This window comes from Zooshikella harenae (assembly GCF_018837975.1).
GTDB classification, from domain to species: Bacteria; Pseudomonadota; Gammaproteobacteria; order Pseudomonadales; family Zooshikellaceae; genus Zooshikella; species Zooshikella harenae.
Genome location: NZ_JAGSOY010000004.1, coordinates 114,751 through 168,711, shown reverse-complemented (window position 1 = coordinate 168,711; position 53,961 = coordinate 114,751). Strand labels below are relative to the sequence as shown.

The 53,961-nt window shown below is 41.2% G+C and carries 46 protein-coding genes (1 of these 46 only partly in view); 23 read left to right on the top strand and 23 right to left on the bottom strand.

Annotated features, from left to right (window positions below; all coding sequences use genetic code 11):
• Positions 1–186 precede the first annotated feature (186 nt).
• The 6 genes from KCG35_RS03525 to KCG35_RS03500 all read left to right on the top strand — a co-directional run bounded on the left by KCG35_RS03525 (position 187) and on the right by KCG35_RS03500 (position 6,835).
• The gene (locus tag KCG35_RS03525; protein WP_215818275.1) at positions 187–1,176 is read left to right on the top strand and encodes a right-handed parallel beta-helix repeat-containing protein; all 990 of its coding nucleotides are present in this window, start codon (positions 187–189) and stop codon (positions 1,174–1,176) included.
• A gap of 793 nt (positions 1,177–1,969) precedes the next feature.
• Positions 1,970–2,746, top strand: a complete 777-nt coding sequence (locus tag KCG35_RS03520) for a hypothetical protein (RefSeq protein ID WP_215818274.1) — start codon at positions 1,970–1,972, stop codon at positions 2,744–2,746.
• Positions 2,747–3,200: 454 nt separating this feature from the next.
• Complete coding sequence (locus tag KCG35_RS03515; protein WP_215818273.1) at positions 3,201–3,854, top strand: TetR/AcrR family transcriptional regulator; 654 nt, start codon at positions 3,201–3,203, stop codon at positions 3,852–3,854.
• Positions 3,851–4,798, top strand: a complete 948-nt coding sequence (locus tag KCG35_RS03510; RefSeq protein WP_215818272.1) for an HlyD family secretion protein — start codon at positions 3,851–3,853, stop codon at positions 4,796–4,798. The genes KCG35_RS03515 and KCG35_RS03510 overlap by 4 nt, the downstream gene beginning before the upstream one ends.
• A complete protein-coding gene (locus KCG35_RS03505) occupies positions 4,795–5,721 on the top strand; it encodes an ABC transporter ATP-binding protein (RefSeq protein WP_215818271.1) in 927 nt (308 codons plus the stop codon). The genes KCG35_RS03510 and KCG35_RS03505 overlap by 4 nt, the downstream gene beginning before the upstream one ends.
• The gene (locus tag KCG35_RS03500) at positions 5,711–6,835 is read left to right on the top strand and encodes an ABC transporter permease (RefSeq protein WP_215818270.1); all 1,125 of its coding nucleotides are present in this window, start codon (positions 5,711–5,713) and stop codon (positions 6,833–6,835) included. The genes KCG35_RS03505 and KCG35_RS03500 overlap by 11 nt, the downstream gene beginning before the upstream one ends.
• A gap of 109 nt (positions 6,836–6,944) precedes the next feature.
• On the opposite strand, the gene KCG35_RS03495 is transcribed toward KCG35_RS03500, so the two are convergent.
• Entirely contained in the window at positions 6,945–7,745 is an 801-nt protein-coding gene (locus KCG35_RS03495) for a substrate-binding periplasmic protein (protein WP_215818269.1), read from the bottom strand.
• 238 nt (positions 7,746–7,983) lie between these two features.
• On the opposite strand from KCG35_RS03495, the gene KCG35_RS03490 reads away from it, so the two are divergent.
• Positions 7,984–8,754: a substrate-binding periplasmic protein gene (locus KCG35_RS03490; RefSeq protein ID WP_215818268.1), complete on the top strand. Its 771-nt coding sequence runs from the start codon at positions 7,984–7,986 to the stop codon at positions 8,752–8,754.
• Between the two features lie 130 nt (positions 8,755–8,884).
• Here KCG35_RS03490 and KCG35_RS03485 read toward each other — a convergent pair whose 3' ends face one another.
• From KCG35_RS03485 to KCG35_RS03475, 3 genes are read right to left on the bottom strand one after another with little or no spacing between them, the layout of a single operon-like run.
• Positions 8,885–9,583 carry an intradiol ring-cleavage dioxygenase gene (locus tag KCG35_RS03485; RefSeq protein ID WP_215818267.1) on the bottom strand — a complete coding sequence of 233 codons (699 nt, stop codon included), beginning with the start codon at positions 9,581–9,583 and terminating at the stop codon, positions 8,885–8,887.
• Positions 9,584–9,599: 16 nt separating this feature from the next.
• The gene (locus KCG35_RS03480; RefSeq protein WP_215818266.1) at positions 9,600–10,985 is read right to left on the bottom strand and encodes an ATP-binding protein; all 1,386 of its coding nucleotides are present in this window, start codon (positions 10,983–10,985) and stop codon (positions 9,600–9,602) included.
• Positions 10,985–11,701, bottom strand: coding sequence for a response regulator (locus KCG35_RS03475; RefSeq protein ID WP_215818265.1), 717 nt, complete (start codon positions 11,699–11,701; stop codon positions 10,985–10,987). The genes KCG35_RS03480 and KCG35_RS03475 overlap by 1 nt, the downstream gene beginning before the upstream one ends.
• 252 nt (positions 11,702–11,953) lie before the next feature.
• On the opposite strand from KCG35_RS03475, the gene KCG35_RS03470 reads away from it, so the two are divergent.
• Positions 11,954–13,366 carry an efflux RND transporter periplasmic adaptor subunit gene (locus KCG35_RS03470; RefSeq protein WP_215818264.1) on the top strand — a complete coding sequence of 471 codons (1,413 nt, stop codon included), beginning with the start codon at positions 11,954–11,956 and terminating at the stop codon, positions 13,364–13,366.
• Entirely contained in the window at positions 13,363–16,461 is a 3,099-nt protein-coding gene (locus KCG35_RS03465; RefSeq protein ID WP_215818263.1) for an efflux RND transporter permease subunit, read from the top strand. Before KCG35_RS03470 ends, KCG35_RS03465 begins: the two co-directional genes overlap by 4 nt.
• 31 nt (positions 16,462–16,492) lie before the next feature.
• On the opposite strand, the gene KCG35_RS03460 is transcribed toward KCG35_RS03465, so the two are convergent.
• The 9 genes from KCG35_RS03460 to KCG35_RS03420 all read right to left on the bottom strand — a co-directional run bounded on the left by KCG35_RS03460 (position 16,493) and on the right by KCG35_RS03420 (position 28,211).
• Entirely contained in the window at positions 16,493–16,867 is a 375-nt protein-coding gene (locus KCG35_RS03460) for a DUF2845 domain-containing protein (RefSeq protein ID WP_215818262.1), read from the bottom strand.
• Positions 16,868–17,030: 163 nt separating this feature from the next.
• Entirely contained in the window at positions 17,031–18,044 is a 1,014-nt protein-coding gene (locus tag KCG35_RS03455; protein ID WP_215818261.1) for a hypothetical protein, read from the bottom strand.
• 211 nt (positions 18,045–18,255) lie between these two features.
• Positions 18,256–19,218: an inverse autotransporter beta domain-containing protein gene (locus KCG35_RS03450; RefSeq protein WP_215818260.1), complete on the bottom strand. Its 963-nt coding sequence runs from the start codon at positions 19,216–19,218 to the stop codon at positions 18,256–18,258.
• A 443-nt stretch (positions 19,219–19,661) separates the two neighbouring features.
• The gene (locus tag KCG35_RS03445) at positions 19,662–20,762 is read right to left on the bottom strand and encodes a hypothetical protein (RefSeq protein ID WP_215818259.1); all 1,101 of its coding nucleotides are present in this window, start codon (positions 20,760–20,762) and stop codon (positions 19,662–19,664) included.
• A 526-nt stretch (positions 20,763–21,288) separates the two neighbouring features.
• A complete protein-coding gene (locus KCG35_RS03440) occupies positions 21,289–22,938 on the bottom strand; it encodes a trypsin-like peptidase domain-containing protein (protein WP_215818258.1) in 1,650 nt (549 codons plus the stop codon).
• Positions 22,939–23,287: 349 nt separating this feature from the next.
• On the bottom strand, positions 23,288–23,629 hold the full coding sequence (locus KCG35_RS03435; protein ID WP_215818257.1) for a PilZ domain-containing protein: 342 nt from the start codon (positions 23,627–23,629) through the stop codon (positions 23,288–23,290).
• Positions 23,630–23,794: 165 nt separating this feature from the next.
• Complete coding sequence (locus tag KCG35_RS03430) at positions 23,795–24,241, bottom strand: lysozyme inhibitor LprI family protein (protein WP_215818256.1); 447 nt, start codon at positions 24,239–24,241, stop codon at positions 23,795–23,797.
• Between the two features lie 141 nt (positions 24,242–24,382).
• A complete protein-coding gene (locus KCG35_RS03425; RefSeq protein ID WP_215818255.1) occupies positions 24,383–26,962 on the bottom strand; it encodes a carbohydrate binding domain-containing protein in 2,580 nt (859 codons plus the stop codon).
• A gap of 547 nt (positions 26,963–27,509) precedes the next feature.
• Positions 27,510–28,211 carry a M50 family metallopeptidase gene (locus KCG35_RS03420; RefSeq protein ID WP_215818254.1) on the bottom strand — a complete coding sequence of 234 codons (702 nt, stop codon included), beginning with the start codon at positions 28,209–28,211 and terminating at the stop codon, positions 27,510–27,512.
• 454 nt (positions 28,212–28,665) lie between these two features.
• On the opposite strand from KCG35_RS03420, the gene rimJ reads away from it, so the two are divergent.
• The 5 genes from rimJ to KCG35_RS03395 all read left to right on the top strand — a co-directional run bounded on the left by rimJ (position 28,666) and on the right by KCG35_RS03395 (position 32,571).
• The gene (gene rimJ / locus KCG35_RS03415) at positions 28,666–29,232 is read left to right on the top strand and encodes a ribosomal protein S5-alanine N-acetyltransferase (protein ID WP_215818253.1); all 567 of its coding nucleotides are present in this window, start codon (positions 28,666–28,668) and stop codon (positions 29,230–29,232) included.
• Between the two features lie 43 nt (positions 29,233–29,275).
• On the top strand, positions 29,276–30,169 hold the full coding sequence (locus KCG35_RS03410; protein ID WP_215818252.1) for a transporter substrate-binding domain-containing protein: 894 nt from the start codon (positions 29,276–29,278) through the stop codon (positions 30,167–30,169).
• Between the two features lie 148 nt (positions 30,170–30,317).
• Positions 30,318–31,172: a substrate-binding periplasmic protein gene (locus KCG35_RS03405; RefSeq protein ID WP_215818251.1), complete on the top strand. Its 855-nt coding sequence runs from the start codon at positions 30,318–30,320 to the stop codon at positions 31,170–31,172.
• A 27-nt stretch (positions 31,173–31,199) separates the two neighbouring features.
• Entirely contained in the window at positions 31,200–31,610 is a 411-nt protein-coding gene (locus KCG35_RS03400) for a SpoIIAA family protein (protein WP_215818250.1), read from the top strand.
• Between the two features lie 316 nt (positions 31,611–31,926).
• Positions 31,927–32,571, top strand: a complete 645-nt coding sequence (locus KCG35_RS03395) for a hypothetical protein (RefSeq protein ID WP_215818249.1) — start codon at positions 31,927–31,929, stop codon at positions 32,569–32,571.
• A gap of 117 nt (positions 32,572–32,688) precedes the next feature.
• Here KCG35_RS03395 and gatB read toward each other — a convergent pair whose 3' ends face one another.
• From gatB to gatC, 3 genes are all read right to left on the bottom strand, one after another.
• A complete protein-coding gene (gene gatB / locus KCG35_RS03390; protein WP_215818248.1) occupies positions 32,689–34,131 on the bottom strand; it encodes an Asp-tRNA(Asn)/Glu-tRNA(Gln) amidotransferase subunit GatB in 1,443 nt (480 codons plus the stop codon).
• A 40-nt stretch (positions 34,132–34,171) separates the two neighbouring features.
• On the bottom strand, positions 34,172–35,626 hold the full coding sequence (gatA, locus tag KCG35_RS03385) for an Asp-tRNA(Asn)/Glu-tRNA(Gln) amidotransferase subunit GatA (RefSeq protein WP_215818290.1): 1,455 nt from the start codon (positions 35,624–35,626) through the stop codon (positions 34,172–34,174).
• A 222-nt stretch (positions 35,627–35,848) separates the two neighbouring features.
• The gene (gene gatC, locus KCG35_RS03380; protein ID WP_215818247.1) at positions 35,849–36,136 is read right to left on the bottom strand and encodes an Asp-tRNA(Asn)/Glu-tRNA(Gln) amidotransferase subunit GatC; all 288 of its coding nucleotides are present in this window, start codon (positions 36,134–36,136) and stop codon (positions 35,849–35,851) included.
• Between the two features lie 341 nt (positions 36,137–36,477).
• Between gatC and KCG35_RS03375 the strand changes: the two genes are divergently transcribed.
• From KCG35_RS03375 to tldD, 8 genes are all read left to right on the top strand, one after another.
• Positions 36,478–37,515 (top strand): rod shape-determining protein, encoded by a 1,038-nt coding sequence (locus tag KCG35_RS03375; protein WP_215818246.1) that lies wholly within the window; start codon positions 36,478–36,480, stop codon positions 37,513–37,515.
• Positions 37,516–37,711: 196 nt separating this feature from the next.
• Positions 37,712–38,593 (top strand): rod shape-determining protein MreC, encoded by an 882-nt coding sequence (gene mreC, locus KCG35_RS03370; protein ID WP_215818289.1) that lies wholly within the window; start codon positions 37,712–37,714, stop codon positions 38,591–38,593.
• Complete coding sequence (mreD, locus tag KCG35_RS03365; protein ID WP_215818245.1) at positions 38,574–39,062, top strand: rod shape-determining protein MreD; 489 nt, start codon at positions 38,574–38,576, stop codon at positions 39,060–39,062. Before mreC ends, mreD begins: the two co-directional genes overlap by 20 nt.
• Before the next feature lie 312 nt (positions 39,063–39,374).
• Positions 39,375–40,013 carry a Maf family protein gene (locus KCG35_RS03360; protein ID WP_215818244.1) on the top strand — a complete coding sequence of 213 codons (639 nt, stop codon included), beginning with the start codon at positions 39,375–39,377 and terminating at the stop codon, positions 40,011–40,013.
• Positions 40,006–41,496, top strand: coding sequence for a ribonuclease G (gene rng, locus KCG35_RS03355; RefSeq protein ID WP_215818243.1), 1,491 nt, complete (start codon positions 40,006–40,008; stop codon positions 41,494–41,496). The genes KCG35_RS03360 and rng overlap by 8 nt, the downstream gene beginning before the upstream one ends.
• Before the next feature lie 47 nt (positions 41,497–41,543).
• Positions 41,544–45,506 (top strand): YhdP family protein, encoded by a 3,963-nt coding sequence (locus tag KCG35_RS03350; RefSeq protein WP_215818242.1) that lies wholly within the window; start codon positions 41,544–41,546, stop codon positions 45,504–45,506.
• A gap of 9 nt (positions 45,507–45,515) precedes the next feature.
• Positions 45,516–46,358 carry a carbon-nitrogen hydrolase family protein gene (locus KCG35_RS03345; RefSeq protein WP_215818241.1) on the top strand — a complete coding sequence of 281 codons (843 nt, stop codon included), beginning with the start codon at positions 45,516–45,518 and terminating at the stop codon, positions 46,356–46,358.
• 14 nt (positions 46,359–46,372) lie between these two features.
• Positions 46,373–47,815, top strand: a complete 1,443-nt coding sequence (gene tldD / locus KCG35_RS03340; protein ID WP_215818240.1) for a metalloprotease TldD — start codon at positions 46,373–46,375, stop codon at positions 47,813–47,815.
• Between the two features lie 20 nt (positions 47,816–47,835).
• Here tldD and yjgA read toward each other — a convergent pair whose 3' ends face one another.
• Positions 47,836–48,375 carry a ribosome biogenesis factor YjgA gene (yjgA, locus tag KCG35_RS03335; protein WP_230408975.1) on the bottom strand — a complete coding sequence of 180 codons (540 nt, stop codon included), beginning with the start codon at positions 48,373–48,375 and terminating at the stop codon, positions 47,836–47,838.
• Positions 48,376–48,632: 257 nt separating this feature from the next.
• Between yjgA and pmbA the strand changes: the two genes are divergently transcribed.
• Positions 48,633–49,991 carry a metalloprotease PmbA gene (gene pmbA, locus KCG35_RS03330; protein WP_215818239.1) on the top strand — a complete coding sequence of 453 codons (1,359 nt, stop codon included), beginning with the start codon at positions 48,633–48,635 and terminating at the stop codon, positions 49,989–49,991.
• A gap of 76 nt (positions 49,992–50,067) precedes the next feature.
• Here the strand turns inward: pmbA and mgtE are convergent, their stop codons facing one another.
• From mgtE to KCG35_RS03300, 6 genes are all read right to left on the bottom strand, one after another.
• Positions 50,068–51,423, bottom strand: coding sequence for a magnesium transporter (gene mgtE, locus KCG35_RS03325; RefSeq protein WP_215818238.1), 1,356 nt, complete (start codon positions 51,421–51,423; stop codon positions 50,068–50,070).
• A gap of 222 nt (positions 51,424–51,645) precedes the next feature.
• Positions 51,646–51,915 carry an HPr family phosphocarrier protein gene (locus tag KCG35_RS03320; protein WP_215818237.1) on the bottom strand — a complete coding sequence of 90 codons (270 nt, stop codon included), beginning with the start codon at positions 51,913–51,915 and terminating at the stop codon, positions 51,646–51,648.
• Between the two features lie 20 nt (positions 51,916–51,935).
• A complete protein-coding gene (gene rapZ, locus KCG35_RS03315) occupies positions 51,936–52,784 on the bottom strand; it encodes an RNase adapter RapZ (RefSeq protein ID WP_215818236.1) in 849 nt (282 codons plus the stop codon).
• 183 nt (positions 52,785–52,967) lie between these two features.
• Complete coding sequence (ptsN, locus tag KCG35_RS03310; protein ID WP_215818235.1) at positions 52,968–53,426, bottom strand: PTS IIA-like nitrogen regulatory protein PtsN; 459 nt, start codon at positions 53,424–53,426, stop codon at positions 52,968–52,970.
• A 31-nt stretch (positions 53,427–53,457) separates the two neighbouring features.
• Positions 53,458–53,766: a ribosome hibernation-promoting factor, HPF/YfiA family gene (hpf, locus tag KCG35_RS03305; RefSeq protein WP_215818234.1), complete on the bottom strand. Its 309-nt coding sequence runs from the start codon at positions 53,764–53,766 to the stop codon at positions 53,458–53,460.
• A 127-nt stretch (positions 53,767–53,893) separates the two neighbouring features.
• On the bottom strand, positions 53,894–53,961 hold the 3' end of the coding sequence (locus tag KCG35_RS03300; RefSeq protein WP_215818233.1) for an RNA polymerase factor sigma-54. 1,486 nt of this gene lie beyond the right edge of the window; the window shows 68 of its 1,554 coding nt (coding positions 1,487–1,554); the start codon falls outside the window, past its right edge — the gene reads right to left on this strand; the stop codon is at positions 53,894–53,896.

Here is a 53,961-nt window from a genome sequence, read left to right as displayed (position 1 = left end):
TAAAACTTTGTATATGAAAACCTTAAGTAAAAATTCCCTAAACAACAACTGACAAATGTACTAAAATCGGCAAATTTTATTTAAGAGATAACACGGCTCAATAAATACAATTGTTATCTGAAAAATAAATTCCTTACAATATTATGTGAAGAATATAACGATAAAATAAAATAAAGGACGAACAAATTGAAAATAACAAAAAATAAAACAACATCATTATTGTCAGCTCTTAGCTTAGCTCTAACAGTAAACATCTATGCAACAGATATTGTTGTTGATCCCACTATGGAAATTGTCAACATACAAACAGCCATTAATAATGCTGAGTCGGGTAGCACCATACAATTTAAGCCAGGCATTTATAATCTTACCGCCGGCTTTGTTATAAAAAATGACAATCTTCAACTGTTGGGGGAAGGAGCGATTCTCAGAAAAATATCGGGGGATAATTATACGGCGATCGTAGTGCAAAGTAATTACAACGTCGTCACTGGGTTTACTATTAATGGTGGAAAATCGGATGGCAACACGATACAGGGGGGCGGGATTTTTGTTTACGGAAGTCACAACGCGATAAGTAATGTGCGTGTGCACGATAATAACGGACATGGTATTGGTTTGGGGGGGCATATTGATGACTTACCATGCGGTAGCAATAAAGTACTAAACTCACGTGTCTTTAACAACCACATGATTGGTATCTCTGAATATAATTGTTCCAATAATATCATTACAGGAAACCATGTTAATGATAATGGGCTAGAAGGTATCACCATCGATGTGGGGTCGCACCGTAATATTGTCAGTGACAACCGACTGCATGCGAACTGCCAACGTGGGGGCGCAGGTGGTATTGGTATTGACCAAGCCGAATTTAATATCATTCAAGGGAATATCATCACTGGAAGTCAAAATAAATGTGGTGGGATTAAAATGAATAATAGGGTAGGTCACTCACGGTATAATGTTGTTAACAGTAATGTGCTTTTAAACAATGATGGCCCAGGCGTGTGGCTTTCAACGTATGGTGAGTTTCGATCAAATCATAACACGGTGACGGGTAATGTATTTACTCATAATACGGAAAGTATAAAAATGGATATTGAGAGTACCAATAATGTAACGGTAGGAAACGTAGTCAAGCAAGAAGAGGGTGGAGGCGAATCGTTACAGTAAACAACACTGACATAAATGCAGTTCCTCCCCCTTGTTGAAGGGGGAGGTTAGGAGGGGGTAGATAAGTTTTGATTGTGCATTGAAGTTGTCAGAAATAAACTACACCCTGGCCCTTCCCTTGCGAAGGCAAGTAAAAATACAGTACGTATATTCTACGTAAATATACCGCGTAAAAGTCTTCTCCTCTATTTAACTTCCCATCCAGTACATACATCACTTCTCGTCTATATTTTATTGTCAATAACGATTCCATCGCTCGATAATGACCTTTTGATTATTTTTAGACAAAAAAGTCTGTATAAGAATAAATAGTTCTTGTTAAAAATAAATTATTTTAAATAGCGCATTTTAATCTGTCTCTCCTTTTATTTGCTGTTGCTTACAATATTTAAGTCTACACGTCAATCCTACATTTATAGGATATGAAGCGTACAGCAACTCGATAGTATAGATAACCTGGACGTACTCTTAATTAAGTATGCGGATATATAGCATTATGTAATGAGTATATAAATTTACGTAATAAGGAGTGTTGTGAATTATGATAAGAATGTTTTATATTTTATGAGTAGGTATTAACGCTTAGGTTTTTAATTTGGTGTATTTTTAAATTGAAGCTATTTTTTGCGGATTCTTGTTCGTAGGCTTTTCTTTGTTTGAAAATTATGTATTTTAAATTTTTGTTAAATTGGTAGTTTTGTTTTGTTTTTATGTTGATTTGTTTCTTGTTTTATATGACTATAATTTTGCCGTTGGTGTTAAACGGTAAATAATAAAAACAAGGAAAGTAATTATGAGAAAAATAAAAAGCTTTGTTGTAAAACCTCTTGCGCTAGGCTTGTTAATTACGGGAGGTTGTGCGAATGCACAAACAGAAGCCTTTAATAGTAATAGCCTAAATGTTGATGATTCCGCCGCTGCAGCAAATAGTTTTTCTGTTGCGAACATGGCTACTTCTGCCGAATTTTCATCTATTACTGATTTAAAAGTACTGGCGGCGAATACATTATCTTTTGATTATAATTTACCAAATGATGGTGAACCTGGAAAAGTTCTTATTTGGTATGAAACAATGGATGTTGATTTAAACAGAAAACCAGACTTTTCTGCCAATTTACCCAGTCATAAAGGCGATAATTTTGTTTTAGTTGATAATGGCATTAACTTTCAACAAGGTATTTATACCATTGCTATCACAGCGGGTAAGGCGGATAACACAGTCGCAGCAACCAAAACGATGATTGTTGGTCAACCCGCACATACCGGCAGAAGCACACTGTATGTCAGTGCTAAAACAAAAGGGAGAATTACTGCCGTATATAATAGTCCCGCCAACGTAATCGCAGATCAAAATATTACTTGGTTTAGGCTATTTGAAGGGAACAAGCTGGTTGGTGGGAATCTTATGATTGAACAGACAAGAGCTCCATCACAGTCGTCAGGTCTTGTTTCAATGGATTTTACGCCTGGTACACTAATTGATGGACAGACTTATACATTGGTATTAAATCCTGGTCCTACTACGCAAGCAGTATCTGCATCGTATACTTTCCAATATACGTTGCAATGACTCGATAGTTTGCAATGATCCGATATATTGTAAGTATCACAAATTAAATAAACGTATACTTATGGCGTAAAGTGTAAAATAACTGTGCTAATCAATCTTCTTTGTTGTGGCTATATTAAAGCCGATTAGCACGGTTTTTATTTTTTTATACATATTGCTTGAGCATTGAGTGTGCCTGAAATAAATCCCACCCTGGCCCTCCCCTTGAGAAGGTGAGGGAATATATATGATGTTATATTGAATATCGATAAGTTAAATAACCAAAAATAAATGCTGTTAATGTAATACTTTTTGCGTAGTGTACTTCGCGCTTGCTTGATGCAATCGAAACAATTTTTAGATCCCCTTTCTTATTTCCCCAAAACCCCCTTCTTTGAAGAATTATTACACTGGATCTTACTGGCCTTTGCTTTATACCATACTCATCAAATGATGAATTAAAGAGGAGTGCACTGTGTCAGCTAAAACCGGCCGTCCTAAAGGTGACTCTGATGCCCGTCAGCGACTTATTGCAGCAGCGCTCGCCCTGTTTGGTAATCAGTCTTTTAATAATGTTTCTACCCGACAGTTGGCGCGAGAGGCGGGAGTGGATGCTGCACTGATTCGCTATTACTTTGGTAGCAAGCTTGGGTTATTTGAGCAGATGTTGAGAGAAATGTTAGAGCCTATGTTAGAACGTCTTCGTGCTCAGCCACAGGCAGCGTTTCCTTCTGATCTGACAGGCTTAATGCAAACTTACTACAGTATCATGGCCCCTAATCCCAATTTGCCGAGGCTTGTTGTGCGGGTATTGCAGGAGGATGAAGGCACTGAACCCTTTCGTATTTTGATGACGCTATTTGGCGAGGTAATGGCACTTTCCCGGCAGTGGTTGGGTAAGGTGTTGTTGAATTCTGGCCGGTTACGGCCTGGGGTTGAACCAGAGCTAGCGCGCTTAAGCTTTACCAGTTTAATGGTCTTCCCGTTGATTGCTCCTCAAGTTTTGATTCGTCAGTTTGGTATTAGCCTGGATGCTGACTTTTTGCCCACCCTGATTCAGCACAACGTGCAGGTCATGGAAAAAGGCCTGTTTCTGCCAGAGGACGCTGATATGAGGACACTTTCATGAGAACCATGAGTGCCGTATGGATACTGCTTGTGCTAATGGTGCTGAGTGGATGTACCGATGACCGCCACCGGGTGTTTGGTGTGATAGAGCGTGACCGATTAACCCTTACCGCCCCAGTCAATGAGTTGATTGCACAAGTGCTTGTTCATGAAGGCCAACAGGTAAAGGCAGGGCAAGTGCTGATACGGCTTGATGCTACGGCGGCGAAAGCACGGGTTCAGCAAGCAGACGCTGAGCTAGCACGCGTACAAGCGGCTTTGGAAGAACTGAAAAATGGTGCTCGGGTTGAGGATTTAGCACAAGCTCAGGCTGAAGTGGCTGGTGCAGAAGCGACTTTAATAGAAGCAGAGTCACAGTTGATACGCACTCAACAATTGTTTCAAAAAAAGCTGGTGGCAGATCGAGACCTGGATGTGGCTAAAGCCTCACGGGACAACGCCAAGGCTGTGTTGGATAGTGCTAATGAGCGGTTACGAGAACTGAAGAATGGTACTCGGTCAGAGCAATTAGCCCAGGGCCGCGCAGCAGTTGATTCGGCAAAAGCACGTTTAGCGGAAGCGCAAAAGGTATTGGCAGATTTAACTTTGGTCGCAGCCAAAAAGGCGCGGGTGGATGTTATGCCATGGCGTGTCGGGGATAGAGTGGCGGCAGGTACTCAGCTCATTGTGCTATTAGCAATGGATAAGCCTTATGTGAGGGCTTACTTACCAGAAACTTACCTGACTAAAGTAAAAGCGGGTGATCACTTACCGCTTTATATTGATGGGCAAGCACAGCCTATTGATGGGGTTGTTCGTACGATTCGTAGTCAGCCGGCATTTACTCCTTACTATGCGCTGAATGAACGTGACCGGGCCAGATTGATGTACCTGACGGATATTGATCTTGGCGCAGCCGGTGCGGATTTGCCCACTGGTCTTAACCTTGAGGTAGCAGTGCCATGACCCAGCATGAGCTTGCGATAGAAACTCAAGGTATGACGCGGACGTTTGGTAGCCTTAAAGCGGTTAATGAGGTGGATCTTGCCATTCCTCGGGGGACGATCTACGGGTTTTTAGGGCCTAATGGCTGTGGCAAATCGACTTCTATCCGTATGTTAACGGGGCTGTTACGACCCTCTCATGGTGATATTAAGGTGCTGGGTAAAACCTTACCTGGGGCGGAAGAAGCCTTGCGGCTGCGTATTGGTTATATGACGCAAAAATTCTCGCTTTATGACAACCTGAGTGTGGTGGAAAACCTGATTTTTGTGGCCAACATTTATGGCTTAGCAGGCAAAAAAGCAAAAGCGCGTATTCAGGAGTTACTGAAACTGTATGACCTGGAAGGGCAAGAGACACAAATGGCAGGGTCCATGAGTGGTGGTCAAAAACAGCGTTTGGCATTGGCCGCGGCAACATTGCATAAACCAGAGTTATTGTTTTTGGATGAGCCGACGTCAGCGGTTGATCCGGAAAATCGTCGGGAGTTTTGGGAAAGGCTGTTCGACCTTTGTTCGGTAGGCACAACAATATTAGTGTCCACGCACTATATGGATGAAGCTGAGCGCTGTCACGGTTTAGCCATTCTTGAGCAAGGGGAAAAACGTGCGGATGGCTCTCCTCAGGATTTAATGCAGCAAATGGATGCCCGTGTAGTCGAAGTGGCTGGAGAAGGGTTGCGTGCGCTTAAACAACAACTGACGACTGAGCCTAACGTACTGTCTGCTGCGCAAATAGGGAGTCGGTTGCGGGTACTAGTAAAAAAACAAATAAAGGAACCTTTAACCTGGCTTACCCCAAAAGTAGGGCAAAGGATATTGACTGAAGTGCGCCCTAGTTTGGAAGATGTGTTTGTCACCTGTACGGGAGGCCGACATGTGGCTTAGGATTTTTGCCATTCTCTTTAAAGAAATAAAACAGTTGTCGCGCGATCGGATGACCTTTGGCATGATTGTGATGATTCCGCTGGTGCAATTAATGTTGTTTGGTTATGCCATTAATACCGATGTACGACACTTACCGGCAGGTTTAGTTGATTTAAATAATTCCAGCTATAGCCGAGCATTGGTACAAGCGGTTGCGGCTTCACAAGTGGTTGATTTCACCAAACACTATGCCAGTCCTCATGAGGCTGAAGCTGCGATTACCCGTGGTGAAATTAAGGCGGTGCTTTATTTACCTGCTGATTTTGGTCATCGATTAGTGACCCATCGAGATAACAGTGGCCGTGGAAAATATTTTGTTCAGCCGGTGGGGCAATGGTTAGTAGATGGCTCTGATACCATGGTAGCTTCGGCTATAAAAGGTTTACGACAGATGCCGTTAGATGAAGTAATGGGACGAAGTGCCAGACAAGTGAGGTCAAATCTTGAAGTGGTGCTGTACTTTAACCCAGAGCAACGTACAGTCGTCAATATTGTGCCAGGACTGCTGGGGGTGATTCTTACCATGACCATGGTGTTGTTTACTTCTGCGGCTATTGTGCGTGAGCGAGAACAGGGCAATATGGAATTTTTAATTACCACGCCAGTCAGGCCTTTGGAATTAATGTTAGGTAAAATTGCACCCTATATTTTGGTGGGCTTTATTCAGGTGGGGATTATTCTTGGCACAGGCCATTGGTTGTTTGGCGTTCCCGTTCGAGGTGGGTTGGATTCTCTGGCGCTGGCATCATTGCTCTTTATTTTTGCAAGCTTGACGTTGGGTTTAGTTATTTCAACGATTGCGAAGACCCAGTTGCAAGCAATGCAGATGACCGTGTTTGTATTATTACCTTCTATTTTACTGTCTGGGTTTATGTTTCCTTACGAGGCGATGCCCAATGCTGCGCAATGGATTGCGGAAGGACTCCCTGCTACACACTATATGCGTATGGTAAGGGCAGTGGTATTGCGTGATGCTGAAGTGGTGCAGTTGCGGTTTGATGCTTTGTGGTTGATTGGTTTTACTTGTTTGGGGTTGTTGATTGCAACACTTAAATTTAGGAAACGGTTGGATTAATAACATATACCCTTCGTTTTGGGTAAAACCAAGTTTATAAAGGAGAATGCCGCAAAATGACTACGATATAACTACGTGCAGCATTCTCAAAAGTGAAAGTATAAAGCGGTTATGGACGATATTTACCCTCTAAGCTGTCACTTAAAAGTGTGTCATAACAAGGAATATCTTTACTTTTGTTTTTACAGGCATCCTTGAGCATTTGTAAGCCTTTGTTAAAGGCTTCTACTAACTTGGGGCCATCAGCAGTCTTTTTACTGATAATGATATGATAGGCTCGGACATCAAGGGGTTTAGGGTGGTTTGTCAGCATATTTTGTGCAGCAGGTGGTAGTTTATTAGCGATAATTTCATAACCTACTTCCATGGTGGCAGGGAAAATATCAATTTTATTATCGAGCACTTTTTTTAAGTTATTTACATCTTTTGCTGTACGGTGTACTTTGATGACCTTATTTTTATCAGCTTCATCAAATGCTTTGCCATAAGAATAGCCGGTTGATGCACCAATTTTGTATTTTTTTAAGTCTTCAATCGTTTTCCAGTCAAACTGAAAATCCTTCCGGTGAAAAAACACATCTTTTAGTTCAATAATGGGGTTTGTGAATAATAATGTTTTTTCACGCTCGGCATTTTTTCCCCAGCCAATCGATCCCGCCCACTCTTTTCCGGCTTCAGCTTCTTTAAATGCACGCTTCCATGGGAAAAAACCGTATTCGACTTTGATGCCCTGAGTTTTGAAGGCTTCGGAAACAATATGGCTCATTACGCCGTAATGTTTGTACTTTTCAGACATGTAAGGAGGCCATTCGCCATTGGTTAGTTTAACCACTGAAGCAGAATACCCATTCAATGAAAAAGCAAGCAATGTGGTAATAAGTAGTAATTTTTTTATAATGAGTGCGCGCATGTTATTACTCCATAGTTTGCTGATAGGTTTTAAATAAGGAATTAATCTATCTGAGTGTAGACTATATGAATTGTAATGCCTTATGCTTATGGCTAGATATATAATATATACCCTTCACGAATCATTTTTAGGGTTTGTTGTATGGTTATTTATTATGTGTATTAGGGAGTTAATTTGTATGAGTGTTTTTTAACTCTTATGTTAGTCTAAAATTGAATTAATACTAATTTTAATGATTATGAAATACTTGTTGGTTATCGTTACTTGTTTTTTTATTGTGATGCAAGTGCAAGGCGATGAGTTTATTACCCTGTCTAATGGTGAATGGCCACCTTTTCTCTCTAAAAAATATAAAAAGTATGGTGCTGGTTCTCATATAGTAACGGAAGCATTTAAAACCCAAGGGATAAATACTGAGTACGTTTTTCACCCATGGATTCGGTCAATGGAAATGGCGAAAAAGGGGAGAGTGGATGCAACACTGCTCTGGTCTAAAAGTAAAGAGCGGGAAGAGTACTTCTATTTTAGTAACCCAGTGATAACATTAAGATATGTCTTTTTCCATCGAGTTGATATGGATTTTGACTGGCATAATATTAATGACTTAAAACAATATAAAATAGGTGTAACTCGAGGGTACTACTATGGAGAGATAATTGATAATGGTATAAAAAATGGTGTTTTAAATACAGAAGTGGCAAATACCGACTTATTAAATTTTAAGAAACTTATTACAGGTCGAATCCAGCTTTTTATTATTGAGCCTGAAATTGGCTATGAATTGTTAAATCAACATTTTTCTGGTTCTGTCAAAAGCTTAGTTACCAATAATTCTAGGCCCACTAAAGAGAAAAAGATGTATGTGCTTATTTCAAAGGAGTCTCCCAAGGCGCTTTACTGGTTAGAAAAATTTAATAAGGGGTTGGATATCATAGAACGGTCAGGGTTAATCGATAAAATTATGGATGATGTGCTTCTTGGAAAATATCATCCTACTTATAAAAACTGATTGAGTCTACCTATAAGGAAGGGTATAAAACGTTCTTTTTGTATGGTGTTATTAAATAAGTTACAGCAGATGCCATACAGGCATCTGAGAGAGAAGAAGGTTTTTTTCGAAGCTATTTGTCTCCAAAGCATTAAGCTTGCAGTGTATTTACCCCAAGTACAAATTCGGCTTCATAACCATAAGTCTGCTTTTGTGGCTTAAAGTTCAATAGAATTTCTTGTGTAAATAATATATCTTCATCATTGCGTACACGTCGTTCGGTATTTTTATTATAGGGTGGAGTTTGGTGTACTTGGTCTGTCAGGTCATCAGGGAAATAAAGTTGGGTGGTGACCAGTGTTGATTGATTCAGTAGCACTTTTAAATGAATATGGTTTGCTCTGCCTGTATAATGCCCAGGATAAATGGTTCTAAAACAACATTGACCATGAGGGTTAGTAATTTGGGTACCCCGGAGAAACTTTTTACCTGTCATATCAACGTCTTTATCTTTACCTTGCTCGGCAAATCCTGAATAGTAACCTGCCGCACTTGCATGCCAAATATCAACAACCGCATCACGAATGGGTGAGCAGGTAGCTGTATCGACAACGGTAAACGTTATAAATAGAGGTGCGCCTGGTTTACCCTCGGTAATATCATGACGGACTAAGCCTGTGTCAATATAATATGGACCCTCTACTTGCTCAGGTGTAAATGTACAATTAGGAATGTAGTTCGGTGTTTTATTATATTGAGGTAGAGGTGTTAAACTTTGGCTAATCGCTTGACTGCTGATAAGGGAAAACGAACCTATACCGATTCCTTTTAGAATACTTCTTCTTTTCATTGTTTCAGTCCTTGTTTTATTTCGGTAATTTTATGATGACTTCCAGTCCTCTGGGCGATAAGTTTTTGAGTGTTAATTGACCTCCATGGTTTTGAATGATGTCTTTAGTGATCGTTAAGCCTAAACCAATTCCCCCTGAGTTACTATTTCGAGAACTTTCTAAGCGGAAAAAGGGTTTTAGTACTTCATTTATTTTTTCTTGGGGAATCCCCGGACCATGATCAGTAACTCTAATTTTTACATAGTGTTCAGTTTCAGACAGTTCAACTTGAGCGTGCTGACCATAACGTACCGCATTTTCTAAAAGGTTTCTAAGTGCTCGACGTAAGGCTATGGGTTTACATTTTGCCGTTATATGTTTGTCCAGGTTAGCTTCTATTGGCATACCTAAGTCAACTAAATCAGTAGCAACACTTGAAATTAATGAGCCAAGATCAACACTCTGAAACTGTTCTGTATCTGCGAGTACCCGGACATGAGTTAATGTGTTTTCCACCATATGCTGCAATTCTTTTAATGTAACTAGCATCCGGTCTTTGTCTTCGCAATCGGGTATAAATTCCAAGCGTAGTGCCAAACTGGTAATGGGTGTTCGAAGATCATGGGATAGCGCTGCAAGTAGTTGGGTTCGGTCATTCGTAAAGCGCTGAATCCGGGTATACATTTCATTAAATGCTTTGATGGTTTCCTGGAGTTCAATCGTACCCTGAGTGGGTAAGGGAGGAAGAGATTCTCCACGGCCAAAGCGATGAGCATACTCACTTAATAATCTTAAGGGAGATGTTATGTGGTGGGTTATTGCGGTGACTACAGCAACCATAATCAGCCCACAAATGACTAAAAAAGTAATGGTACGATTTGTCCAAATGGCAGAGAGTCGAGGAGGTGGGAGTAATGCTGCATTAAGCCATTGGTTTTCGGCTATTTGAAAGGACGCAACATGAGTTACTTTTGAGTTAGAGAAGATTTCATCATTAATCACTGACCAGGGCATAGCTTCTTTAATACGCTCGCTAAAGTCGAGTACTTTTTGATCGCAAAACAGCCAGACATGGACATAACACGGCTCTTGATGCCAAACATACAGCGTTTTTGGTGCGTGTTGGAAAGTGGGTTGCCAACTACCTACTGTCTTATTGATTATGGGCTTATTATCGAATGAGAAATGAATGATGCCCGTTGAAGCCGCATTTAATACTAACTGTTGTTGCTGTTCATCTAAGCTAGGGAGTAGTTGGTGTAACTGATTAAGACGATACTCAAATTCATTGATAAAATTTTGGTTTATTTTTTTAAACTGTCGTTGACCTATTACGATGGTGCTAATAATCTGAGCAGCAATAAGCGCAAATAAAATAAGTAAAATAAGTTGTGATGCAATTTTTCTAGGAAAAAAATTCATCACGGATGTTGAATATCAGTATTGAAACTATAGCCTCCTCCCCAAACTGTTTTTATTAAACTAGGGGTTTTAGGGTCAATTTCAATTTTTCTACGAAGGCGACTAATTTGGTTATCAATTGATCGATCAAAAGGTGCTGCCTGACGTCCTTGCGTCATATCTAATAGTTGATCACGGCTAAAAATAACATGTGGTTGCTGTACGAATACTTTAAGTAAGCGGAACTCCCCTGTACTTAAGGCAACGACCACACCATCATCCCTTACTAATTGTTGTTTGTGTAGGTCAAACTCCCAACGATCAAAATAAATAAATTTACTATTTGGTGTTTTAGTGGGGATTGCCGCGGGTTGCTGGTGTCGTCTTAGAACGGCTCTTACACGAGCGAGTAACTCTCGGGGATTAAAAGGTTTAGCAAGGTAATCGTCAGCGCCAACTTCAAGGCCAACAATTTTATCGGTGTCTTCACCTAATGCTGATAAAATAATAATAGGTGTGTTGCTTTCATGGCGCACTTGACGACAAAGGGTAAGCCCATCATCGCCTGGCATCATTAAATCCATAATAATTAAATCAATAGATTCTTTAGCAAGCACTTCTTTCATTTGCTCACCATTTTCCGCCAAGCTAACTTCATAGTCCTGCTGGTCTAAATAGCGGCCAATTAGCTCCCTAATATCACTGTGATCATCAACAACCAGAATATGTTGCTTCATAACTGCTTTTTTCGCTATGTCTATAAAATGTCCTAGAGTCCAAGATTATAAGAAAAGCCTCAATCTCTGTGGAAGCAGATATTTGTAATAATATGTCGTAATTTGTCTCATACAATTTAATAAGCTTATGACATAGCATAACGACAGACTTATGATCTAATTATTTGCATTTATCAAGAACTTCCCTACTACCTCCCTATTAGGATTATAGACTGTTCGGTCAAAGTCTCACTGTGTTGAGGAACGTTTTTTATGAGTGTAGTGCGTAATGGTCAAGAGAATGTGCAACAAAGTAAATCATCTGCTCAATTTGGACTAGCATCACTTCCTGAACACAGTGATTACAGTCAAAGTGCCAGCCATTCAACTCGAAGAAATTCATTATGGGTTGTCCTTATTGGCTTACTCATTCTTGGGGTAACGGCTGGTCTTGCAGCATATTGGTTGGTTCATCCATCACGAATTCCCAAGCGCCCTATTGAGGCTCGTCCCCCAATGGTGACCACTATGAAGGTAGGGGAGCCTAAGGCAATGCCTATCATTTCTGGTTTTGGTCATGTCGAGCCCATTCATCAGGTCACGGTAAACCCAGAAGTGACAGCAATGGTTAAAGGGGTTTCAGCTAAGCTGTCCCCTGGTAACTGGGTGCAGAAAGGTGATGTTTTGGTACAACTTGATGCCAGAGAATACCGTTTGGCATTGCGTAAAGCCGAAGCCGCTTTGGCGATTGCTGAGGCGGAGTATCAGCAGGCTCGAGGCTTAAGAGATAAAGCCACGAAAGAGTTTAAATTTTTAGGGGGGGACCTAACACCCGCCCAGCGAGCTTTAGAGCGTTACGAGCCACAACTGAAAGCGGCTGAAGCCAAACTAGAAGAAGCTAAGACCAATGTTGAGCTGGCAAAATTAAACGTTGAGCGGACAACATTAACTGCACCTTTTAGCGGTGTTATTAGCAGCAAGAAGGTTGAGGCGGGGCAGTTAGTCACGACGCAGCAAACCCTTTTTACCCTGGTGGATACTCACGCTTTTTGGATTAAAGCGTCTATTTCTGCTGATGTATTGAGCTGGCTATCATTTGGTGCAGAGCAAAAAAGTGGAGGCTCAAAAGCTGAGGTTGCTTTGACTTCGGGTGCAACCAAAGCCTCGTTTAGTCAAATTGATATTCGAAAAGGTGTTGTTTGGCAGCGCTTACCAGAATTAAGCCGGGACTCAAGACAAGTTAACGTATTAATCAAGGTTAATAATCCGTTGGGTAATGAGCGCTTAAGTGGCTCAATTTCTGAGAAAGAACCATTAACACCACTTTTTATTAACGATTTTGTGGCTTTACGTATTCAGGGGCCAGCCCTGGAAAATGTGTTTACTTTACCTGAAGGTATGTTACGAGAGGGGGATGTTGTCTGGCTTTTTGATGAGGAGGGACGACTTAGAAAGCGTCCGGTTAATGTCGTGTATAAACAAGACCAACAGGTGTTAGTTAGTGGCAATTTAAAGCCAACCGATGAGCTTGTCTCCAGTCATCTCAGTATTGCCATAGATGGTATGCCTTTGCGTAAAGAAACTGAAAAACAAATGACCGCACAAAAAAATAATACCGTTGCAACCACCCGGCAGCAGTCGTCTATTTCTGAGCAGGCAAAAGCATTAGCTGGAGATAAGTCATGATGCTGAATAAGGCTAAAGGACCGATTGCCTGGTTTTTACGTAATACAGTAGCCGCTAATTTATTAATGTGGTTTTTTTTAGTGGGTGGTTTGGTTGTAACCTGGCAAATAAAAAAAGAAGTTTTTCCTGCATTTTCTCTTGATGAGATTACGATTACAGTCAGTTATCCTGGAGCGGCACCGGAGGCTATTTCTCAAGGAATTTTGCTCGCCATTGAAGAAGCACTGAGTGGGGTCAGTGGGTTAAGTGATATATCCGCTACAGCAAAAGAGGGTACGGCTTCGGTTACCGCTGAGTTACAAAAGTCAGCAAATGCGATGTCTGTCTATCAGGATGTTAAACAAGCTGTTGATCGTATAACGACATTTCCTGATGGGGCTGAGCAACCACAGACCGCTTTAGCCACAAGAGATCACCAAGTTGTGGACTTAACGTTGTATGGTGAGGTCAGTCATCAGGTCCTTCAGCAGTATGCCAGCCAAGTTCGTCGAAAATTATTAGCTAACCCTGCTATTACCAAGGTCGACCTGTCAGGTATGAAAGACTATGAGGTAGAGATAGCACTGCCACTTAACAGTATCGAGCGATATGGTTTAGGACCCGCTCAAGTTGCTGCAATTATAAGAAAAGCTTCTGTGGATGGAGCGGGTGGTAGCCTTTATGCAAAGTCTGGCGAATTAATGCTCAAAGTCGATGAAGAAAAGCAATGGGCTACGGATTATGCCGATATTTCTGTGAAAACATTAGCGGATGGTTCAGTCATTAAGCTACATGATATTGCAGAAGTTCGAGAGGGATTTACAGAGTCAACAGATGCGCAAGGCTATAATGGTTTTCCAGCTGTTATTATTCAAGTGTATCGGCAGGGGGATGAATCGCCCATGGCTGTTATCAGTGCAGTACAATCGTTATTACCTGATATTCAGACTGAATTACCAAATGGTTTAACCCTAAAAGTAACCAGAGACTTGACCGAGGTATTCCAGGAACGTTTGGATTTATTGCTGAGTAATGCTTTTATTGGTCTTGTCTTAGTGATGATTGTTTTAGGATTATTTTTGCAGTGGCGTTTAGCAATTTGGGTCACTATGGGGATTCCGACTGCTTTTCTTGGTGGGATGTTATTGCTACCGGCCATGGATGTTTCTATTAACATGATTTCCATGTTTGCATTTATTTTGGCGTTAGGTATTGTGGTCGATGATGCTATTATTGCGGGTGAAAATATTTATGCCTATCAACAACAAGGGTATTCTTTTTTTGACGCTGCTTTATTAGGCGCAAAATCGGTAGCTATTCCCCTTTCGTGCAGTATTTTAACTAATATAGTTGCGTTTTCCCCCTTATATTTTTTACCAGGTTTTTTGGGGAAAATTTTTCAGGTCACACCCCTCGTAATTGCGGCAGTTTTTATTGTATCGTGGGTTGAAGCTTTATTTATTTTGCCTGCACATTTAGCCGCAATAAAGTCTTCTGAGAACTCGAACCCCAATCTCTTACAAAAAATACAAATGCGTGTGGATAGTGCACTTAATTATTTTATTCACGGTATTTATGAGCAAATATTACGTCGCTGTCTTCACTATCGTTACTTATCATTGTTGTTATTTATTTGTGTGTCCGGCTTGGTGATGAGTTATTGTGCCAGTGGACGAATGGGTTTTAGTTTAATGCCTCGCGTACAAAGTGATTATTTGCTGACGACTGCTATTGTGCCTGTTGGCGCTTCTGCAGACTTTATTGAAGTGGTGGAACAGCAACTAGTAGAAGGCGCTAAGCAAGTAAAACAAACCAATGATGTGATTAGTGGTATTAGCACTAAAGTAGAAGACAATACGATTGAAGTGCGCTTGATGTTGATGGCAGGTCTGCAAGTAAAGACTGATTTACAACAGCTATCTCAACAATGGCGTTCTTTTGTAGGCATTATTCCTGGTTTAGAACAGTTAAAATTTGAGGCCGATGCGGGTGGGCCTGGGAGAGGTGCAGCGCTGACGGTTGAATTATCTCATCAAGATCAACAGGTTTTAGAGCAAGCGGCACAGCAGCTTGCGGCTGAATTAGCAGGTTATGCTCAAGTTAAAGATGTCAATGATGGTGTATTACGTGGTAAGGAGCAGTTACGGTTTAAATTATTACCTGCCGGTGAAAGTTTAGGGTTAACACCAGAGATGGTCGCTCAGCAGGTAAGGGCTGCATTCTATGGTGCAGAAGCGCTGCGCCAGCTTCGAGGTGAGGATGAAGTCAAGGTGATGGTTCGGTTACCCAGAGCGACGAGGGAATCAATATCAACGTTAAATCAACTTAAGTTGCTTACACCAGCAGGACATTTTGTGCCTTTAAATCAAGTAGTCAGTGTGAGCAAGGACCGAAGTTACCAGCAAATAACACGTAATAATGGGCAACAGGTTTTACAGGTGAGCGCTAATATTGAGCCAATTTCGCATACTCAGCAGTTATTGAGTACCTTACAACAGGATGTTTTTCCCATCTTAAAACAGCACTATCCAAGCCTGTCCATTAGCTTGCGTGGCAAACAGGAAACCACTCAAGACAGTATTTCAAGCTTAATTACCAGTAGTATCATCGTGCTCATTGTGTTGTACGCAATGTTAGCCATTCCCTTTAACAGTTATAGTCAGCCTTTGTTAGTGTTAGTGGCAATTCCATTTGGTCTGATGGGCGCGGTTATTGGCCATATTATTATGGGGGAAAGCTTAAGTATGATAAGCATCCAGGGTATGGTGGCATTAAGTGGGGTTGTGGTTAACGATAGTTTAGTGCTGATTGATTATGCGAATAAATTAAATCAAGAGGCCGTGAATAAATACGAAATTATTATTGCGGCGGCTAAACGTCGTTTTCGACCGATTATGATGACAACATTGACCACTTTTGTGGGGTTGGCCCCCATGATGTTTGAAACGGCAGCACAAGCAAAATTTTTAGTACCCATGGCCATTTCATTGGGTTATGGTGTCTTATTTGCGACAGCCATATGTTTATTACTTCTGCCTTGTATGTATGTCATTTTGGATGATGTGAAACGATTGCTGGGTCGTTCTCATCGCCACGAAAGTGCCATTCCAGCATAAAAGTTTGGTTTATAAAGTTTTTGGGTGGACCTTAGTAGCGTCCACCTGTTTCAATCTCATCTAAGACGCCATCTCGGAAAATCAGAAACTTTAAAAACTGGCCTTTTTTGCCATAAGTCCATTTTTCTACAATGACTTCTTTTTTAGAAATATAAGTTCTGCCTGTAGTTTCATCATGGTCAGGATTTGAATAACGAATATGAGTCCGATCTTCTGTTACGCGAGTACCTAAATATTCTTTTTGTAAAGGTTCACCACAAGTCAGTATTACTTGAGTTGTTGAGTCTCCAGACTTAACCAGTTTACTGCCACAACGCATAGAGTCACTGTAGGTGTTAGCTGAAAAACCTATGCAGGTTGTTAACGTCAGTAAACTGAGAGCTTTGCTGAGATTTTTGTACTTCATAATAGGGAATACCTATTCATTGTTTAAAAAGTGATCTAAGTTTAGCGTACCCAAAGACTTAGGGGAACCCAATTAGTGTTAGTTTTCAAAGTTTGCCTGATTTTTATCCAATAGATAATCCCTCTTTATAAAAAGAATATTATTGCACGTTTTTTTCAGAAATTTACAAGCCAACATGTGTTTGAATAAAAATATCTTCAACGATAATCGAGGAAGATTTATTGCTGAAATTTTGATTAACGAAACACTTGTGACTGGCTTTTTTTATTAATTTTTTTCCTGAGAAATTATCATTTGTAAATAAGCTGACTTTAAAACCCTCAGGGATAAAAATTCCAGAAATACTATTGTCATTGATACCTAATCGGTTTAGTTGAGACTGGGTGTATTTTCCTGGAAATAAAATAGTGTGTTTACCAGTAAAGTTGCATTGAGTGAAGACAACTGGAAACGTTGTATTTTCGAGGTCGATTGATGGTTGTGGGGCTTGAAACTCAGGCGGATAATTGATTTGCTGTTGCTGTTGCTGTTGCTGTTGCTGTTGCTGTTGCTGTTGCTGTTGCAGATACTCGACGGTATTGTTTTGTGTTGGCAGAGAGCCTTCATAATGACGCGTTTCGTGATAGAAACGACGTTCAGTATATCGATTTTCTGCTCTTTCCTGTTCAATTCGTAACTGTCTTGCTCGTTGCTCTTGATATTCTCTTGCTTTTTTTTCTTCTCGGCGTCGTTCGCGTTCTTGGTGTTGTGTGAGAGCCGTTTGTAGTAAGCCAAACAGCAGTTGTTCTGGTGTATTATCTTGTGAGGTTGAGAGTTGTTTTTTTTGCTGGTTATTTTCTTCAATAATAAGGGAGCCAATTAAAGAGGAATGAGCTGAACTATTCAGACAATATTCACTCACTGAAATTATCCAGGATTTACCAGAAAAATTGCTGTGACTAAAAGCGCGTAAGCGATAACCAGGCGTGATTTGTAAAGATTGTATTTGTCTAGGGTTAATGCCCATTGACTGTAATTTTTGTTTTGTGTACTTGCCTGGTTTCAGGAAATGACTTTTTCCATCAAAAAAACACTGGGAGTAGGTTTGAACAACACTACCTCCGGCATTTACATAGGCGCAGAATAAAACAACAAAAAATAGACCAACCGATTGCACGGCTGTTTTTAATGCAGTCATTAAATTCGACTTCTCCCTGTCAATGAAACGACCCCTAAGGCTACGCGCACGTATAGTGACATAGGTCGCATATTTTTGGCTAGAAAATTAATGATACCAATTGGTCATGAGGATGATCGTTGAGAAATAGGTGGGCCAAGGATTATATCTATAAAAGCAGGGAGGTTCGATATGCCATTACTATGACATATCGAGAAATGAAAAGGCGGGCTTAGCCTGGACCGTCAAGTTCCGGAAGTTCTGGTGGTTCGGGGGGGAACGTAGGCTCTGAAGTATCATCTTTCAAAGTATACTCAGGTTCGGCAATTGCCACGATACCAGGCTGACGACGTACACGTTCTGTCATACGCTTTGCAAAAGGTGACAGACGATTACGTTTAGCACCACTGTCCATAAAGTCAAATGGTAAGGTGAAGCGCGCAAAAACAAAGCCTTCATTACCTGTGACGGAGTCATGTTTTGCACCTGAACCAAGCGTTAATTGGCTTCCTGGCAGTTGGTTAATCACATTTTCCATATGGTATTCCAGGCGAAGTTTTTGCCCAGTGAAACTTTTGGTTTGTTCGCCTTTGAAGTGATAAACCCCAGTATAGAGTCTTAACTGTTGTTCTTCATTTTCAGTAAAGAAGGGCAGACGATAACCTACTTCAACATCGGCCCCTTGCAAAATACGCTCATACTGATGTTCGACATAGGTACGACCATCAGCACCTGTTACGGTATGAGAGCCTGCTTTCTTTTTTCTACCACCAACGGGCAGATAAAGGTTTGCGCCAAAATCCCAGTCAACTGTGCGGTATTCAGCACCAAGGTTGAATTGATGGAAGCCATTCCCATTTTCAGACTGTTGATAATCAAGAAACCCGTATATCCCTATAATTTGCTCATCATCCAGCATATGACGGTAGCCGCTGCCAACACTATAGCTTTTGTAGTTACCTTTCCCTTTACTGGCATCTAGTTTAATAAAGACCAAGCCATCATCTTCCTCATAAACAGGTAACATAGAGTCAACAGATAGGGCATCTTCGTCTGATGTTAATAACCCATCAATTGCAACCCAAGCATCCCATTTATCAACAAGTGAAGGTTGAGCAGGGTTGTCATCAGACAATACTGGTGTGGTTACTAAGAAACTTAGCATGGGCAAACATGCTAAGACTGGCTTCTTCATGGAAAATCCTTTTGATTTTGTGATGCAAAATATGCTCGATTTGAATGTGGCAGAAAGTACTTAATTTGAGTGAGATGATTATAGGGATAAGTAACCACTTAAATAATCGAATAATTCACAACCACAACATGAGGCAAGTTTGGTTTGTTTGATAAAGTGAACCACTATACGTTATTTATTAACCTATTTTTTTGTTATTAATCTAATGGTTTGAGCGAGGTGTGTTTAGAGGTTTTTTCTATTAAGGGGAAGGTTCAACTATTAATGATTAAGTGCTAAAGCGACAGTGATATTTTCTCTGGTGAGGATGGTTTGGAGAATGTTGCGAGTAAAAAATGTGAATCATTTCACTTTTTATGTTTGGGTTCATGATGAAGAATTTTTAGCGAGACTAGCCTGATTAAGGCTAGCTGTGCATAAAAGTGACTAGGTTCTGATAAATATTATAAACTAGGTACAATCGCTAATGATACATTATCTATTTCAATGTCGTAGACTGGATTGGGTCCATAGATAAGCAGTAATGTTTTGGCTATTTCACTTTTATTAAGTGCAGGATTAAACGTAAAAATGGTATTGAGTGTTGAAAACTCTTGATTCGTAATACTTAAATAATCAATAAACTGATAATCAAATAAGCCATTTTTCAGTTCAATGAGCATAACTGCAGCGAGTTTGTCGCGAACATGCTGCTTTTGACGACTTAATAAGCGTGCAGATACGGATAACTGATATTGTTGCGCAGGTTCAAGTTCTACATATTGTTGCAGACCATCACTATAATGTTGACGATGAACGATACGAGCAACATTGTTATTGCAAGGGGTTTCTTCTTGGTTGGGAGTAATGTGAATGATGGCATTGTTTCTGAAAATATTTTGCCAGTAATCTGTACCTAGATTGAAGTCACCATTTTTAACTAAATTTTCAGACTGTTGTTGAAGCTGTTGGCAATTAATACTGAGTTCATAAAAATGTTGTTCAACATCATGCTCATCAATGGATAGTTGATTGTTGGGTAATGCAATAAATCTTTCGAAAATCTCACTGGCATAGTGAGATAGTTCACGCCAACGATGAGAAGATATTTCAGATGCTGTGAGTGTCGTTGAACCCCACTGCTTTGCTGCTGTTTCTTCTAATGCATTAAATAAGTTTTGGGCGAAGTTAAAAGTGACTTCATAGGGGGTTAGGACGAGGGCGCCAGGGGTTTCAGTTAAGGTAATAAATTTATTGGTATCAGGGGATATGATAATCATTAGATCAAGCTGATGCTTTGTCTGTAAATGTAGCAAGGCTTCGCTTGAAAGTTCCTTTGTGCGCTTGGTTGCGTACATCAAGTGTAAACGCTGATGAATATCTTGTATTTCCAATTCAGCATTGGCTCGTTCAAGTAAAAAGCTTGCAACTGTTTTATCTTCCTTGATGTTGATGTTATCAAAAAAGAAACCTACATTGACGCGATGAAGCTGAGAGGCGAGAAGCGCACCAGACATAAGAAAAATAAAAATAAAAAACGCAAAGTGAAAAGCTTGCTTTCTCATATCGGCATCCTTTTCCAACAACCAATCTATGGTAGTCAATGTTAACCTGGTGGTTACCCTTTAATGATATTTACTGGGTTGTATACCCTGTACTTGTTGAGGGTATAGCAAAGCGTGTTATAACGATTTGTGTTAATTAGATGCTATAAATTAAGTCAATAAAAATTATCTGCGGAGGGTATAGTAAAGAGGGGAACAGTTTTCGTCTATTCCACTTGCTGAATTTGTAACTCAGTTAATGAAATGTCACTGTTTGTAAGTAGAATGTTGCAAGTGGTATCTGTAATTTACGTAGTTTTAACGCGTGGAGGTTAAGTACTTTCCGAAGTGCGTGCTGGAGCGAATTTGCAATGAGACGTGAAACGAATTTTCTACATGCCGACGATGGGTTGCTTGATAGATGGCATGATATTTATTATGAGTATCACAAAAGAAAACAGGTGCCTTATTGGCACCTGTTTTCAACATTTTATTAGTAAATGTTCTTGTCAACTACCCAATGAGTTGGATAACCAGCAGTTACAGACTACTTCCACTGCCAAAGCTGCTCATTTTTATCATCTTCTTTTTGTGTCCAAACGCCAATCCATTCGCCATAGGCTTTAAAGTGGTTAAGGTAAAGTGTTGGGTAAGCCACATTGTGAATTCGGCCGTTTTCCATTACCCAGCGCATATCAAGTTTATCTTCGTTACAGCCACCAACTACAGCACGGTTAGTGCCTTTATACCAAGAAGGTAACTGGAGACACTTGTTGGAGGCATCAGCGGGATGCATTAGTCCTTTACTGTCTATGTGCCATTGTTGAGCTTTGCTGTTGTCACATTGGGAGGCTGTGACTTTACTTGATTTAGAGCCTAAACAAGCATTTAACTTGTTTACTAATGGTGAGTAATTAGGCTTGTTAGGATCATCTGGGTTGTCCGGTGTGTCTGGTTTACCTGGATCATCATCACCATTTGGGCTGCTGCCTGGTACTTTGTTATTGAAGTATTGAGCGACTTCAGGCCAGATGTCTTTGATACGTGCAGCTTGGTTTGGACCATTGGGACAACCACCCCAGTGGTGTAACCCGATGACTTTATTTGTGTTACTGGCAATAACGGGAGATCCAGAGCTACCGCCAATGGTGTCACAATAATAGCCAAGGTTTTTACTACTGCTATTAGGTGCATCAATTTGACAACGGTTGCCGTCATTTGAGTCACTTTCAATGGCTAGCTCTTTGGGGTTACCTGAACCATGTTGTGGAATATAAATAGGTTCGCCTTTTTCCGCATCTCTGGGATCAAGTCCTAAATAACCAAAAGAAGCTATCTTGCTAAGATCTTTTACAGTAAAGAGGGTATAGTCAAGACTGCTGCTGCGACTGGTGGTCAACATTTTATCGGCAGCTACTTTGGTAATATTATTGGGTTTACTGCCGCCACAACTGCTGCGCTGGTAATTAAACCAGACTTCAGATGTTGTTGTTGATGATTGTGTACTAATACAGTGGTTATTGGTAAACATTTTGTTGTCTGGTCCTACCCGCCATGCAGTACATAAACTGCCGCGCATTACCAGTCGAGCTATAGGGCGACTATGAGCAAACTCAGTAGGATGTGAGTCTTTATAACAAACCGCATCTTTACGCTGGTTGGCTCCACAGGTCGAAAATTCCTGAGTCATTAAGTTTTCAATAACACTTTCAGGAAAACCTCGCATATAATGGCCGATTTTAATTTTATGTTTGGTATCATCCCACGCATTCGATGCTTTTAGGTTATCAGGTATGATGAGCTGAATAATGGCCGTATCGCCAGTGATTGACATACTGGCCCACGATGTTTTTCCATCTTCACCCCGTTCAGGGTCGTAGGTAAAGCCATCTCGTTTTGCATTGCTATAGCGGTATCGCTCAGATCCATTTGGATTTCGAATTTCAACCACGGCACCATCGGGAATATTAAATTCTGCGAAGTGAACTTTAATGTAACTGGCGCCAGGTTCTGAAACAGTGAAAGTGGAATTAGAATCAAATCCTTGTTTTGGGCTTAATGATAAGTTTGAATCAATTTTATCCGCAATTTTAATCGGTTTAAAGGTTTCAGCTTGATTGAGATTATCGGCATAACTGTTCATTAGCACACAGCTTGATGCTAATGAAGCAATTAATAGCAAGGATGAGTATTTCATTATACGGCTCGTATCTTCTTTAATACCCTTTATGTGAGGGTATGTGTTTTTAATTATTTATTTCTGCTGTTGTTCACCTAGAAAGGCAAAATACAGGCTCGTTGATACCTTTAACAAAGGAATAAACTTTGTTAAAGGCGTATGTGTGATGAGACTATAACGAGGAAGGGGATTTAACTATGTAAACTTGTTCATACTTATATGAATTTGCGTTACATTATTTGAAAAATATTAATAATATCAAATATATAAGATGAAGTGTAGCTTAGTTATTATGTATAATGTGTCGTGAAGAAAATACGTTAATTAAAGATACGTTATACATGAATGAAGCCCAAGGAAGTACGCATTAAATCACGCCAGAAGTAAAGTCAGATAAGAACTGCTCCATTTCAGGTTTTAGGCCATTAAACTCAATACCTATTTGAAAGTCAGATGTTCTGACCACCGAGTGTCGAACATAAGCTCGTGAGAGTATTTTAATATTTTTACCAAGATAATTAGCCTGGATTTGTATATCTATGGCCTCATTCATATTGAACCTTTGTGGAACTTCAATAAGAGCACCACTTACAGAAACGTTTATAGTTCGTCCCACAGTGACTTCTTTAGCTTTATCACGAATGAGCGCTTTCCATTTTACCGCTCTTCGGGGGTGCCGGCGTTGCTCAATACCATGTTCTTCGGACATTCAAAATAAACCTCCACAATGAATTATGAGTAAGTATAGATCGATTGACCCAGGGAGGAATTTTGAATTGATTAACAATTTAATGTTATTTATAAATGTTAACTCAATAAGCTGACATTCTACGTTTTAACTCAAACTAATTCGGATATTTAATGAGTGTTAGGTTTATTTTGGAATATTAATTGTTTTATTTGGTGAGACTTCAGTAAGTTCATTGGATCGAGTGACAGTCATTTTTAGTTCACAACGACGTATTGCCAGTTTTGTGGCTAAGTCCCTATTGGGTAATGAATGCCCATCCCGAGCTTTAAATACTAAGCAATGATAGGTACGAAATTTTAACCATAAGCTTTGTGATTGCTTTAATGCTTTGCGAACATTATAAGGTTGTGTTCTAAAAAGATATTTATAGATTTCCGTCATTTGACCATCTTGGTAAAAATATTCTCGATCAATACACTGGAGTTCACGTTCTGGTGCACGATTTGCCTGTTGCAGGCATTGATCAAACTGTGGTGTATAAGTATAACGTGAAGGTGAGTCTGCATTAATCATAAGGCTTAAGGGAGCTAGCGCAAATAATAGAACAAATTGGCAGACGTTATTTTTCATTAAAATAACCATATAGGGTAAAGGTTGATTTTAAATATGCTCATAGCGAAGGATGCATTGTAAAAATACGTCAAGAGGTAACTGAGTACCTCTTGACGATTTTTAGCTAATACCTTTCACTTAATTGTGAAAATATTTTGGTTATTTATTATCACTCGGTGTCGTGCCATCATCAGGTGTATCACCATTATCGGAGTTACCGTCGGATGGTTTATCTCCGTCATCTGGTGTGTCATCACCACCAGGATCTTTATCTGTTTTAACCAGTTTCACGGCATCAATATAGAAATCGGTACCTGGCTCTGGTCCAAAGACATATAAATCAGCGCGTTTTAGTGTACCCTCTGGTTTAATAACAAAATCGGAGGCTATATCAAACCAGGCTTCACCCACAGGTATTTTGCTGGTATTAACACGTTGCCAGTGGTAGCCCTCATCATCTACATAAAATATTTGAATATCCAGCTTTTGAGCCTCTTTAACTTCTTTCCCTAAGCTGGCAGATAATGAGAGTGTGTAAGACTGGTTGGCTTCGACAAGCTCAGTCCCTGCGAGAAGACCGCCAGCATACCAATGGTCTCGTTCAGTAATATGTAAACTAAACTGACCATCTTTACCACGGTCTTGGCTTTGGCTTAATGTACCCATTTTCCAAGCAGCTTGCCATCCTTGAGTATCCGTTTCAAAACTGTGTTCGAATACGATGTTTGGATCAGGCACGTTATTATCTTTTTCAGTTATTTTTACTTCATCAATTATTAATGACTTTTTACCTTTTGGTCCAAAGAGTAATAAGTGAGCTGATTTGATTTCACCCAGTGCATTTAGCTGGAAGTCACCACTGAGTTTTTTCTCAGTTTGATCTATTTGATCGATCGCTAAGTACTGATAGTAGAAAATACCTAACTCACTTTTAAGTGCTAAAGCAGCTAAACCAAAATCTTTTTCCTGGTCTGCCGCAAGCTGGAAATTAGCACTGAAATGGTAGGTGGTATCTTTTTTCAATGGAGTTTGTATTTTCTGAATGACACCATCGTAATAGCTACTGCGACCTGTGATATTGACTTTGTAATCAGTACCACAGTCTTTGGTTTCAGATTTTTGTTCAAGCTTAACATCTGATGTGTAATAAGCTCGCCACTGAGTGAGCTGGTTAAAGTCTGGATGTTGAATGAGGTTATCTTTTAATAGATCAGGCTTGGGACAGGTTGTTGATGGGTTATCACCATCACCGTCATCAGGTGTATCACCGTCATCAGGTTTATCGCCGTCACCGGGTTTATCGTCGTCACCGGGTTTATCGCCATCACCGGGTTTATCGTCGTCACCGGGTTTATCGCCGTCACCGGGTTTATCACCGTCACCGGGTTTATCACCGTCACCAGGTTTATCACCGTCACCAGGTTTATCGCCATCATCAGGCTTATCGCCATCATCAGGCTTATCGCCATCATCAGGCTTATCACCATCGGGATCTTCATCTGGGAAAGGAACAGTATGTGTGCGATGCTCAGACATAATCGCTGCACGCTCTTTCCACAGTTTAACCATGTCAGCCGTTTCTGTATCACCTAACGCTAAGCCGTTAGCATCTTTTATCAAAGGTGTTGAGTAAAAATTTGATGAGTTACCACACATATGTGTGCGTGATTTGCCATTATCAAAGCCATAAGCATATTTCCACTGTGCGCCACCATCTTTGCTACAGTGTAAACCGCCCACATTATGACCCACTTCATGACGCCAAGCATTTGGCCAAGGTGCACCAACCACTTGGGTATAACCTGTTACACCAGCCCAGCCTGCAGCACTATTTGGCGCATCCGTTGGTGTCTGTACGACACCCACTAAGTCGGGTGCAAGTTTTTCGACATCGGCTTTGAACCATTCTTCAGCCTTGCCAAGCACGTCAGTAATGATTCCAAGGTTGTGAGGGGTTGTGCCCGTTCCAACTAAACGCAACTTGATATTATTGATGCCAGAGTTTTTTAGACCATTATTAACTGAGGCTACATAAGTGGTTGCTGTGGCTTGTATATCTCCTACTTCTTTGGCGGAAGAATCTGAGAAACCTAGAAAAACGTCAATAATAATATTACCTTTTTTATCTTTTTCACCTTTTGCTTCTTTGGCTTCTGCTGTTGAAAATAGAGCGGACTGACTGGTAGGAGGCAAAACCTCGTCAAAATGTTCTGGTTGTTTTTGTTTTATAAGCAGGTAGCGTCCATTATCCTGTGGTTGAATGAGATAGGTGCCTAGCTCATTTTCAATAATACCCGTAATTTTTCCCGTTAAATGGTTTAGGGTAATAATCGCATTACTATAATTTTCCAGATGACTAAAACCACTATCGAAAACCTGACCATAAATAACTTCTAGTGAACCGTTAGTGGTTTCTCGGTTGACAACACGTAAGTCAAATGCCTCGCCAGAAAATAAATTAAGTGTGATCTGGTCTGGGAAATAGTATTTACCATTGCTTTGACTTAGTTTTAGATCTGCTTCACGAAAATAATCGGCATGTTTAACAAAAGAGCTCTGCTTATTACTAGCGTAAGCTGCAGTTGAGGAGGCATTATTATCATTAGAAAATAATTCTGTAGGTGCTATTGCTTGTGAGGAGGTGCTATTTCCTAATGCAAATGGTGCTTGAATTGCTGTAGTCAAAAGTAATGGCACTAATGGTATTACAGATTTTTTGTGAGATAACGATTTCTTCATAGTGGACTCTTCAGCTTATAAATTGTGATGTACGGAAAAAATGTCTAATGCAGCTTTCATATTTGGAAGCACTTAACGTTTTTTTTGGATATTAAATTATGACCTGATTTACAGCTCTCTCGAACAGTGTTTATGAGTCCGTTAAATGATGAACGACAGGAACTGCATTAATAAAAAATCAGTTTCTGTTGCACTTCCTACTGTGCCGCAAGTAACCAAGTTTGAAACTTGGATTTATACGCCGTCAAAAGTTATAGACGATGGTTTTAAAGGTATAACAGGCTTTTTACAGATCACAATATCCACTACTTTAAATTAAAATAACGAGGTAAGACGCGATTGAATACACAAATAACGGTGTGTATTTTTAGAAATTAGAGAAAAATTCTAAATAAAAGAGCAAATTAACACATTAGATGTGGTACTACACAAATCAATGTATTTGAATAGTGCTTTGAATGGAGAGAATGCTATCAAGTTGAAGATATAAATGAGTACTGTGTACCCTTCGATGTGAGTTGATACGAAGGGTAGACTAAAAGTATTTTTAATTAGCGCCAGGTGATTTCCATAGTTGGATAAACATGATGAGTAGTATAACAAGTGATATCACTAACCAGATTATTCCCCAGAGCATGGTACTGCCTCCCAGTAGCTTTGCAATATTTGTCGCATCTGAAATGATGATACCACTACGAGCAATAGTATCACTGTAAATATCACCAGGCACATATAATACGCACGAAAGTCCAATTAGTCTGAGCAAAAAATCATTAATCCAATGGGAAGCTTTAATACTGGTAATTAATAAACAGATTCCAAAAATAGAGCAAAATATTAATGCAAATGCTTGTCCATTCAGCAACCAGGGAACAATCAAAATGATCAAAGCAAGAAAACCATTAATCACTTTATCAAAACGTGATAAGTGGGCAGCCCAAAACAATACAACACCCCAGATTAATGAGCCAAGATAACCTGCGGTTGCGGTGATAATCAAATTGCCTCCTCGATGAATGATATGGCCTCCTTGACGAGGATCAAGAAAAAACTCAAGCACTTCACCACCTGTTAAGAGTGCGGCAATAGCATGGGATAGTTCATGGAAGAAGACGGTTAACATTTGAAAAGGGTAAACCCAAAGGCTGTTCCAGCCAATAAATAGCCCAACTATGATGACTAAACTGGCGAGTCTGGCTGTCCATATGGATGAGGTGGACATTGGTGTTGTGGAGGTGGTTGAGTTCACTTTTTGCTCACTATCCAATGATTACAATGGTTGATTGGTTGTTTTTAACTCTTCTGAGGATGCTGGTACTATCTGTAAGTTAATATATCAAAATTATTTGAATGCATAGAAGTGATATCAAGTTGAAGGGTAAACAAGCGTTTGAATTTTTGTATATTATATGCCAATAGTATTTATAGTTGAAGAAAGTTCAATATTAGAAAAAATTTATTTAATGGGGAGATAAGGGCAATTCAGTAGTTAAAATTTAATGAGAAAAAATGATAAGCTATCAGTTCATGATGATATTAAATAAGTATTTAATATTAATGACAAGGGGCGTACGGCAAGCAAGGACGTAGAGGTAAAGTCTTTGTTAAAAATGTCTTGCACTTATTATCCGAAACTGTGGTTGAATTTACGTCAATTTATATTAATAACAAACAAAACAAGAGCATTATAACGAGTGAAAGCTATGCCAGTACCATGCATTAACAAAGATGATTTAATCATAACGCTTCCAGATCCAAGTGAAGCAAGTATTATTCAACAGTATTATTTGGATAATACGGATCACTTGGTTCAGTGGGAGCCTATCCGGGAGAGCCGGTATCATACCTTACAGGCTTGGAAAAAACGTCTTCAGTTGTTTTTGGCTCTTTATCAGGCGGATCGGGGTGTATACTGGTCAGTATTTGATGGGGAACGTAAACGGATTTTAGCTGTTTGTAATTATAGTAATATTGTCCGTGGTGCTTTTCAGGCATGCCACTTGGGTTACTCAGTAGATTATCGTTACCAAGGACAGGGCCTGATGTTTAAGGTGTTATCGAATACCATTGAATATATGTTTAAAGAACATAAGCTGCACCGAATAATGGCTAATTACATTCCAGAAAATGAACGAAGTGGGCAGTTGTTAGCTCGACTTGGCTTTGAAAAGGAAGGGTATGCCAAAGCCTACTTGAACATTAATGGGCGGTGGCGTGATCATATTTTAACGGCAAAGGTTAATGAGCAGTGGGGGGATATCCTTCAATGAAGGGGGCAATTTAGTGTAAAAATAAGTTAAGGGTATATATTTAGTGGATAGAAAAATTATTTGTCTATCCTTATTTATGAAAAAGAGTATTCATTTTTTATTTTGTTTTATATTGTTGTGGATATTTTCACACCAAGCTATGGCGATAACAGTGATTTACCCTGTTGTTGATAAAGATGATCTGCGTTTTAAAGACTTAATATCAATTTTGCGGCAGTCGTTGGAAGTTACTGTGCCTGAATATGGTGAGTATGAGCTGGTTGCTGATAAAGAAATATTAAGTGAAGGTCGTTATATCGAGCGTTTAAGGAGTGATATAGGTCTTAATGTTATCTGGAGTTCGACCTCGGTTGAGAAAGAAAAAACCTTACGTCCCATAAGGATTCCCTTACGTAAAGGTTTATTAGGTTACAGAGTTTCATTAATCAATAAGAATAATCAGTCAAAAGTAGAAAAAATAAGAACCATTGAAGAATTACGGTTAATTGAAGTGGGGCAGGGAATTGGGTGGGGGGATGTAAGTGTCTATAGAAGTAACAATATAAAAGTACGTACAGCCCGATATGAATTGCTGTTTAGGATGTTGAATGCTGGACGCTTTGATCTTTTTCCACGAGGTGTAAATGAAGTCTTTGATGAATACCAACGCTTCAAGACGAGTTATCCAAATCTTGCAGTTGAGCAAAGTTTTTTGATTGTATATCCCTGGCCATATTATTTTTTTACTAATAAAGCGGATGGGCGTCTAGCAGAACGGATTGAAAATGGGCTACGAATGATGATTAAAAATGGATCATTCGATCAAATTTTTCATCAGTATCATCAGGTTGCCATTGAACAAGCAAATTTGTTGAAAAGGCACATCATCCATATTGAAAATCCATTTTTGCCTAAGCAGACTCCTCTCGATGATCCTTCTCTTTGGTTTTTAAAGTGATACAGTTTCGTAGAAAGTTGATTGCACGCTAAAATTATCTTTATCTGATCACTATGCTGACTTAGTTTAAGTTTATTATTCTATACTGGGACTATTAGCGTTCAGGGTATGTGAGTGTTTAGTAGTAAATTGGGTGGGAGTATAAACAATGAGACGATTATTAACGATTTGCTTTTTTATACTTTCTTTGCCAAGTTTGGCCGCGGTTAAAGTTGTTTATCCTCCGCCAGAGTCAGAAAATGATACGCGTTTTTCGGATCTTATTGAGATTCTGGAAATGGCACTCAATAAAACCGAAGACAAGTATGGTGGTTTTGAATTAATGCCCTATAAAACGGTCATGAGGGAAATTCGTTATATTGAAGAACTCAAAAAAGGAGGAGGTGTCAATGTTATCTGGTCTTCAACTTCTCCAGTTAAAGAGCGTGAGTTATTACCTATACGTATACCTCTACGTAAAGGTATTTTAGGTTATCGGGTTTCGCTGATTAATAAAAATAATCAAGCAAAGATTGACCAGCTGAATAGCCTTGCTGATCTGCAAAAAGTGACGATAGGACAAGGCACTGGATGGGGGGATGTTGTCATCTATGAGGCAAATAACATAAAAGTGCGAACAGCAAGTTATGAGTCTTTATTTAAAATGCTTAATGCTGGTCGGTTTGATTTATTCCCACGGGGTATAAATGAAGCCTTTGCTGAATATGACGCTCGAAAAGATGAAAATAAAAATATTGCGATTGAGCAAAATCTCTTAATCGTTTATCCCTGGCCATACTACTTTTTTACTAATCGAAATGACACTCAACTTGCAGATCGTTTACGTGAAGGGCTAGATACCATGATGACGGATGGCTCGTTTGATGAGATTTTTAATAAGTACAGTGGTGATGCGGTGAGTAAAGCAAATATTGCAAATCGGCGTATTATTAAAATAACGAACCCAATGTTACCGCCTGAAACGCCTGTGGATGATGAGCGGTTATGGTTTAAGCCTAAATAGAATGGGCTCTCTTAAAGGGGGCAAATTGTGTATCAAGCATTAGAAGGTAGTCATAATATGAACCACGATGATCATGGTATATCCATTAATAAAGTCACTTATGATGAGAACGCTTATCTATCACTTAAAGCGACGGGAAAGCTGACTCATAACGACTATGAAAAGTTTAATCCTGAGCTTGACTCTGCACTGGCTGATGCCAAAGATGCAAAGATAAAAGCGGTTATAGATACTACTGAATTGGAAGGTTTTGAGCCAAGAGCAATGTGGGATGACTTGAAACTTGGTTTAAAACACAGAAATGAGTTTGAGAAAGTGGCTATCTATGGCAATAAAAACTGGCAAAAGACGGCAGCTAAAATAGGTGCTTGGTTTGTAACCGGTGAAGTGCAGTATTTTGAAAATAAAAATGATGCGATAGATTGGTTGAATAAATAATTTGAGTTTCTAGTTATATTGACTCAAAAAATAAATGCTTACGGTTGGGTTTTAAAACACATTGTTTATCTTATTCTCTTTTCTCATTACTTCCTCTCCTTAAAAATGCACTGGCTATATAGTGAATTAATATGGCTGATGTTGGTCAACTAAAAACAATAATTCTGTTTTAATTTATGAGTGTCTGTATTATTATCCGCACACCTTTATGCTTGTCAGAATAGACTAGACATCGTTCTTTATAAAAACGCGTATTTGGCTTGCCAACCCAGTAATCAGGGTTGCTTATCTCATAAGTAGTAGTTGTGGAGGAAGTATGATTATATTTGGTACGAGAGGAAAGACGGTAGCAGGCCAAGTTATTCAGGGAGTTGAATGTCCCTCCTGTGGTAAAGACGAATTTATTACTTTTGGCGTTTTACGTTACTTTCATTTGTACTGGATTCCCACGCTGGTTACTTCGAAACAGGTAGGCATTGAATGCACGCACTGCAAAGGTGCATTTATTGATAAAGAGATTCCAAAAGACCTTGCAAAAGAAATAAAATCTCACGTTTTTACTAAAAAAAATACCCTTCCATTCTTTGCTGGTTTAATCATCATTGCGTGTATCGCTTTATTTGGTGTTTACGCGTCACATCAATCTGATGTTAAAGAGACTTCGATGATTGAACAGCCAGCAGTCAATGATCTGTATATTGTTAATTTTACAAAAATTTTTGAAGATGCTGATACAACCTATAAATATGGAGTGATGAGAGTAAACCATTTATCCTCGACACAAATGGAGCTTAAAATTAGTAAATTGGCTTATAACAAAGCATCGGGGGTACGAAAAGATATTCGTACTCATAAAGCATTAGATGATGCTTACTATGACAGTGAACCCTTTTATATTGATATCAGCAAGTTGCAGGCAATGAAAGAGACTGGTGCTATATACTCAGTTGAACGAATATAGGGCATCTTTAAAAAACATTTTTTCTGTGGACGAAAAAAAAGAGATACCTTTTACGGTATCTCTTTTTTTATTGGTTTATTTACAGACTTTAACTGCGGCTTAATCCAATTTTTCTGATTAAGAAAGCTTTTGCTGCAAAAGCTGGTTAACCTGACCTGGGTTAGCACTGCCTTTTGAGGCTTTCATCACTTGCCCGACAAAAAAGCCAATCATTTTTTTCCGTTTGGCATCATCAGCAGCTTTATACTGCTCAACTTGCTCAGGATGCTTAGCAATAATGTCATCAATGATGGCGGCAATAGCATGGGTATCGGTGACTTGTTTTAATCCTTTGGCTTCGATTACCGCATCAACATCATCAGCACCTTCCCATAATGCCTCAAATGCGGTTTTAGCCCCTTTACCATTAATGGTTTGATCTTTTAAACGGCTAAGTAGCTTCGCCAAACGGTCAGCAGGTACTGGGCTTTCAGTAATCTCTAGGTTGTTTTTATTCAACCTTGCGGCTATTTCACCCATCATCCAGTTGGCAGCCAGTTTGGCGTCACCACATTGGCTTGCTACTTGCTCGAAATATTCTGCTGTTTCTCGCTCTTCCGTTAGAATCGTTGCGTCATACTCACTTAGCTTAAATTTATCCATAAAACGCTGACGTTTTTGCTCTGGCAGTTCAGGCAATGCCTCTTTTATCGCCCGCAAATCCTCATCGCTGATGACAACGGGTAACAAGTCAGGGCAGGGGAAGTAGCGGTAGTCATTAGCTTCTTCTTTACCACGCATGGAACGCGTTTCATCGCGTTCTGAGTCGTAAAGACGTGTTTCCTGGACGACTTTACCACCGGCTTCAAGTACATCAATTTGTCGCTCAATTTCAAAGTTAATGGCTTTTTCAATAAAGCGGAAAGAGTTGACGTTTTTAATTTCAGCACGGGTACCGAGGGTGGTTTCGCCTTTCGGGCGAATGGATACATTGGCATCACAGCGCATGGAACCTTGAGCCATGTTGCCATCAGAAATGCCCAAGTAACGGATCAAGCCATGAATATATTTTAAGTAAGCCACGGCCTCTTTAGCTGAACATAGCTCTGGTTCGGAAACAATTTCCAACAGTGGTGTGCCTGCACGGTTCAAGTCAATACCCGTCATACCATGAAAGTCTTCATGGAGTGATTTACCAGCATCTTCTTCCAAGTGAGCGCGGGTGACACCAATGCGCTTCATTTCGCCATTGTCTAAAGGTATATCCACATAACCTTTACCCACAATAGGCAAGTCCATCTGACTGGTTTGATAGCCTTTGGGTAGGTCTGGATAAAAGTAGTTTTTACGGGCAAATATATTGGTTTGATTAATGTGTGCATGTATACCCAAGCCAAACATCACTGCCATCCGTACAACTTCGGCGTTGAGTACAGGCAATACACCTGGCAGGCCCAAATCCACCGCGCAGGCCTGAGTGTTTGGTTCTGCACCAAAAGCAGTGCTGGCACCAGAAAATATTTTTGATTTAGTTGCAAGTTGTACGTGAACTTCCAACCCAATAACCGCTTCCCATTGCATGATTGCTATAACCTCGTGTTAAACCTATATACCTTGTTGACTAGTCAAGCGCTGTTGGGCGTTGGCGGTGCCAATCAGTGGCCTGTTGGAATTGATGGGCAACTTGCAGCAGTTTGGCTTCAGCAAAGTAGTTACCAATCATTTGCAAACCTACTGGTAAGCCATCCACTAAACCCGCAGGAATTGACATGGCAGGCAAGCCGGCCAAGTTAACTGCAATGGTATTAATGTCTGAGGCGTACATGGCAACAGGATCATCCATTTTTTCGCCAAGGTTAAAGGCTGTGGTTGGAGCCGTTGGACTCATAATGACGTCTACTTCATTAAATACATCAGTAAAGTCCTGCTTGACCAAGCGACGGATTTTTTGGGCTTTGATGTAGTAAGCATCGTAATAGCCAGCTGATAATGCATAAGTACCGACTAGAATACGACGTTTGACTTCTGCTCCAAATCCTTCACCACGGCTACGTTTATAGAGGTCTTCCAGATTTTCTGGAGTTTCACAGCGATAGCCATAACGAACGCCATCGAAACGCGATAAGTTGGAGGAAGCTTCTGCAGGTGCAATAACATAATATGCAGGCAGCGATAAAGCGGTATGCGGTAAGCTGACTTCTTTGATGGTGGCACCCAGCTGGCGGTAGACATCAAGTGCAGCATGAATGGCTTTACTGACGTTACTATCGATACCTGCAGAAAAATATTCTTTAGGTAAGCCAATGCGCAGACCCGTCAGTGGCTGATTGAGTGACTCGGTATAATCAGGTACGGGTTGATCAACACAGGTTGAGTCTTTGCAATCAAAGCCGGACATCACATTAAGGAGTAGTGCGGCATCTTCTGCGGTACGCGTCATTGGACCTGCTTGATCCAAGCTGGAAGCAAAGGCAATCATCCCCCAACGAGAGACACGCCCATAAGTAGGTTTAATGCCTGTAATACCACACAGCGCTGCTGGTTGGCGAATAGAGCCGCCGGTATCTGTTCCTGTGGCGGCTGGTGTAAGTTGTGCTGCTACCGCTGCCGCTGAGCCACCTGATGAGCCTCCTGGTACACGTTTGGTATCCCAGGGATTGCAAACTGAGCCAAAGTGGCTGGTTTCATTGGACGAACCCATGGCAAATTCATCCATATTGGTTTTACCCAGGGTAATAAAGTTAGCTTGACTGAACTTTTCTGTGACGGTTGACTCATAAGGCGCAACAAAGTTAGCTAGCATTTTTGAACCACAGGTTGTTTTTATACCCTTGGTGCAGAAAATATCTTTATGGGCAACGGGGATACCTGCAAATTGATTCGCTTGACCATTAGCTCTGAGCTGATCAGCCTGTTTGGCTTGATTTAAGGCCTCGTCTTCGTTAACCGTAATAAAACTGTTGTATTTTTTGTCAAGTTGATTAATTCTGGAGATATAGTGTTGCGTAAGTTCGACGCTGGAGAATTTTTTATCAGCCAGACCTTGAACCAGCTCAGCGATTGTCAGTTCGTGCATTGCAGCAATATCCTGTTGAACCACTAACCTTTGATCAGTAGCTGTTTTTAGCAGTAGCTCATTGAGTGGTGGTGAGTACCATACTTCACTCAATAAGTTACCCAACGAGTAGGGTATGTAACAGCTAGATGAAAAAAAGTGATGGTTTATCTATCTTTGGTGTAGCGGTAATTACTTTGCGGTAATGTTAAAACGTATTGGTGCCGGTTTTTCGATAACTCTTTACTCAATAACTTTAGGCACCAGGTATAGCCCGTTTTCAGTTTGAGGTGCCAGCTGTTGAAAGTGGTCTCGTTGGTTAGCTTCAGTAACTTCATCTGAACGCAAACGCTGAACGAGCTCAAGCGGGTGAGCTAAAGGCTCAATATTGTCAGTATTGACCGCCTGCATTTGATCAACCATGTGTAAAATGTCTTTAAGGGTAGCGGTGGTGTTTTCAATGTCTTGTTCATTGATCGCGATGCGAGCCAAGTGGGCAATACCTTCCACATCTGAGCGGTCAAGCGCCATGAGTATCTCCACAAAATGGGTTGAGAATTGCGTATCATAGACAATTATACCTGCAGGCTAAAGTGAAAAGCATACAGATACAGTACGAAATTTGAATATTTTGAATATATAGTTATTACATGATTTCTGAGCGTTTGAGCCTTTTTGCTAAATAGCTCATCCACTCACTCTATGTCACAGCGAATGATATAAGCAGTTTAATTTAGGGGTATTAATACATAATCTCAAGCCGAAAAATGTCTATACCTCGATGAATGTGTATTGAACTTGCTCAAACTTGCTGCCGTTGTTAGAGTTCGGCAGCATCGGTTTTAGTTTTTTTGTTGGGAAGATAGCGACGCATGCTAAAAAAATTACGGGGATTTTTTTCCAGTGACCTGTCGATAGATTTGGGGACTGCCAATACCCTCATTTATGTTCGCGACAAAGGTATTGTTTTGAATGAGCCTTCGGTGGTGGCTATTCGCCATCATGGCAACCAAAAGAGTGTTGCTGCGGTGGGGATGGACGCAAAACGAATGCTTGGCCGGACCCCTGGCAATATAACGGCTATTAGGCCACTTAAAGATGGTGTCATTGCTGACTTTAATGTGACTGAAAAAATGCTTCAGCATTTTATTAATAAGGTACACGAGAACAGCTTTATTCAACCTAGCCCCAGGGTGCTGGTGTGTGTACCTTGCAAGTCCACGCAAGTCGAACGACGTGCGATTCGTGAGTCAGCCCTTGGCGCTGGTGCTCGCGAAGTTTATTTGATTGAAGAGCCTATGGCCGCAGCGATTGGTGCTGGTTTACCTGTTGAAGAGGCTCGGGGTTCTATGGTAGTGGATATTGGTGGTGGTACCACTGAAATTGCGATTATTTCCTTAAGCGGTATTGTTTACTCTGAGTCCGTTCGGGTCGGAGGAGATCGCTTTGATGAAGCTATTGTTACTTATGTGCGTCGCAACTATGGCAGTCTCATTGGTGATGCAACAGCCGAACGAATTAAGCAAGAAATCGCTTGTGCTTATCCAACAGAAGAATTACGTGAAATAGACGTCCGTGGTCGTAATCTTGCCGAAGGTGTACCGCGTAGCTTCACATTAAACAGCAACGAAATCCTCGAAGCGCTGCAAGAATCATTGTCTGCCATTGTCCAATCCGTTAAAAGCGCATTAGAACAGTCTCCACCTGAACTGGCATCTGATATTGCTGAGCGCGGTATGGTCCTAACAGGTGGTGGCGCATTACTGCGTGGTTTTGATCAGTTACTTAGTGAAGAAACAGGCTTACCCGTTGTTGTTGCTGAAGATCCATTGACCTGTGTTGCACGAGGTGGTGGACGAGCGCTCGAAATTATGGATAAGCATGCTATTGATCTGCTATCAACTGAGTAAGTTATCCCCTTCGTGATGGGTATATGAATAGATAATGCTATTTACCCCGTAAAACTAAACGATAGTAGCATGCTTGAGTGGCGTTGGGTGCTGTGCGCCTGGCTCTCCAACTAGCCTATAAATCATTGCCCAATATCTGGTGAGCAGGTATTGGGCATTTCTCCGTTGAGTTTTTGATAATCAAGAGGTTTTACCTATCAAGTCGTTATTTGTTAAGCAGCGGTCTTTGACTGCACGACTGTTTTTGTGTGTTGTGCTTTCGGTGGCGTCAATGATCGTTGATCACAAATATAATTATCTGGATACCGTGCGTGCTTGGTTAACAGTGATTGTTACACCTGTTCAATGGGTAGCGGATATTCCTGCACGGATGTGGGGAATGGCTGATAATGCATTACAAACTCGTGCTGAGTTACTGGAAGAAAATGCGCGGTTAGAAGCCAAGAACCTTATATTAGAACGAAAGCTGCAAAAACTGGCGGCACTGACTGCACAAAATATTCGTTTGCGTGAGTTACTGAATTCTTCCCGCTCAATTGATGAGAAAGTACTTATTGCTGAGTTAATGGGTATTGATCCTAATCCCTATACACATCAAGTGATTGTTAATAAAGGTTCTCTGGATGGGGTGTATGTAGGACAGCCTCTGTTGGATGCAAAAGGGCTGATGGGGCAGGTTATTACTGTCAGTCCGTTTAGTAGCCGTATTATGCTCATTACAGATGCTCATCACAGTATTCCTGTACAGGTAAATCGAAATGGCGTTCGTGCTATTGCTGTCGGGACGGGTAAGCTGGATGAGTTAGAACTAAGACATGTGCCAGATACTACAGATATTCGTCAAGGCGATATTTTGGTGAGTTCTGGGTTAGGGCAAAAATTTCCTGTGGGTTATCCTGTGGGGGAAGTGATTTCGGTCATCCATGATCCTGGTAAACCCTTTGCCGTCATTAAAGTAAGACCCGCCGCTAAGTTAGATCGTAGTCGACATGTGTTGTTGGTGTTTACCCATCATCAAACACAAGCGCTAGCTGATGAGTTTATACAGGAAAACCAACGTGACGCTACAGAAAGCTAATCGCTCTTGGATTATCTGGGCCACTTTATTTATGGCCTATGTGCTGTGTTTGTTACCCATGCCTTCCTGGTTGGCCATAGGCCGGCCAGAGTGGTTAGCGATGGTTGTTATTTATTGGGGAATGGCCCTGCCAGAACGCATTGGTATTATCACTGCTTGGACACTGGGTATCTTACTTGACGTTATGCAGGGGGTGTTACTAGGTCAAAATGCTCTGGGCATGGTGGTTGTGGCGTACGTCGCATTACGTTTACATCGTCGTATACGGGTTTTCCCTTTATTGCAGCAATCACTTTTTATTCTGGTGTTAGTGGGTATTTATCAGTTGATTAGCTTATGGGCACGATCTGTGGTCGGTCGTATGCCACCTAATTTGCTGTTTTTAATGCCTGCCGTGGTCAGTGCTGTCTTGTGGCCATGGTTGTTTATTATTCTTCGAGATATTAGAAGACGCTATAAAGTGTCCTAGGCTTATTTTTCTAAGCTGGCCACGTTCCCTCGTAAGCTAAGGATGAGCAATACTAAGGCTAGTTATACAGTACGTTGAGTATTGTTTGAGGGAACATTGTTAGTTGTTCTTTCCGTTACTTTCGCGTTAAATCTATAGTCTATTAGCTTAGTGCTTCAGCGTTTGCTCAGCTTTTGTCGTAGGGTTAATTGTTTGCAGGTAGGGTATGCGGTGTATTGGCGAGAGTTGTCGTATTTTATATATTGGCTAATTGTATACAGTTCGTGAAGATTTTTTTGTAAATAATGGTTGTGCTTGCACAAAGAGGCATTGATGATTTACCTCGCTTCTCAGTCTCCCAGACGCCAAGAGCTGTTAAAGCAGATTGGTGTTAATTATTTGATTATACCTGCAGCTATTGATGAGTCACCTTACGCAGATGAGGTGGGGGATGCTTATGTGCTTCGTATGGCTAAGGAAAAGGCTAATGCTGGATGGCAGATATTACATGCTGAAGAGAGCATTATATCCTCAACAGAGAAGTGCAGTCCCTGTGTTTTAGCTGCAGATACCAGTGTTATTGTGGATGGCTGCATTTTAGGAAAGCCGAAGGATGAATCAGAGGCTAAGGCGATGTTAATGCGTCTGTCCAATCGAACACATCAAGTGATCACTGCAGTTGCTTTAAAAGCCAGTAGCCAGATGGAAGCTCGTTTGAGTGTTAGCAATGTCACCTTTCGTGCGCTGACAGATGCCGATGCACAAGCCTATATTCGCAGTGGTGAACCTTTAGATAAAGCAGGTGCCTATGCTATACAAGGGCTAGGAGCCATATTTGTACAACATTTAGCGGGCAGTTACTCTGGAGTGATGGGGCTGCCTTTGACCGAAACGGCTGAGCTACTCCAGTTAATGGATGTTCCCACAGGGCTTTCATCTTGGAGAAAACAACTAGAGCGTGCAGATGAGTGAAGAAATACTGATGAATATCACACCCATGGAGTCTCGAGTGGCTGTGGTAGAAAACGGTGTACTGCAAGAGGTGTACATCGAACGCACTCAACGTCGTGGTATTGTTGGTAATATTTATAAAGGCAAAGTGGTCCGAGTATTGCCAGGGATGCAGGCAGCTTTTGTCGACATTGGCTTAGAGCGCGCCGCGTTTATTCACGCCAGTGAGATTATCCCTAAAAATAACAATGCAAAGGAGAACGAAACGGCTTCAAGTAATGAATCTGAACCTCATATCAGCTATTTAGTCCATGAAGGGCAGTCCATTGTGGTTCAGGTTACGAAGGACCCATTAGGTACAAAAGGTGCTCGATTAACGACTCACATTTCTATTCCTGCCCGCTACTTAGTGTATATGCCTCATACCAATCATGTTGGTATTTCTTTGCGTATTGAGGACCAGCAGGAGCGTGAGCGTTTAAAGGTCATGGTGGAAAAACTGCTTGAAGAGCATGGGATTCAAGATAAAGGTGGCTTTATTTTACGGACAGCTGCAGAAGGGGTTGGCGAAGCAGAAATTCTGAATGACATTTTTTTCTTGCACCGCTTGTGGGACTCTATTTCTGAAAGTATTGCTTCAACCAAAGCGCCCGTTGCAGTCTATGAAGACCTTCCTCTTTATTTGCGAACCTTAAGGGATTTGGTTGAACCGGTCATTGAAAAGGTTCGTATAGATTCTAAAGAAACCTACTTAAAAGTGCTTAAGTTTGTTAAGAAACTAATCCCGCGAATTGAAGATCGTGTTGAATATTATCCAGGCGAGCGCCCTATTTTTGATTTATACAGTGTTGAAGATGAAATACAGCGAGCACTGAGCCGAAAAGTGCCACTTAAATCTGGTGGACATCTAATCATTGATCAGACTGAGGCTATGACGACGATTGATGTGAATACAGGCGCTTTTGTTGGGCATCGTAATCTGGAAGAAACTATTTTTAAAACGAATTTAGAAGCAGCAACAGCAATAGCCCGCCAGCTTCGCTTACGCAATCTTGGTGGTATTATCATTATTGATTTTATCGATATGGAAGATGATGAACACAAGCGACAAGTTTTTCGGATGTTAGAAAAAAACCTGGAGCGGGACCATGCAAAAACCAATATTACCGGAGTTTCCGAGTTGGGATTAGTTGAAATGACCCGTAAGCGGACCCGTGAAAGCTTGGAAAATGTGTTGTGTGAGCCTTGCCCAACTTGCCAGGGACGTGGTTCCTTAAAAACGCCAGAAACTGTTTGTTATGAAATTTTTCGGGAGATTCTTAGGGAAGCCCGGGCTTATGATAGTGATACTTACCTGGTGTTAGCTGCGCAAACTGTTGTGGATCGTTTATTGGAGGAAGATTCTGGCAATGTAGCTGATTTGGAAGAATTTATTGAAAAAAATATACGTATACAGGTTGAGCCCATGTATACCCAAGAACAGTTTGATGTTGTTCTGGTATAAGGCAAATTGCGTGTAATTTGTATAAGCCTGGTGTTTTGGATAGCTAAATGCTTTGGATTGCCCGTTGGTTTTCTCGAATTGTTTGGTGGCTTGCGGTCACCTTGATTGTGCTTATTGCACTTTATGTCAGTGCTGGACGTTTTTTACTACCTCGATTAACAGACTATCGTGAAGAGCTGTCAGAGAGGCTCGCCGACTACCTTAATACTCAAGTATCTATTGGGCAATTAGCGGGCAGTTGGCGTGGTTTTAACCCAGCAATCGTGGCTACAGATGTAACCATTAAAAATCCTCAGGACCCTTTGCAAGATACATTATCGGCAAAGCAGCTCATATTATCCTTTGATACGCTAGGATCTATTCTATCTGGGTCACTGGTGTTTGAGCAGCTTGAGGTGAAAGGTGCTGATATCCAGCTTCAGGAGCAAAGCACAAAGCAGTGGCATTTGCGTGGTTTCCAGGCAGCGCCACCAGAGAAAAGTGATTTTAGCCTGATTTCAGGCCTTATTTTACAGCAAAACCGTCTGCATCTATTGGACAGTACTGTCGTCTTTGAACCTGTACACGGTTCGGTTCAAGCGCTGACAAATGTTCAACTGACAATTGAAAATACCCAACAGGGTATTCATGTGACGGGCTCTCTTCAGGGTGGTTATACAGGTCAGCGCTCTGGGGAAATTTCGGTTGCTGTAAAATTGAGTAAGTGGGGTAAGACCTGGCAGGATACAAAGCTTTCCGCCATGCTTGATATTGAGAATATTCACTTAACCCCATGGTTGGCAATATTTCTTCCTGAATCAGCTCAGCTAAATGTCGAACAGCTTGATGGGAAGCTTTGGCTGACATGGAATGGTCAACGGTTAGATGCTCAGAGTGTACTTGACTTTACTGAAGTGGCAGGACATTGGGCTAACCATCAACTACCTACAATACAGCACTTCAAAGTTAAGAACAGTCAGCTGCAATGGACTTCTAATCAACAGTGGAATTGGCGTGCTAAAGACTTAGCGCTTGCGGTTAATGATCAACCACCGTTAACGTTACCCTATATTTCGGCAGATAGTCGTCTGGAGGGAGATACACCACTTAAGTTGCCTAACACTGAAGGGGGGAGCAAGGAGTCTTTAGCTTCAAAACAAAGCAGCAAAGCTGGACCCGCTAACAACTCAAATCAAGCCAATATGAAGTCACCAAAAATTACGTTGGCATTATCTGAGATTGACTTGGCGGCACTGAAAAAAATGACCCTTTCCACACAGTGGCTTCCTAAAGAAGCACATCAGTTGTTGCACACGTTAAATCCGGTAGGGAAACTGCGACAAGTTTGGTTGGACTGGCAGCCAAGTCAATCCTCAGCTTTTGTTGCCAGTGCACGTTTGCATGATGTTGGTGTTGATGCATGGGAGAATGCACCTTCAGGGTCAGGTATCTCTGGCTACACACTTATCACGCCCAAAAAAGGCGTGATTTTATTGGACACTAAGCGATTTAGCCTGGGGCTAGAGAGCCTTTTTCGTCGGACTTGGTATTATGACCAAGCTTCAGGGCGTTTAGAGTGGCGTATTTTTGATAACAAATATGAGTTGTATACCCATAATGTTGCCTTAACAGGAGATGATGGCGACTTCAAAGGACAGTTCAGGCTTCAATTTCCCTTTGATGATAGATCCCCACAAATGGCATTAACCGTCGGAGTTACTGAAGGGGATGCGCAATATACGAGTCAGTATTTGCCAGCACGAGGTGCCATGTCTGAGGAGCTGGTCACTTGGCTTGATCAGAGTATTAAGCAGGCCAATATTGAGTCTGGGGCCTTTGTTTATAACGGATCACTAGACCCAGACGATTTGGATGCCGCCAGAAATTTTGGTTTATTTTTCAAAATTCGTCAGGGAATCTTGCAGTATGATCCTGCTTGGCCAACAGCAAATGCTTTGAAAGCGCTGGTGCATGTCAGTAGTGATCACTTGAATGTTGAGGTAGAAGAGGGGACTCTTTACAGCAAAAGTAAAATTGATGGTTTACAAGTAACTGCAGATTTTACGGAACTGGAAAATAACCAACCTTTAGTACTGCATTTAAAGGGTGATTCAAAATTGGTGGGGAAGGATGCCAATAAGCTACTTCATGAGAGTCCTATTGCAGATGCACTCAATGATGTTGAAGTACCTTGGACTGTTGCTGGTGACTATAATGTCAAATTAGGCTTAAGCATACCATTAGAAGAAAAGACTCAGCCAACTGGTACAGTAGATGTTGCTGTACATAATGGCCAAATAAAACTCCCACAACAAAATATTACATTTGATCAAATTAATGGTGCATTACGTTACGATGCTGGACAGGGCATGTTTGGACAGGGACTGCAAGGACAGTTTTTAAAAAATGCTTTTACCGCAAAGCTTGAGGTTAAAAAAGAAAAAAAACAGTTTGTACAGAGTATTTTGCTGCAAGCTCCAATACAAAGTAAGCCACTTATGCGCTGGTTAGGTGCACCAGAGCCAATTCAAAAATGGGTTAAAGGCCAAACGGAAATTACGGCTGAATTAAAGGTTTATGACACTAAAAAACGTGCTCCCCAGTTAACCATTCAAACTGACCTACAAGGTATTGGCTTAAATCTACCCGTACCTTTTGATAAGTCTCCTAGTGAGAAGCGTCCATTACAGTTGAACATTGCCTTTCAAGAACCTTTGTTATTAAGAGGAATGATTCACAACCAACTCAGTGCAGCAATGCTACTAGGTAAACAGGGACTGCTTTCAGCCAATTTGCTGGTTGGACGAGGTGGATTGATTTCTCCAATACCCAGAGGTGTTCAGGTAGCAGGTTGGTTGCCTGTGCTTGATGTAAGCCAATGGCAAACACTATGGGCTGGTTTTGATAGCAAGGGTGCATCATCAATTAAACCTGTCACGATCCGTAACTTTGTTATTGATAAGTTAGTTGCCGCAAATCAGCAGTTAAAAAAAATCAATGTTTCATTGTTGACGATGAGGGATCACTGGCGTGTATTACTTGATAGTAATGATTTAAAGGGGCAGGTCAATATTCCTTTTAGCCAACGGCAACCTATGGATATTTGGGTTGATAAAGCGGTAATAAGTAGCGTTGGTGAAAATAAAGCTGATGCTTCTGCAAACAGTCAGGATGTTGCAGTCAAACCACAGTCGATTCCTGCTATGAACCTTAGAATTCATGACTTAACGCTGGATAAGCAGAAGGTTGGCTCATTATCAGCAAATATTCGTCCAAACCCAAATGGACTTCATGTGCAAAATATCGTAGGGGATATGCAGGGGCTATCGGTTACGGGGGATTTATCGTGGAATTATCAGCGTGGTTTTCACCGCTCCTTTTATAAAGGTGTGATTCGTGCTGAAAATATTGGTAAGGTCCTCGAAAATTGGGGGTATGCTTCAACGCTGACCAGTAAAAAAACAAAAGTCTCTGTCGATGTTAACTGGCCAGGATCACCCATGGCCTTTGCGTTAAAAACACTCACAGGTAAATTTGGTAGTAAAATAGAACATGGCCGTTTTGTTGAAACTGAACGCTCAGCGAATGCACTGAAACTGTTGGGTATTCTCAATTTTAATGCGATTGCTCGACGTTTACGTTTGGATTTTTCGGATTTATTTTCCTCTGGGGTGAGCTTTGATAAATTCAAAGTCAATGGTCGTTTTAACAGGGGAATTTTAACCTTTGATAGTCCAGTTACCATTGAGGGACCTTCTGCTGATTTTCAGATGGATGGTGTGCTTAATTTTGTAACAGATAAGGTTGATGCATTTATCGTGGTTACCCTACCTGTGACGGATAACTTACCCATTATTGCGGTACTGATGGGGGCACCTCAGGTGGGTGGTGCTATTTATTTATTTGATAAGCTACTGGGTAATACCGTACAACAGTTTGCCAGTGCGCGTTACCGTTTGACTGGGACACTGACTGATCCAAAAGTGTCGTTCGATAAAATATTTAGTGCTGACACAGAAAAAGACGATTAAAGGGATGAAATGAAATATAAAGTAGCTGCTGTACAAATGAACTCTGGCATGGATGTAGCCGATAACTTAACGCATGCTGAACGGCTAATTAGTCAAGTGGTTCGGTTGGGTGCCAACTTAGTTGTATTACCAGAGTGTTTTGCTGCGTTTGCTACACCTGAGATGTTATTAATTGGAAAGGGAGAGCAAACGGTTGAAGGTCCTATTCGCTCATTTTTAGCGGAACAGGCCAGAACCCATAATATTTGGCTGGTTGCGGGTTCTATTCCATTTTTACCTGAAGGACAAACAGATGATCGCTGCCTGGCCAGTTGTTTTGTCTATAATAATCAGGGAGACGAAGTTGCGCGTTATGATAAAATCCACCTATTTGATGTCAATGTGGATGACAGCAAAGGATCATATCGGGAATCAAAGGAGTTCCTGCCAGGTAAACATCTTGTCGTTGTTGATACTCCATTTGGTCGGGTAGCACCTGTGATTTGCTACGATTTACGTTTTCCGGAAATTTTTAGAAAGCTGGCTGAGCATAACGTTGATATTTTTTGTATTCCCTCTGCGTTTACAGCTGTTACAGGGGCGGCACATTGGGAAACACTCGTAAAAGCCAGGGCAATTGAAAACTTTAGTTATGTCATTGCTGCTAACCAGACAGGTTCTCATGGGGATAAGCGTGAAACCCATGGTCACTCAATGATTGTGGACCCTTGGGGGCAAGCTATTGCATCAACAACAAAGGGTGAAGCTGTTATCCTGGCTGAAATTGATTTACAAAAGGTCAAACAAATTCGTGATCAAATGCCGTCATTATCTCATCGATGTCCTTATGAACTGGCTTTGATCAAGAAATAGGTTTCTTATTATTTATGACTGATTTATTACTCTCTGCAAAAGAACAACTGTTGATGCCTGCTGAGCTCACAGAGAATCATGTTGCTAATATTATTGATGGGATGTTGGGCCATCAGATAGATGCTGCAGATTTATATTTTCAAAACTCACGCTTTGAGTCTTGGGTTTTAGATGATGGAATTGTTAAAGAGGGCAGCTTTAATGTTGATCGTGGTGTGGGTGTGCGCGCCATGAGTGGTGAAAAAACCGGTTTTGCCTACTCTAATGAAATCATTCTTCCCGCACTCAATCAGGCTGCTGCAGCTGCTCGGTCAATCGCTACTCGAGGGCAGAATCAGTCTGTACAGGCTTGGCAGTCTTCGCGTCCATTGGCGCTTTATCCTGCAAGTAATCCACTGGATGTGTTGAGTCAGCAGGATAAGGTAACACTGTTGAAAGATATGGATCGTCAAGCACGACAATTGGATTCTAGAGTAAAACAGGTAACGGTGAGTTTGGCTGGAGGCTATGAGACGGTCCTGGTTGCCGCGAGTGATGGCACTTTGGCGGGTGATGTCAGGCCGCTCGTACGTTTAAATATTTCTGTGATTGTCGAGCAGGATGGACGCCGTGAGCGTGGATCAGCGGGTGGTGGTGGCCGAGCAGATTACCAGCTTTTTGTTAAAGATGATCGTGCCCAGGAGTATGTGCGTGATGCTGTGCGCCAGGCACTCGTGAACCTTGTAGCAGAGCCTTCACCTGCTGGTGCTATGCCGGTTGTACTTGGTCCAGGCTGGTCTGGAGTATTGCTCCATGAAGCAGTGGGTCATGGTTTGGAAGGAGACTTTAATCGAAAAGGTAGTTCTGCTTACTCAGGTCGAATGGGTGAGCAAGTCGCTTCTTCGCTCTGTACGGTGGTTGATGATGGCACATTACCTGGTCGTCGAGGGTCGCTTAATATGGACGATGAAGGTGTGCCTGCAGAGTGTACCGTACTTATTGAAAATGGCATTCTGAAAAATTACATGCAAGATAAGCAAAATGCTCGGCTTATGGGTATGAAACCAACAGGCAATGGACGCCGGGAATCTTACTCTCATTTACCTATGCCGCGTATGACCAATACTTATATGTTACCAGGTGAACTTTCGCCAGAAGAGATTATTGCCTCCGTTGATAAAGGTATTTATGCCGCACAACTTGGTGGTGGTCAGGTTGATATTACTTCTGGCAAGTTTGTATTTTCGACGAGTGAAGCTTATTTGATCGAGAATGGAAAAATTACACGGCCAGTGAAGGGTGCTACCTTAATTGGTAATGGTCCTGATGTTATGAACAACATTACCATGGTGGGTAATGATTTATCTCTTGATCCTGGTATTGGTGTGTGTGGTAAAGAAGGGCAGTCTGTACCTGTTGGGGTTGGGCAGCCAACCTTAAAAATTGCAGAAATTACAGTAGGTGGCACAGGGGCATAAGCCCCTGGTAGCTTAGGTACTTAGCTGGTTTTACCTAAAAAATCCTGTTGCTGGTCCAGCTCACGTAGGTAACGAAAGAGCTTACGGCTGGCACTGGGAGGTTTATTGGCTGCCGTTTCTTTGTGAGCTTGGCGAATCAGTTGCCTTACATGTTGAATCTCAACTTCTGGGCACTGAGTTACCAACTCATTGAGTGATTCTTGGCTGGTGGTGTCATCAAGTAGTCGATCACGCCAACGTTCAAGCAAGTGGAAGCGTCGTGCTGATTCTTCACTAGTGCTATCAAGGCGATCTAGTGTTGCAATGATTGCTTCAGTATCTTGGTCTCGCATGAGCTTGCCAATAAACTGCAGGTGACGTTTTTGGGCATTAAAGCTTTTAATGCGTTTACCTTCTTCCACTGCTTGGCGTAATCTGTCGTTTAAAGGAATTTGCTTAAGAATATCTGGTTTTAATTCCAGCAAGCGTTGGCCTAATGCTTGTAAAGCATGCATTTCACGCTTGAGCTGGGATTTACTCTTATAATCATCAAATTCGTCAGTTAAGTCTTCAGTCATCATTCTGCTAGGAATCTTTGTTACAGTATGGCGCAATTGTAGCCTGAATCATCTGAGTTAACACTACTTGATTCATATACCCAATACGAAGGGTTTTTAGGGGCGGCTGTCAAGCGATGAAGCCTCAGGAGCTTATATTAATAAGTGACTGAGGTGAAGAGCGCTGACAACAAACCCTAAAAATGATTTGTGAAGGGTATAATAACGAGCCTGGATCACTTGACTCAGCACGTTTAACATTTAAAAGTTTAAATATATTTATGACTGTGCAACAACATTCTCATTCTATCGATCCTAAGGTCGAGCAAAAACAACTAGAAAGCCTGGTTGAACAAATTCTCACAGAAGCGAAGCGACAAGGCGCCACGGCGGCTGAGGTCGGTGTCAGCTTGGATACAGGCTTATCTGCTAGTGTGCGTAAGGGCGAAGTTGAAACAGTAGAGTTCAACTGTGATCGCGGTTTTGGTATTACGGCTTATGTCGGGAAGCGTAAAGGGTCAGCCAGTACTTCAGATAGCTCCCCTGAGGCGATTGAAGACACCGTTGCTGCGGCGGTGAATATTGCTCGATATACATCAGAAGATGACTGTGCAGGATTGGCTGATCCTGAGCAGATGGCACAGCAAATTCCTGACTTGGATCTATATCATCCTTGGGGCATTACGCCTGAGCAAGCTGTGGATCTGGCGAAAACCACTGAAGCGGCAGCATTCCAACAAAGTGACCTTATTTGTAACTCTGAAGGTGCGACGGTTGCCAGCCATCAGGGGTGTCGTTTGTACGGAAACTCTAATGGTTTTTTAGGCAGCTATTTATCAAGTCGTCATAGTATTAGTTGTGTAATGATTGCCCAACAGCAAAAGGAGATGCAGAGAGATTATTGGTATACCATTGCGCGAAATAGTGGAGATCTGCAAGCAGCAGAGCAGGTAGGCGCAAAAGCAGCTGAGCGGACAGTTGCCCGCTTAGGGTCACGAAAAGTGGAAACCTGTCAGGTTCCTGTCCTTTTTTCAGCAGAATTAGCGAGTTCCATACTGGGACATTTTCTTTCTGCAGTAACAGGCTCTAGCCAATACAGAGAAGCATCATTTTTGCTAAACAGTCTAGATCAACAAATATTTCCAGATAATGTAAGAATTCACGAGCAGCCTCACCTAAAAGGTGTCATTGGTAGTGCTGCTTTTGATAATGATGGTTTGGCGACTTATGCAAAAGATTTTGTAACTGATGGTGTTCTACAAAGTTATGTATTAAGCACTTATTCTGCACGCAAACTGAAAATACAAAGCACGGCAAATGCGGGTGGAGTGCATAATCTTTTTATTGAACCACATGATTACTCTTTGAATGATTTACTGAAGAAGATGGATCGTGGTCTGCTTGTTACTGAGCTGATGGGGCATGGGATTAATGCTGTCACGGGTGATTATTCTCGTGGAGCAGCTGGCTTTTGGGTTGAAAATGGCAAAATCCAGTTTCCAGTTTCTGAAGTAACCATTGCCAGTAACCTAAAAAATATGTTTCGCAATCTTGTTGCTATAGGTAATGACATTGACTGGCGGAGTAATGTGAAGACGGGTTCGTTGCTGATAGAGCAAATGACAGTGGCAGGACACTAATAACTGACTTTGTTGTTTTTTATTTGGTAGCCCGTCAATTGTTGTATATAGCATAGTAAGGTTCTTGGTGTTGGCCTCAGCCGAAAAAATAGGAGGCTAACCCAAGGAACGCAACAAAACCTACAACATCAGTTATGGTTGTTAAGACTACGCTTCCTGCTAAAGCAGGATCTATACGCATCGCTTTTAGCAGCAAAGGTAGACCGGCTCCAGCAATGGCTGCGATAAGTAAATTGACGACCATTGCGAGCGCAATAACAGCAGAAATAATAGGGTCTTTAAACCACAACATTGAGGCGATAGATACAACAACGGCCCAAAGACAACCATTTAGAAAACCAACTATACATTCCCTTGATATTAGCCAGCGAACGTTGGACTGCCCTATTTGACCAAGGGCCATTGCTCGAATCACCAGGGTTAAGGTTTGGCTCCCTGCAATTCCTCCCATACTTGCGACAATGGGCATGAGTACTGCAAGTGCCACGACTTTATCTATCGTGTCTTGGAACATGCCAATAACACCTGAGGCAATAAAAGCGGTCAACAAGTTAATTCCTAACCAGATTGCCCGGCTACGTGCTGTTTTCAAAACAGGCGCAAAGGTGTCAGCATCTTCATCCAGGCCAGCCATACTCATCAGAGAGTGCTCACCTTCTTCACGGATAACATCGACAACATCGTCAACGGTGATACGACCGACCAGCTTGCCTTCATCATCCATTACAGGAGCTGAGACCAAGTCCTGACGTTCAAAGAGCTGAGCTACTTTATTAGCTGGCATATTGGCTGGGATGGCTTGAATATCTGTTTGCATCACTTCACGCACACTGATAGAAGGGTGGGTGGTGAGCATTTTACTAATAGGTAATACGCCTATGAATTCATCTCGACGGTTAACGACCAATAATGCATCCGTCATCTCGGGTAATTCTGGATGGCGGCGTAAATAACGAAATACTACATCCAGTGTATTGCTGGGACGGACAGTAATCATATCCGTATTCATCAAGCCGCCAGCAGTATCTTCTGGATAGGATAATACTTGTTCTACACGATGGCGGTCTTGGGCATCCATAGATGCCAACACTTGTCGGGTAATTGTGTCTGGCAGCAATTGCAGCATATCTGCCAGGTCATCGGTATCGATATTTTCGGTAAGGGCTGCAACTTCATCTACATTCATCTGTTCCAGATAAAATTGGCGCAGATCATCCCCAAGTTCTTGGAGTACTTCAGCAGCAAGTTCTTTTTCCAATAGCTGCCAAATCAGGGTTCTTATTTTGGGAGGAGAAGACTCAAGTAAGTGGGCAATATCTGCTGAGGATAGGCTGTTCAGCATCATTGATACTTGAGGCGATACCCCTTGCTCCAGTGCCTCATTTAAGGCCTGGATTTGTGTATCGGAAATGCTGCTTTGTTGTTGAGCCATAACCCCCCCTGTTGGGCAGTGCAGAAGTTACAGAAAGCACTAGAATGCAAATTTTAACGAAAATTTGCGATAGGCCATAGTATCTTCTTGATTTCTTTTACTAAATCAGAAAATGTACAGGTTGGAATGAGTGCAGTAGAGTGTGCTGTGGATTGTCTTTGGGTGTGTTGGTATTTTCGTAAAAGTGGAAGGATATTATAAATGCTTGTGACCCGATAAATTTTACTCTCCTTCCTCAAAGTAGTTATCAACCAATGCCTTAAGTGCAATAAATGCTTGTTCTTCGTCTTTGCCGTCAATAAGCACATCGAGGGTTGTACCCTGATTGGCTGCTAGCATCATGACTGACATAATGCTTTTGCCATCTACCATTTTACCTGCTTTGCCAACACGAATCGTGCTGCCAAAGGCTGCAGCAGTTGTTACAAACTTTGCTGCAGCTCGAGCATGAAGTCCTAGCTTATTAATGATGATGAGCTGTTCTTCTATCATGGTGACGGCTGAAGTCTTAATTAAGGAAGTTCACGATGCCTAACTTGGACATTACGGTACTTAGCTTGAAAGGAAGATGCAAGCCGCTCAGCTAAATAGACTGAACGGTGATGACCTCCTGTGCACCCTATAGCAACTGTTAGGTAACTCCGGTTGCAGGCTTCAAAGCTTGGTAACCATTTTTCAACAAACTTATAAATGTCTTCAAACATCACATCAACTTGAGGTTCTGCCATTAAAAACTCTTTAATGGGCTGATCTTTACCTGTGTACTGTCGTAAATGATTGACCCAATAGGGATTAGGTAAACACCGAACATCAAAAATATAGTCTGCATCATTAGGTGCACCTTTTTTAAAGCCAAATGATTCAAATAATAATGCAATACTTTTGTCTTGTTTACAGGCTACTCGTTTATTAAATATATCGCGTAAATCATGAAGCGTAAGCCCTGTCGTATCCATGGTGAGATCAGCCAGGTTAGAGATTGGCTCCAGGACTTGCTGTTCAGCTTTAAGCGCTTCAGCCAAAGAACAGTTTTGGGTGCTTAATGGATGTTTTCGTCGAGTTTCACTAAAGCGTTTTAAAAGTTCTTCATCGTCAGCATCGAGATAAATAACCTCGGCATCAACATGTTGTTGCTTGATCCGATTAATAATTTCTGGAAAGCGAGATAACTCTTGTCGTATATTTCTGGCATCAATACTGACTGCTACACGGTCTAAATAAGCTCTTTGCAGCTCTTTAGCCAAATCAGGGAGTAAAACTAAGGGTAAATTATCAATACAGAAAAAACCTTGGTCTTCAAGTACATGTAAACCAGTACTTTTCCCTGAACCTGATCGACCGCTAATGATAACAAGTTTCATACGACTTTTATGTGTACCATGGTTGTGAGTTGGCTTTTATTTATCGCGCCATATTATTATTACACTGCATGTATAGTGTACACCAAAATGACGGCTTCTTGTTGTAGTCAAGCTACAGTGAAGTCCGTCACTTGGAGTAAAAAATAAATGAAGCGTTAAAGCTAGATGATTGTGTGTGACCTGTTAATTAGGAAGAGGGGCAATAGCAAGCTCGTAAAGTTCATGGTTGCTTTGAGCATTACGAAGTCTATTTCTGAAACTAGCATTTTCAAATCGTTCAGCAACAAGCTGCAATATAGCTAAATGCTCAGAAGTAGCTTCTTCTGGAACTACAAGTGCAAAAATTAAATCAACAGGGTGATTATCCATTGCATCAAACTCGATGGGTTCACGAAGCTTTAGTAAAGCCGCCATGGGTTTTTCACAGTTGGTTAACCGGCAGTGGGGAAGCGCAATACCATTGCCAAATCCAGTACTTCCCAGCCGTTCTCTTGTAATAAGACTATCAAAAAGTTCGCTAGCACCGATGCCTGGCCGGTAACCGGCCAGGATATCTGCAATTTGCTCTAACGTTCTTTTTTTACTGCCACCCTCAACATCACAAGCGGTGCACTCCGGGGCAAGAATCTGTTCGAGTTTCATTGCGTTTTTACAATCTCCAACAATGGCCGGTTTATCGGGCTCCTGCGCCCTGTAAACGGTCAAGGTTTTTCTCTTTGTGTTTTAGAAGTTGACGATCTAACTTATCGACAAGCATGTCAATCGCTGCATACATGTCTTCAGATTCCGCTTCAGCGCGAATATCTGCACCTCTTATATGTAAAGTGGTCTCAGCTTTTTGTCGAAGTTTTTCAACACTTAAAGTAACTTGCACATTGGTAATGTTATCAAAGTGCCGCTCCAATCGCTCAAATTTGCTGATAACATATTGGCGCAGCGGATCGGTAATATCAACGTGGTGACCACTAATATTTATTTGCATGCATCGATCTCCTAAGTGATCCGATTTACAGTCTATCAGTAGAAACAGTGTACTACTACTGACTTCACAACACCCCTAATCCATTGAGTAGGGGTAACAGGGGTGTTCGTCACCCTATAACGCTTTCTTACACCAACCGTTTTCGCTCGTTAGAAGGCGGAATTGAAAGTGACTCTCGGTACTTAGCGATAGTTC

Bases quoted from the DNA above. Each gene is read 5' to 3' on its own strand.
- KCG35_RS03510 (WP_215818272.1), top strand. From the start codon at position 3,851: ATGAGAACCATGAGTGCCGTATGGATACTGCTTGTGCTAATGGTGCTG.
- KCG35_RS03460 (WP_215818262.1), bottom strand. From the start codon at position 16,867: ATGAAGTACAAAAATCTCAGCAAAGCTCTCAGTTTACTGACGTTAACA.
- KCG35_RS03455 (WP_215818261.1), bottom strand. From the start codon at position 18,044: ATGACTGCATTAAAAACAGCCGTGCAATCGGTTGGTCTATTTTTTGTT.
- pmbA (WP_215818239.1), top strand. From the start codon at position 48,633: ATGACTGTGCAACAACATTCTCATTCTATCGATCCTAAGGTCGAGCAA.
- KCG35_RS03505 (WP_215818271.1), top strand. From the start codon at position 4,795: ATGACCCAGCATGAGCTTGCGATAGAAACTCAAGGTATGACGCGGACG.
- rng (WP_215818243.1), top strand. From the start codon at position 40,006: ATGAGTGAAGAAATACTGATGAATATCACACCCATGGAGTCTCGAGTG.
- KCG35_RS03405 (WP_215818251.1), top strand. From the start codon at position 30,318: ATGAGACGATTATTAACGATTTGCTTTTTTATACTTTCTTTGCCAAGT.
- KCG35_RS03395 (WP_215818249.1), top strand. From the start codon at position 31,927: ATGATTATATTTGGTACGAGAGGAAAGACGGTAGCAGGCCAAGTTATT.
- KCG35_RS03350 (WP_215818242.1), top strand. From the start codon at position 41,544: ATGCTTTGGATTGCCCGTTGGTTTTCTCGAATTGTTTGGTGGCTTGCG.
- rimJ (WP_215818253.1), top strand. From the start codon at position 28,666: ATGCCAGTACCATGCATTAACAAAGATGATTTAATCATAACGCTTCCA.
- KCG35_RS03450 (WP_215818260.1), bottom strand. From the start codon at position 19,218: ATGAAGAAGCCAGTCTTAGCATGTTTGCCCATGCTAAGTTTCTTAGTA.
- KCG35_RS03475 (WP_215818265.1), bottom strand. From the start codon at position 11,701: ATGAAGCAACATATTCTGGTTGTTGATGATCACAGTGATATTAGGGAG.
- tldD (WP_215818240.1), top strand. From the start codon at position 46,373: ATGACTGATTTATTACTCTCTGCAAAAGAACAACTGTTGATGCCTGCT.
- hpf (WP_215818234.1), bottom strand. From the start codon at position 53,766: ATGCAAATAAATATTAGTGGTCACCACGTTGATATTACCGATCCGCTG.
- KCG35_RS03360 (WP_215818244.1), top strand. From the start codon at position 39,375: ATGATTTACCTCGCTTCTCAGTCTCCCAGACGCCAAGAGCTGTTAAAG.
- KCG35_RS03490 (WP_215818268.1), top strand. From the start codon at position 7,984: ATGAAATACTTGTTGGTTATCGTTACTTGTTTTTTTATTGTGATGCAA.
- KCG35_RS03445 (WP_215818259.1), bottom strand. From the start codon at position 20,762: ATGAGAAAGCAAGCTTTTCACTTTGCGTTTTTTATTTTTATTTTTCTT.
- KCG35_RS03500 (WP_215818270.1), top strand. From the start codon at position 5,711: ATGTGGCTTAGGATTTTTGCCATTCTCTTTAAAGAAATAAAACAGTTG.
- KCG35_RS03425 (WP_215818255.1), bottom strand. From the start codon at position 26,962: ATGAAGAAATCGTTATCTCACAAAAAATCTGTAATACCATTAGTGCCA.
- KCG35_RS03430 (WP_215818256.1), bottom strand. From the start codon at position 24,241: ATGAAAAATAACGTCTGCCAATTTGTTCTATTATTTGCGCTAGCTCCC.
- ptsN (WP_215818235.1), bottom strand. From the start codon at position 53,426: ATGAAACTCGAACAGATTCTTGCCCCGGAGTGCACCGCTTGTGATGTT.
- yjgA (WP_230408975.1), bottom strand. From the start codon at position 48,375: ATGATGACTGAAGACTTAACTGACGAATTTGATGATTATAAGAGTAAA.
- KCG35_RS03480 (WP_215818266.1), bottom strand. From the start codon at position 10,985: ATGAATTTTTTTCCTAGAAAAATTGCATCACAACTTATTTTACTTATT.
- KCG35_RS03465 (WP_215818263.1), top strand. From the start codon at position 13,363: ATGATGCTGAATAAGGCTAAAGGACCGATTGCCTGGTTTTTACGTAAT.
- gatB (WP_215818248.1), bottom strand. From the start codon at position 34,131: ATGCAATGGGAAGCGGTTATTGGGTTGGAAGTTCACGTACAACTTGCA.
- KCG35_RS03495 (WP_215818269.1), bottom strand. From the start codon at position 7,745: ATGCGCGCACTCATTATAAAAAAATTACTACTTATTACCACATTGCTT.
- gatA (WP_215818290.1), bottom strand. From the start codon at position 35,626: ATGCACGAACTGACAATCGCTGAGCTGGTTCAAGGTCTGGCTGATAAA.
- KCG35_RS03375 (WP_215818246.1), top strand. From the start codon at position 36,478: ATGCTAAAAAAATTACGGGGATTTTTTTCCAGTGACCTGTCGATAGAT.
- KCG35_RS03440 (WP_215818258.1), bottom strand. From the start codon at position 22,938: ATGAAATACTCATCCTTGCTATTAATTGCTTCATTAGCATCAAGCTGT.
- KCG35_RS03470 (WP_215818264.1), top strand. From the start codon at position 11,954: ATGAGTGTAGTGCGTAATGGTCAAGAGAATGTGCAACAAAGTAAATCA.
- gatC (WP_215818247.1), bottom strand. From the start codon at position 36,136: ATGGCGCTTGACCGCTCAGATGTGGAAGGTATTGCCCACTTGGCTCGC.
- mgtE (WP_215818238.1), bottom strand. From the start codon at position 51,423: ATGGCTCAACAACAAAGCAGCATTTCCGATACACAAATCCAGGCCTTA.
- KCG35_RS03435 (WP_215818257.1), bottom strand. From the start codon at position 23,629: ATGTCCGAAGAACATGGTATTGAGCAACGCCGGCACCCCCGAAGAGCG.
- KCG35_RS03485 (WP_215818267.1), bottom strand. From the start codon at position 9,583: ATGAAAAGAAGAAGTATTCTAAAAGGAATCGGTATAGGTTCGTTTTCC.
- rapZ (WP_215818236.1), bottom strand. From the start codon at position 52,784: ATGAAACTTGTTATCATTAGCGGTCGATCAGGTTCAGGGAAAAGTACT.
- KCG35_RS03320 (WP_215818237.1), bottom strand. From the start codon at position 51,915: ATGATAGAAGAACAGCTCATCATCATTAATAAGCTAGGACTTCATGCT.
- KCG35_RS03520 (WP_215818274.1), top strand. From the start codon at position 1,970: ATGAGAAAAATAAAAAGCTTTGTTGTAAAACCTCTTGCGCTAGGCTTG.
- KCG35_RS03345 (WP_215818241.1), top strand. From the start codon at position 45,516: ATGAAATATAAAGTAGCTGCTGTACAAATGAACTCTGGCATGGATGTA.